Source organism: Streptomyces sp. NPDC002144, assembly GCF_053593695.1.
Genome location: NZ_JBSFDB010000056.1, coordinates 1 through 51,254 on the forward strand (window position 1 = coordinate 1; position 51,254 = coordinate 51,254).

The window sequence follows — 51,254 nt, forward strand, 5'->3', positions numbered from 1 at the left end:
GCCGCAGTTGCCACCCCGTCCACAGCATCCGTTGCCTGACCGAACCAGGCGACGGGATCGAACGGTACCTCCACACCGTCATCACCCACGATCACGGCCGACCAGTGGCGCAGGACCTACGTCTGAACCCGGCACCCGCCCTGCGGCAGGCAAGGGTGACGCCGCCGGTGGTAGGCCCCGGTCCGATGGTCGGCGTCGACGCCCACAGCGACTTCCACCGATTCGACCGGGCCGGATGGAGCCACCCACTGCTCGCGGGCACCGTCGACCTCGATGCCTGCCAAGTCCTCGGCCTTGGCTGGGATCCCGGGGATCACTCCATGCGCCACCGCGGAGAGCGGGCGTACGGTCATGTCTACCCCCGCTGCCCTCGAAGCCCGCGCAGGCGAAGCGGTACTGCGCTGGACGATCTCGCCGTACGAGCCTGACCGGTGAACCGCACTCCGACTGGAAGCGCGCCAGAGGAACACAGTTGAGCGGGATGGTTCGGCGCGGCACACTCGCCCGATGAGCCACAGCACGCAGCCGGGCCGCTGGAACGGGTCCTGGTACCGGGCCGACCTGGCCAAGCTCTTCTCTGTCAGCCGCGCCATCGCCTGCCGCGTCCTTGACCGCCACCAGAACGCAGCCACGCCGTCGACCTCCGGCGGGCGATAACGTGCTGCCCTACGTCTATCAGGTCACCAGGTACGACCCCGCCGACCGCGACCAGTATGGGCACTACGCCGGAACGGAGCCCGCAACCAGCGACTACGGACCGGTCGAAGCCGCCTACCTGCAGGCCGTCGCCGCCTTCGCCGAGGACTCCGGCGTCGACCAGTTGGCCATCCGCGAGCCGCAGCTCGGCGGCTTCGTCCACTGCGGTCTGCAACCACCGGTCGCCGGCTACGGTCTGACAGATCTCTTTCCGGCCGGCCTCGCCGGGTTCCACGACGGTGCGCTGGTGCCGACCGCGGTCGGCCTGGAACTCGTGCGGGCCATGCTCCGCGGCGACGGCGCCTGGTGCCGTCTGGAGGCGGAGGGAGCGTTCGCGGTGCACGTCGGCTGGGACCAGTACCTCTACGTCGGCAGCAGCCGGCCCTGCGAAGAGGCGCTGGCCCACACCCGCTCGCTCGGTCTGTTCCCCGAACGCCTTGACGCATCGCCGTACGACTTCGCCCCCGACGACCCACAGCAGGTGCGGCGCCCGGCCGACGCCGACTTCTGGGCCCGCCTGCACTGGACCGTCAGCGCCCACCGCGCGACATTCCTGGAGGAGACCTACGCCGCCAACGCCTCCCGATGGCACCGCCTCACCCGCGACAACATCGAGGCAGTGCGCTCCCAGCTGATCCCCCGCTCCCGGTTGGCGGTCTGGCCGGACCTGCTCACGGACGTCGACGCGGCCATGGCCGCTCTGCCCGGGGAGGGATTGGTAGAAATCATCTGGGCGGACGTGGACGGGCGGATCACCAGCACGGTCGTGGACGAGACCCAGTTCGAGGCGGTGACCTCCCACGTTCACCGCGCATCTGCCGCCGCCGTCGTGTCCCTGACCGCCGATGAGCGGCGCCCGCTGTTCACCGCTGTACTGCCGGACAGCGACGGCGTTCTGCGCGCACGCTGGCAGACTGATCCGACGCCAAGCGACCGGGACTGGGCCTTCCTGAAGACCCTGCGGCGCGGCCAGGTCGTCACGGGCACGGTGACGACCATCGCAAGCTTTGGCGTCACCTTCGTGGACATCGGCGGCTTCACCGCGATGATCAATATGCCGGAATTGTCCTGGCGTCCGTTCAACCACCCGTCCGACGTCGTCAGCGTCGGTCAGGAGATCACCGCCGAAGTCCTCGATGTCGACATGGTCGGGGAACGGGTGCCGCTGTCACTCCGAGCAGTGCAGGAAGACCCGTGGCCGCAGGTAGTGCAGAGGATCGGCCAGGTGGTCACCGGACCGGTCACCAAGATCATGCCGTTCGGCGTCTTCGTCCGCATCGAACAACGAGAGGACGGCTTCGAGGGGCTGGTGCACACCAGCGAGCTTGATGAATCGTCCCAAGACGCCATCGAGGTCGGCGACGCTCTCACCGTGAAGATCATCGATGTTGATCTTGCGCGCCGCCGTATTGCCCTGTGGCATGTCCAGGCTCCTGCCGCCCATCGGGAGCCGCATGCCTGACGGCGAGAGAAATCCGATGCAGGCCGAGTTGGACGAGGCGCTCGCGCGGCGTGACGCGATGCGGCGCGAGCTCGGCGAATGAACGCCGCCCTGACGTGACTCTGTCGGAGATCTTGGTGTCGGCGGAGTCAACTCCCGGGGGTTTGCCGGGACTGCAGGCGAGGGATCTCGCGCAGGTCGGGGTGGTTGCGGAAGGCAGTCGGCTGGCGTGGCGTGGCGTGGGGAACTTCCTGGGCCGGTGGCAGGCCGCTGAGGCGCGCATGGCGACGGCGATGGCTGTCAGGACGTGCTGGAGGTGAGCCTTTCTCTGTCCTCGGGAGCGGCGGCGCCGCATGCCGTGGCCGTGGGCGAACTCGTTCCTGGTGTTCGCGGTGCTGGTGGCCTCTCCCGCTCGGGGCCCTTGCTGGCAGTGGGACAGGCGGGCTCTGCGGCAAGTCCGGCTTGTGGTCGGACCGGTTGTCAGTGGCCTACGGCATCATGCGGGGCATGTGACGGCCCGTCCGACCGAGGGTTTTCGGGGCCGTCGGCTATGAGGGGAGGGGTGCTGTGCGCAGGCCGGTCGTAGGCGAGGTGCACGTTCACTACGGTCAGATCTATGTTGAGAGTGATCCAGACAATGCGGTCCCGGACCTTTCCGAGGCGTTCGCTGGCCAGAGCGCGGGGCTGTGCGGGGCGGCGGTTCCGGGTGTGCTCTGGTTGATCACGGGGCTGCACACGGGCAACGTTGGTTTCGTCGTGGAGGTCCACGACGAGGATCCTTTGCTGGATCCGGCCTGGGAGGACGTGGTGGAGGTGTCCTTTTGCCCGGTGTCGCAACGCACCAGTTTGGTGCAGTGGGCGGGTGAGGCCGTATGGGACCTGCATCTCGCCCGGACTGACTACCGGGTGCGGTACTGCGCTCAGCGGATGGACGAGGGACGCAAGCTGGACACCAGAGTGTCCGGGGAGCCGCGGGCGGACAGCTACCTCCTGCAGTTCTGGCCCGCGCCCCCTCGCGCAGACCGTGTGGTCCGTCAGACCTCACAGTACGCCGCCTACTGGCACCACTACGCGCGCGAACTTCCACCACCGCCCACACCCGAGCAGCGTGTCGAGAGCGAACGCCTGGCCCGTCAGGCGGAGGAGCGGGCCGCCGAGGAGCGGCGACTGCACCACGAGCGATGGGAGTGGGGCGGTCGGCTGCCGAGCGAGGGATTGCGTGGCGTCGGCGGCAATGTCCGCGGGCTGCTCCGCTTCGACAGTGATCTGGTGCACGCGCTTGATACCGCAGGTTCCGAGGTCCAGCGCGCGGTGGCATTGTTGGCTGCCCGGCGGGCCTGCGAGGTGGCGGGTCTGATCGGCGTTTCGTGGGTGACCCAGGCACTCACCGCGTTGACGGAGAGACGTCCGCTGCCGCCACCGTTCGACGACACGGCCCGGATGTGGCAGACGCTGCGCTCTGATCCACAGGTCCCGGATCGGTCGGTGCTCAAGGCGGTACCTCCCGAGCGGCCGCCATACCGTCCACAGACGCCCCCGGCAGTGGCCGGATGGACGCGGCTGCCGGCCGCGGAGTCGGGGGACAACGGGCGGAGGCGGCGGGACCTCGGTCGGGCGTTGGGTGCGTTCGTAGCGACGGTGGCCGCCGAGGGCAGGCCGACACCGACCGGGCGTGGAGGGCACAGCGCGACGGCGTCGGTGCACGCCTCCGGCACTTCGCGGGGCCCCGAGCGGATCTCACAGCCGCACTTCGCTCTCCCCGCCGTGCTCGCCGCCGCCGGGCCCGATCCGTTGAGGGCGGCGCTGGACGCGGTGTGGCACGCGGTGGGCACGTTCGGCGAGCACTACCCACAGCTGCTGGAGGAAATTCGGGCGTGCGCCGACCGGGTTCAGGAGTAGGCAGACCTGCTGTCCTGCCGTCGATGCTTGCCGGGAACGGCCTCAAGCTTCGGCAGCGCTGGCGTTGTTCACGAGTTCCGGCTGTGGTCCACTTCGTGTGGTTGTGTACGCAGGATGACTGTTGATCTTCATGCGATGGCAGGTGAGGTCGCCCGCAAATTCGCCCGGCTGGACGGTGGTGTGGTCGACAGTCCGATGTCCGACCGATTGCGGTCGGGCAGTGCCGGGGCCGCGGGGCGTCGTAGCAGTGCGGCTGAGCCGGGCATGTTGGTCATCGCAGCGTCTCCCGTCGCACGGTGAGGACGTCGTGCAGTTCGTCGGAGGGGAACTCGGTGTGCAGCAGTCGTAGATCGTGTCGGGCGGCGGGGGCCAGTAGCCTGTCGTGCGGGCTCGTCCCGTCCAGGAACGGGCGCAGGCCGACGTCTGCGCCGCGTGCCATGGTGTACGGCGGCACCGCGTGCCGGGTCAGCACCAGCGCCCCGGGCCCCTGCGCCGCCCCGGATGCGAACAGGCGTCGTACGTCGTGGAAGTGGCGCTCCTGCAGACCACCGATGTCGATCACTCTGGCGTCGGACGGGACGGCGGTGCCCCGCTCCAGCTCCAGCGGGACGGCGGCGCGGTCGTGGAGGAGGACGTGGGCGGCCGCGTACAGCAGGGTCTGCTCCTTGGCGGTCGCGCCGCCCTTGCCGCCGAGCCGCTCCAGGACGCGCGCCCGCTTCTGCGGGGTGAGGGTGCGCACCAGGTCCTCCAGCGCGGCCAGGACACCGGGCGGGGTCTGGGTGCCGTAGATGTCGTAGCGGTGCGGGATCAGTCAGGAGCCGGTCGAGGCACCGGGTGAGCAACCCGCTCTCCTCGGCCACCGCGGAGGCGGTGAGGCCGTTGATGGGGCCGTTGAGGGCGGCGGCGAGCACGACCTGGAGGTGGAGGGCCCGGTGCCCGGCCGCGGCCAGCCGGGCCGCCATCCGGACGGCCGGCAGCACATAGCTCAGCGCCCGCTGCGGAACCTGGGTACTGGTGCGGGAGACCCTTCGCGGCGCCCACCACTACCTGGGAGCGCAACTCTGAGGACGCACCGTCTTCCGGTGGCTCACCTGCTACAACACCCGCCGCAGGCACTCCGCCAACGGACACCTCAGCCCCGTCGACTACGAACACCGACACCAGCAAGAATCAGCTAGGCTCACGCTGGCCGCATAACGACCCGAACGCGTGTCCACCTTTGCGGGGCCTCCCCCAAGGCCGGGTAGTTAGCGTCATCGCAGGTGACGCAAGTGAGTTGAAGGATTTCCGACGCAGAGCAACGGAGCTCGTTGGTACAGGCAGTCGACCAAGACAGCTTGTCCCGAAGGAGCTCCGTTGCCCCGTCATTGTGTCCTGCCGTCTGCGCTGGCGGCCATCACCCGAACGGTCACTGTGGCCGGAGGCCGGTTCGCTCCTGGGCATCTGGGGGAGCTGACGGCAGTCGTGGCACCGACCCGGACCGCTGCTGTTTCAACATCACGCTCCACACCGCCCGCGACCAGGTGATCCAGGCCAACGGCATCGTCAGCGCGGACACCGGTCGGGACACTCTCCTGGGGATGATCGGCCGTCGGATCCTGACCGGTCTGCTCCCGCCCCGCAGGCACCGGGTCAGCACCCGCAAGGTCAAGTCACCGATGTCCCGCTACAGCGAGCGCCACGCCGACGGCCGGCGCGGCACAAGCCACACCGTCACCCGCCTCGACGTCACCGTCATCGAACCCGTGGATCAACCCGCGCTGCACGGCCTCCCGGGACGACCGACACGCCAGCCCTTCCGCGCGGCGCCGACACCGCATCCTGGCCCTGCTCCAGGAAGACCCCACGCGTCTGTGGCAACCCCGTGAGATCGCCGCCCACTTCGGCGATGTCACCCTGGAAACCATGTACAGACAACTGAATCGATGGGCCACCGGCGGCCTCCACAAACTCGGCCCCGGCCTCTACGCCGCAACAGCATGGTCCCCAGCCTCACTTGCGTGACCTGCGAAAACGCTAACTACCCGGCCTTGGGGGAAGGCCCTTCCCTTCGACGGCTCCAGAGCTCCAGGGCAGGGTCAAGCCGGCCGTCACCGCGTCGAGGTCCTGGCGGAGGAAGTCGGCGAACCCCTTCATGGGCTTCGGTGCGTCCTGCTCGGCCTGCCGGATCCACTCCAGCAGCAGGTATCCGCGCCGGTGACGCACCAGATCTGCGAAGGCCCGAGCGAGGTCAGAGGCCCGGGTGATGTCCGGGCAGGCGAGCCGGAATAGGTGATGCCGTACCCGATGCGGCTGCGGGGAGCTTGACCGGTTCCCCGATGGTGCTTGAGTCCGGGGCGGCTTGCGGTCGGCTGAACAGCCCCGGGCACGGAGCCACGTGTCGAGGGCGAGGGCGGCCACGTCACCGTGCCGCATGCCCTGATCAGGATGGCCGGCGCTGTAGTCGAAGATCTTCGTGTGCCGGGATCCGCCTGCCGACGAGCTGCATCCCGGGATCCGCCTGCTGCTCGGCATCGCAAACAGCCGCCCCGAGTTCATGCTGACCGGCAAGGCGCTGACCGACACGGGCCGAGTGGTGACCGTGATGCTGGAGAGCGGCTGGAGTCCCGAACTGCTGCGCCACGTCATCACCAGCAGGCCGCTCCCGCACCCGGTACTCGTTTGGCCCGTGCGCTGCGTCCGAGCGCGTCGGCTAACGGAGACCTTGCCAAACGGAAATCATCCTGTAATACCGAACGCGTCTACTCATATGCAACAGCGGTTCACTACAGGAAACATCTTCTACTGGGCAGGGAGGAACCCGTGCGGACCGATCCCGATCTCGCGGAGCTGGTTCATGCCGATAACACCGAGTTCGTTCTAGCCGTCTTCGTCGACCTGACCGGCAAGCCGTGCGCCAAGCTGGTGCCGGCCCAGGCTGTCGAGGAACTGCGTGACGAGGGCGTCGGGTTCGCCGGGTACGCGGCCGGTGCGCTCGGCCAGCAGCCCAGCGACCCGGACGTCATCGCCCGACCGGACGCCCGCTCGTACACCCCCGTCCCCTTCGTTAAGCCGGGCCTCGCCCTGGTCCACTGCGACCCGTACGTGGAGGGCGAGCCCTGGCCGTATGCCCCGCGCATCATCCTTCGGAGGTTGCTGGAGCGCGCGGCGGCCCACGGCCTGTCGATGTTCGTGGGTGCCGAGGTGGAGTATTTCCTTGTCAACCGGGACGAGCACGGCGTGCTCAGGGTCGCCGACGCCAAAGACACCGCTGCTCAGCCCTGTTACGACGCACGCGGGCTGACTCGGATGTACGACCATCTCGCCGCGGTCTCCAGTGCCATGAACTCCCTCGGCTGGGGCAACTACGCTAACGACCACGAGGACGGCAATGGCCAGTTCGAGCAGAACTTCCAGTACGCCGATGCCCTCACCACCGCCGACCGGGTCATCACCACGCGGTATCTGGTGTCGGTGCTCGCCGAACTGCGCGGTATGACGGCCACGTTCATGCCGAAGCCGTTCACCGACCGCACCGGTACGGGCATGCACCTGCATATGTCGCTCTGGCGTGGCGACGAGCCCGCTTTCCCCGACGCCACCGACGAGCGCGGTCTGGGGCTTTCGCCGCTTGCCTACTCCTTCGTCGCAGGAATCGTCGAGCACGCACGGGCACTTCAGGCGGTCATCGCACCCACGGTCAACTCCTACAAGCGCACCGGCGCGCTGTCGACCCGTTCGGGTGCCACCTGGTCGCCGCGTCTGGCCAGTTATGGGGGCAACGACCGTACCCACTTCGTCCGCGTCCCTGACGGCAACCGTATCGAGTTGCGCGGCGGTGACGGTGCCGCCAACCCCTACCTCGCTGCTGCCGCGGCCCTCGCCGCAGGCCTCGACGGCATCGAGCGCGGCCTCGACCCCGGCGAGCCCGGCGCCGCAGGCAAGGGACCCGAACTCCCGCCCACCCTGCTGCACGCCGTCGATGCGCTCCAGGCGGACGACGTGATCAGCGGCGCTTTGGACGCGGCCGGCGCGGGGGTGAGCCGGTACTTCGCCGACCTCAAGCGCGAGGAGTTCTTCGACTGGCACTCCACGGTCGGTCCCTGGGAGCTGGACCGCTACCTGACCGCCTTCTGACCGTCTGCGCCTTGCGACCTCCCCCTGAAAGGACTTCAGATGTGTGGAATCGTGGGGCTCCATCTGCGCGAGCGCTCCCTCCAACCACGGCTCGGTGAGCTGCTGAGCGCGATGCTCGTCCAGATGGTCGAACGCGGACCGGACTCGGCCGGTGTCGCGGTCTACGGCGATCCACGCCTTTCCCCTCCAGACCGTGAAGTCGTCTCGCTGCTCGGTGTCACGCCCGCCGAGGCAGAAGCTGTGCTCCCGGGCGCGGTGGCCGTCGCGGCCGGCGCAACGACGGTGGTGCACGCGGACCCGGGGCTGCTCGCCGCGGTCGCCGACACACTGCCGCACGCCACGGTCATCGGCTCCGGCACCGACATGGCCGTACTCAAGGGCACGGGGAGCCCGGGGGAGTTGGCGAACTCCTTCGAGCTCGCCTCGGTCACCGGCTGGCAGGGTGTGGGCCACACCCGCATGGCCACCGAGTCTGCCGTGACACCCGAGGGCGCCCACCCCTTCTCCGTCGGCCCCGGACAGTGTCTCGTGCACAACGGCTCCTTCGCCAATCACGCCACCATCCGACGTGAACTACGCGCCCAGGGAGTGAAATTCGACAGCGACAACGACTCCGAGGTCGGCGCCCGCTTCGTCGCCCATCAGCTGGCGCAGGGCACTGAACTGGAAAAGGCATTGCGGCTGTTGTGTGAGCGGTTCGACGGCTTCTACACCTTGCTTGTCGCCACGAGTGACAGCTTCGCGGTGGTCCGCGACGCCATCGCCTGCAAGCCGGCACTCGTCGCCGAGACCGGCGCATGGGTGGCGATGGCCTCCGAGTACCGGGCGCTGGACGTCCTGCCCGGCATCGAAAACGCCCGCATCTTCGAACCCGAGCCGGAAGAGGTGTACGTATGGCGACGCTGATCGACCTGGCCGCCACGTCCGTGCGGGAACTCAACCAGGCCCTGCACGCCCCTGAGGCCACATCCTGGCGCGTTCTCAACCCGCGCGGCGCGCACGCTGTGGGCTGCGGCATCCGGGAGGACCTGGTCGTCGACATCGAAGGGCACGTCGGTTACTACTGCGCCGGCATGAACCAGCGCGCCACAGTCACTATCCACGGCAACGCCGGTACCGGGGTCGCCGAGAACATGATGTCCGGCACGGTGCGCGTGCGCGGCAACGCCTCCCAGTCGGCCGGGGCCACTGCCCGCGGAGGGCTGCTTGTGATCGACGGGGATGCGTCCGCCCGCTGTGGGATCTCCATGAAAGGCGGGGACATCGTCGTCGGCGGAGACGTCGGCCACATGAGCGCCTTCATGGGGCAGGCCGGGCGGCTGGTGGTCTGCGGGGACGCGGGAGACGCGCTCGGGGACTCCCTGTACGAGGCACGCCTCTACATCCGCGGCACGGTCAAGTCTCTCGGTGCCGACTGCGTCGAGAAGGAGATGCGTCCCGAACACCTAGCGGAACTTGCCGAACTGCTGAAAGCGGCTGAGCGGGACGAGGACCCGGCGGACTTCCGCCGTTACGGTTCGGCCCGCGAGCTGTACCACTTCAAGGTCGACAACACGGCGTCGTACTAGTCGTTCTGAGGGAGTTCGAACAACCATGGACACCGCATCCCACGGTCTGCGTGAGTCGGCGACCTTCGACCGCGCCACCATCCACGCCATCCAGCGCGCCGCCGAGACCGGCATCTACGACATCCGTGGCTGGGGCGCGAAGCGGAAGCTTCCACACTTCGATGATCTGTTGCTGCTCGGCGCCTCCATGTCCCGCTATCCGCTGGAGGGTTACCGCGAGCGCTGTGACACAGACGTCGTGCTCGGCACCCGGCACGCCAAGAACCCCCTGCGGCTCGCCACCCCCGTCACCATCGCCGGCATGAGCTTCGGCGCCCTGTCCGCCCAGGCCAAGGAGGCCCTCGGGCGCGGGGCCAGCGAGGTGGGCACGTCCACGACCACCGGTGACGGCGGGATGACGCCCGAGGAGCGCGGCCACTCCAAGCACCTCGTCTATCAGTATCTGCCGTCGCGCTACGGTATGAACCCGGACGACCTGCGGGCGGCCGACGCCATCGAGGTCGTCCTCGGCCAGGGCGCCAAGCCCGGTGGCGGGGGCATGCTGCTCGGCCAGAAGATCACCGAACGGGTCGCGGGGATGCGGACGTTGCCTGTCGGTGTCGACCAGCGCAGCGCCTGCCGCCACCCCGACTGGACGGGCCCCGACGACCTCGCCATCAAAATCCTGGAGCTGCGTGAGATCACTGACTGGGAGAAGCCGATCTATGTGAAGGTCGGCGCGACCCGGACCTACTACGACGTCAAGCTGGCCGTGCACGCCGGCGCCGATGTCGTGGTCGTCGACGGTATGCAGGGCGGCACGGCCGCCACCCAGGACGTCTTCATCGAGCACGTCGGCATCCCCACCCTCGCCGCGCTGCCCCAAGCCGTGCGCGCCTTGCAGGAGTTGGGCGTGCACCGCGAGGTCCAGCTGATCGTCTCCGGCGGCATCCGGGGCGGCGCCGACATGGCCAAGGCCCTCGCGCTCGGCGCGGACGCGGTCGCCATCGGCACGGCGGCACTGATCGCGCTCGGCGACAACCACCCGAAGTACGACGCCGAGTACCGCGAACTCGGCTCCGCCGCAGGCTACTTCGACGACTACCAGGACGGCCGCGACCCGGCCGGCATCTCCACCCAGGACGAGGAACTCGCCGCCCGCCTCGACCCCGTCGACGCCGGTCGCCGGCTCGCCAACTTCCTGCGGGTGATGACCATGGAGGCGCAGACCCTCGCCCGCGCCTGCGGCAAGGGGCACCTGCTGAATCTTGAGCCCGAGGACCTGGTGGCGCTGACGATCGAGTCCGCCGCCATGGCCCGTGTCCCACTCGCGGGCACGAACTGGGTCCCCGGGGAGGGCCTGTGATCGCAGTCGTGGGTGCCGGTCTGATGGGTGCGGCCACCGCCTGGCAACTGGCCCGCCGCGGCCACGAGGTCACGCTGATCGAGGCGTACGACATCGGCCACAAGCGGGGGAGTTCGCACGGCAGCTCGCGGATCTTCCGACGGGCGTACGGCGAGGCTCTGTACGTGGACCTGACCGGGCAGGCGTACGAGGAGTGGCGTGAGCTGGAGCGCGACAGCTCGACTCCTTTGCTGCGCCTGACCGGTGGGCTCGACTTCGGGGCGGGACGTGACCCGAAGGGCCTGGGCCAGGTGTTGGGGAAGGCCGGTGTGCCGCACGAAGTGCTCTCCGCCGAAGAGGCGTCGGAGCGCTGGCCCTACGTCCGCTTCGACGGACCGGTCCTCCACCACCCGGGCGCCGGGGTGATCGACGCCGACGAGACGGTCGCGGCGTGTGTGCGCAGGGCCATCGAGCACGGTGCGGACGCGTGGATCGGGGTGCGGGTGACCGGCTTCGAGGTGGGGCATAAGGTGCTCCTGCGCACGGACGACGGCCGTGAACTGACCGCCGACACCGTGGTGATCGCCGCCGGAGCCTGGCTGCCCGAGCTCGGACTGCCGGTCCCGCTGCCGCTGTTGAAGGTGACCCAGCAGCAGGTCTTCCACTTCCGTCAGCGCGACCCCTCGGTCGTGTGGCCGACGCTGGTCTTCAAGGACGACACCATGCAGACGTACGGTCTGCCGTCCGGCGGCGACGGCGGCCCGCTGCCCGCCATGAAGATCGCCGAGCACGACCGGGGCACCCCCACCACCGCCAGTACCCGCAACGGTGTCGTCGACCCGTCGTCGCGCACCCGCGTGAGTGACTTCGTCCGCGACCGACTGCCCGGCCTCGGCCCCGACCCGGTCGCGGAGGCGACCTGTCTGTACACCACCGCCCCGAAGGACGACTTCGTCCTCGACCGGCACGGCCCGCTGGTCATCGTCTCCCCGTGCTCCGGCCAGGGCGCCAAGTTCACCCCGCTCATCGGCGCGATGGCCGCCGATCTCGCCACGGGCCGTGCCGAGCCCCACGACCGCTTCCGCCTGCAGCCCACCGCGTAGGATGCGGCGGTGACCGATCAACCGGAACCCACGGCGGACCTCGACGACAAGGCCCTGGAGCGCATCATCGCGGTCCGGGCCCGTGAGTACCGGCAGGCGGCGGGGCTGTCGGTCGGGGAGATGGCGCAGCGGGTCGGCATCTCCAAGGCCATGCTGTCGAAGATCGAGAACGCCCAGACCGCGTGCAGCCTCACCACCCTCTCCCGGCTCGCGCGCGGTCTCGATGTCCCGGTCACCGCCCTGTTCCGCGGCATGGACGACGAACGGGAGGCCGTCTTCGTCCCCGCCGGGCACGGCGCCCGGATCGTCCGGCGCGGCACCAAGGTCGGCCACGAGTACGCCCAGCTCGGCTCGCTGCGCGGCGCGCACAAGCGGATGGACGCCCTGCTGGTCACGCTGACCGAACAGAGCGAGGTCTTCCCGCTCTTCCAGCACGCCGGCACCGAGCTCCTCTACATGCTGGAGGGCGAGATGGTCTACGGGCACGGCAAATCCCGGTACACGCTGCGCCCCGGCGACGCCCTCCAGTTCGACGGCGAGGCCCCGCACGGCCCGGAGCGGCTGGTGGAGTTGCCGATCCGCTTCCTGACGGCGACGGCCTTCGGGGACAGCCCACAGCACTGAAACCCGGCTTTAATCGGCCAGGAGCGTGTCCTGTAACTCACCTTCGGTCTACTGCGGTGAAACGAAGTCTCCTGTAGCTGGACCTCTCCGCGGAGTGTGCGCATGGACACCGGAAGTACCGCTTGGATGCTCGCGAGCACGGCCCTGGTCTGTCTCATGGTGCCCGGCCTCGCGCTCTTCTACGGCGGCATGGTCGCCGCCAAGAGCGTCCTCAACATGATCATGATGACCTTCGGGGCCGTGGCCCTCGTCGGCTGCATCTGGGTCGTCTACGGCTACTCGGCCTCCTTCGGCGACTCGATCGGCGGCGCCGGGATCCTCGGGGACGTCACCGAGTACATCGGCCTCGGCGGCGTCATGAAGGACGACCCGAAGGCCGTCATCCCGCTCTCCGTCTTCGTCGCCTTCCAGGCCCTGTTCGCGGCTCTCACCGCCGCCCTGATCTGCGGCGCCATCTCGGACCGCATCAAGTTCGGCGCCTGGATGGCCTTCACTGGTGTCTGGGTCACCCTCGTCTATCTGCCGGTCGCCCACTGGGTGTTCGCCTTCGACGGCAAGAACGTGACCGGCGGCTGGATCGTCAACAAGCTCGGCGCCATCGACTTCGCCGGCGGCACGGCCGTCCACATCAACTCCGGCGCCGCCGCCCTCGCCGTGATCCTTGTCCTCGGCAAGCGCATCGGCTGGGGCAAGGAGGGCGCCCAGGAACGGCCCCACAACCTCCCTCTGGTGATGCTCGGCGCGGGCCTGCTCTGGTTCGGCTGGTTCGGCTTCAATGGCGGCTCCGCCCTGACGTCCTCGAACGCCGCCTCGGTCGTCGTGCTGAACACCTTCACCGCCACCTGCTCGGCGATGCTCGGCTGGCTCCTCGTCGAGAAGCTCCGCGACGGCCACCCCACCAGCCTCGGCGCCGCGTCCGGCGCGATCGCCGGACTCGTCGCCATCACCCCGTCCTGCGGCGCGGTCTCCCCGGTCGGCGCGCTCGTCCTCGGTGCCATCGGCGGCGGAGTGTGCGCCCTCGCCGTCGGCCTCAAGTACAAGTTCGGCTACGACGACTCCCTCGACGTCGTCGGCATCCACCTCGTCGGAGGCGTCACCGGCACCCTCCTGGTCGGCGTCCTCGCCACGTCGGACGCCCCCAACGGCGTCGACGGCCTCCTGTACGGCGGCGGTCTCTCCCTCCTCGGCAAGCAGGCCGTGGGCGCCTTCGCCGTACTCGCCTACTCCTTCGCCATCACCTGGCTCATCGCCAAGGCGCTCGACAAGACGATGGGCCTGCGGGTCCACCCCGAGGCGGAGCGCGAGGGCGTCGACGTCCACCTGCACGCGGAGAGCGCCTACGACCTCACGCACCCGCCGGCCACCGCCCCAGCCCCGCAGCCTGCCGCTGCCGGGTGAGTTAAGCGCGGCCTCCGTCGTAGGACTGGGCACCAGGCGACCGGACGGCCCGACCCGTGCCCGGGGTGCTGGTAGTTGCCTGCCGCACCCTGGGCAAGGGTGCTCCCGTCGAGCTCGTCCAGGACACGCACCTTCGACGGGCGGGGACGGAGGTTGCGCCACCCGTCGCTGAAGGTCCAAGCCGACGGCAGCCCGCCGCCCGTACGGCCCGCCATGCGTACGATCCCCGGCCGCACGGGCTCGTGGTCGGCATCCGCAGCGCTTTCGGGGAATACCAACTGGCCTTGCCGTGATGGCCTGGTGGGCGTGGCGAACTTCTACGGCGTCATGCTGTTCCAGAGGTGGGTGGACCGGCGCCGATCTTTTGCAGATAGGCGACCTGGCAGTCCATGGTGGGCGACGGCCAGCGGCAGGGCCCCGACCGCGGCCGACTGGTCGACGATGCCAAGCGCGTTGCCGTGCTTGGCCTGCAGTGTCGTGCCGCAAGTGTCAGGTGCTCCCGCATGCTCGGTGGTCGTTGATCGAGACGATCGTGGAGCGGCCAACGGGTTGGCCGCAGCGGGAGACCCGGCCCCGCGCCCGCCGTCGAAGGCCCTGGAAAACGGCACCAAGAGCCGCCCATCAGGCTTGTCCTCACCCACGACGCCAAGTTCGACTTCCCGCTGCTGGTGTCGACCCTGCCTCTGCCCCTCGCGTACGTCGGGGCCACGGCCCGAGAGCTTCGCGGCGGACGTCTGCGCCGTCCACGCTCCACGAGGGCCCGCATCGATGACGGGACTGCCGCAGTCCTGTGCGTCGGCGCCATCGATGAGGCAGACGCATGGGAGCTGGGTGTGCCGCTGCGCACCTGCCGCTTCCGGGCCGCGGAGCTGCTCGCCGACCTCGCTGGGCAGCCGCCGAGCCTCCTGTCATGACGGCATCACGTGCCATATGTCACTCCGAATTAAGGTGGCAGTCAACTGTCACATGGCACTCAGTGTCATAACCTGAGCTCATCCGATCGAACCGCGAGTTCAGGAGACCCCTCACCGTGAGCAAGCCGACCCTTGCCGAGGCTTCCGTCCAGAAGCCGGCCCCAGCCGCCCCGGGCATTCGCCGACTGCGCGGCCATCCGTGGCTGTCGCTGCTGGCCGTCGCGCTCGGCGTGATGCTCGTCGCGCTGGACGGGACGATCGTCGCCATCGCCAGCCCGGCCATCCAGAAGGACCTGGACGCCTCACTGTCCGACATCCAGTGGGTGACCAACGCCTACCTGCTGGCCCTCGCGGTCAGCCTGATCACCGTCGGCAAGATCGGCGACCGCTTCGGCCACACGAGGGTCTTCCTGATCGGCGCGGTCGGCTTTGTCGCCTCCTCCGTCGGCATCGGCCTGACCAGTGACATCAAGGTCATGATCGGCCTGCGCGTGCTGCAGGGCTTGTTCGGCGCGATGCTCCAGCCGACCGCGCTCGGCATCATCCGCTCCACGTTCCCGCCCGAGAAGCTGAACTCCGCGATCGGCATCTGGGGCGCGGTGGTCGCCGCGTCCACCGCGGCCGGCCCGATCGTCGGCGGTCTGCTCGTCGAGCACATCAACTGGGAGTCCTGCTTCTACGTCAACGTGCCCGTCGGCATCGTCGCCCTCGTCATGGGTCTGTTGTTCCTGAAGGACACCGAGCGCGACCAGGACTCCAAGTCCTTCGACGTCCCCGGGATCGTGCTGCTGTCCGGCACCCTGTTCCTGTTGGTGTGGGCCCTGATCAAGGCCCCCGACTACGGGTGGGGCGACACGAAGACCCTTGCCTTCTTTGGCGCCGCCCTGGTCGTGGGCCTGCTGTTCGTGCTGCGTGAGAGCCGCACGAAGGAGCCGCTTCTGCCGCTGCGCCTGTTCCGCTCACTGCCCCTGTCTGCGGGCACCGTACTGATACTGATGCTGGCCTTCTGCCTCTTCGGCGCCATGTTCTACATGACCTTCTACCTGCAGAACGTGCACGGCATGAGCGCCGTCGACGCCGGCGTGCGGATGCTCCCCCTTACGGGCCTGATGGTTGTCGGCTCACCGCTGGCCGGTGTGCTCATCAACCGGTTCGGCCCACGGCCGCCGATCGTCGTCGGCATGCTCGTGACGGCCGGAGCCCTGTTCGGTCTCGGCGGCCTCGACACCGGTTCGGGCGCCAACGACACCCTGGTGTGGTTCGGCATGCTGGGCCTCGGCCTGGCCCCGATCATGGTCGGCGCCACCGAGGTCATCGTCGGCCACGCCGAGGTCGAGCTGGCAGGTGTGGCCGGCGGTCTGCAGTCCACCGCCATGCAGGTCGGCGGAACCCTCGGCACCGCGGTCCTGGGCGCGGTGATGACCGCCAAGGTCGACGACGTCTTCACCGATCGCTGGTCGGACGCCCACCTGCCCCCGCTCCGCGGCGAGCAGCTCGACCAGGCCAAGGAGGCGGTCTCCGTCGGCGTCGCCCCGGTCGCCCCTAAGAGCCCGGCGCCCGTCGCCGAGGTCATCACGGACATCACGCACCACGCCTTCATGGACGGCATGAGTCTCGCGTTCGTCGTCGCCGGCATCGTCGCCATCGTGGGCGCCGCGATCGGTCTGCTGACCAAGCAGGGCCGCAAGGTCGAAGGCGCGGCAGTGCACATCTGACGTGCTGTCAGGCGGGTCCAGCGGCCCGCCCCTAGACACGGGGAGCGCACCGCCCGGCCTGAGCGACGCCGGGCGGGTCTTCTTCTGACGCTCCCCGTCTGGCCGGGGCCCTCGTGGGGACGGCGGGCCCCGGCCTCTCCTTGTGGCCTGTGGCAGACTTCCTGCGGAAAGAGCGGAGGCAGGACGATATGACGACTGCGGCGAAGCCCGGTCTGCGGGAGCGCAAGAAGTTGCGCACCCGGTATGCGATCATCTCGACCGCCGTGACCCTGTTCGTGGAACGTGGTTACGACGAGACCACCGTCGCCGAGATCGCCGAAGCCGCCGAGGTCGCTCCCCGCACCTTCTTCCGCTACTTCGCCACCAAGGACGAGGTCGCCCTGGCCCTGATCACCGAGGCCGACGAGGCCGGCGTTCCCGCCCTGGAGGCGCGCCCGGCCGAGGAGCCGCCGGTCACCGCGCTCGCGAACGCGACCCGTGCCGTCGTAGAGCAGCTGATGCAGGCCGACGACGGCACGGGGGAGCTGTGGACGCGCATCGTGTGGCTGCTGGAGAATTCCCCGCCGCTGCTGGCCGCCCACTATCAGCGTGCCCTGTCGATCGAGGACCGTCTCGCGCGCAAGCTCGCCGAGCGCGAGGGTGTCGACCCGGACACCGACCTGCGCCCCTTCCTCGTCGTCGGTGCCGTCGGCACGGCCCTGCGCGCGGCCCATCGCCACTGGGCGGCTCTTCCTCAGGGCACGGCGGAGGATCTGGCTCGGCTGCGCGAGCACGCCCTGCAGATGTTGAACGAGCCCCTCGACCGCCACTGGGCAGCGGTCTGAGTCCGGAGCCGAGGCGCCAGGCGATGCCGCCGGGGCGACGGGAGCCTGCTGTGGTGCGATGCGACGAGCTCCTTGACGTCGATGCGGAAAGCCGGTCGAAGACGTCCTGGGCGGCTTCCGCGTAACGGAGGCCGTAAGCAGGGTGGGACTCCTACCTTGGCGTCCATCTCGCCGAGTTCCGGGTACCGCACACGCAGTGCGTCCGCGAGATGGTGTCGGCGGCACCTCGGCCTCAGGTTGCCCACGGGCTCGATCAGCTCCATGAGACGGGCGTTCGTCTGCTCCCAGATGTGAGGATCACGGTTTCCTTTGACGGGAAGCCGCGCCCAAGATGCGCTGAAGGCGCAGGGGGCAACGACACACCTGCCATGAGGGGCGCGGCCCGCGTGCAGTACTCCCGTCACGTCACCACTGGGCTCTGTAGCCACGCTCTGGTTCGTTGCCGTCGCTTTGCTTTACAGCCCCGCAATGTTGGATTAACTTCTAATGTTGTAAGTAGTTCCAACTTTTCGCGACCCCAACAAGGTGAGCGGTTGTTACGGAGGTCCTATGACCGACCGATTGAATGTGACGTTTCCTTCGGGGTCGGACGAGTGTCACGCCTGGCTGTACCTGCCCGAGGGCGGGGGGCGGCGTCCCGTGGTGGTCATGGCACACGGTCTCGGCGGGGTCCGCGAGATGCGGCTGGATGCCTATGCCGAGCGTTTCGCCGCCGTCGGCTACGCGTGTCTGGTGTTCGACTACCGGCACTTCGGGGCCAGTGGCGGCCAGCCGCGACAGCTCCTGAGCATCAGGCGGCAGCTCCAGGACTGGCGGGCCGCCGTGGCGTACGCGCGCTCCCGGTCGGAGACCGACCCTCGGCGTGTGGTCCTGTGGGGCACCTCTTTCGGCGGTGGCCATGTCCTGGCGACAGCCGCCCAGGACCCGGCCGTCGCCGCCGTCATCGCCCAGGGCCTGTTCACCGACGGTGTCGCCTCTGCCCTGGCGATGCGCCCGGACACCTCGGTGAAAGTGATGGCCCGAGCGGTCCGTGACGTGGTCGGCGCCCGCCTTGGGCGCCCTCCCGTCATGGTCGCGACGGCGGGGCCGCCCGGATCAGCCGCGTTGATGACCGCTGCGGACGCCGAGCCCGGCTACCTGGCCCTCGTGCCCGACGACGCGCCCTTCTCCAACCAGGTTGCGGCGCGGTTCGCCCTGGACATCCTCCGCTACCGGCCGGGCCGCCGGACCGCGAAGATCGCATGCCCGGTGCTGTTCTGCGTATGCGAGCACGACAGCGTGGCCCCCGCGCGGCAGACCCTGCGCCATGCCCGCAGGGCCCCACGCGGTGAGATCCGCCGCTACTCCGACGGCCACTTCGACATCTACCTCGGCGAGCCCTTCGAACGCGTTGTCACGGACCAGCTCGCCTTCCTGGCCCGGCACGTGCCCATCGGCTCCGCACTCGGTGAAGCCCCGGGACCCACGACACCCTGAAAGAGGTACGAGATGCCCACCTACCCGATCTCGGGGAAGACCGTCTTCATCACCGGCGCAGCCGGAGGCATCGGTGCGGCCACCGCCCGCACGCTGCACTCGCGCGGAGCCAACGTGGTCCTCGCCGACCGTGGCATCGACGCCACATCGGCCCTCGCCCGCAGCCTCGGGGGCGACAGGACACTGGCGCTGTCGGTGGATGTCACCGACAGCGCCGCACTGGCCGACGCGGTGGACCGTACGGTCGACCGGTTCGGCGGCCTGGATGTCGTCTTCGCCAACGCGGGGATCGCGGCCGATCCGCCGGCGACGATCGCCACCATCGATCCGGCCGTGTTCGAGCGCGTCGTCGAAGTGGACCTGCTGGGCGTCTGGCGCACCGCTCGCGCCGCACTGCCGCACGTTGTCGCGGCGCGCGGGCACGTCCTGGTCACCGCTTCGGTGTACGCCTACTTCAACGGCATGACCAACGCCCCCTACGCCATGTCGAAGGCCGGCGTCGAGCAGTTCGGCCGCGCCCTGCGCGCCGAACTCGGCATCCACGGCGCCAGCGCCGGGGTGCTCTACCCCGGCTGGGTCCACACGCCCATCGCTAAGGCAGCCTTCGGAAGCAGCGACATCACCACCCGCATGCGCGAGATCGCCTTCCCGTCCCTGCTCGGCAAGGCCATCGACCCCACGCGCGTCGCGGACGCCGTCGTCCGCGGCATCGAGAACCGCTCGGCCCGTGTCATGGTCCCCCGCAGATGGGTACCGTTTTCGGCCCTGCGCGGCGTCCTCAACCCCGTCACCGATCTCATCGCCGAACGCCACCCCGAACTGCGCCGACTCCTGCGCCGACTCGAGGAATCCGCCGACCCCGCAGGCAAGTCCCCGCAGACCAACTCACCGAGGTAGACCGTCATGACCCGTTACGACCTGGCGGGGCGCACCGTAGCCCTCACCGGCTCCACCGGCGGCCTCGGCATCGCCCTGGCCAACGCCCTGCGCGAGCGGGGTGCCAACCTCGCACTGCTCGACCTCGACGCCGAGGCGGCGCAGGCCCAGGCGGAGAAACTGGGCGGCGACACAGTCGCCCGGGGCTGGGGCGTGGACGTCCGTGCTCTCGCCGGACTGCAGACGGCCATGGACGAGGCCGCCGCGCACTTCGGGCGCCTCGATGTCGCCGTCGCCGGCGCGGGCATCGACACCATGGCCCCCCTGGCGACGATTGACCCTGCCGCCTACGAGCGGGTGATCGACATCAACCTCAACGGCGTCTGGCGCACCTTCCGGGCGGCTCTGCCCCACGTCGAGGCCCAACGCGGCTATCTCCTCGCGATCTCCTCCATGGCCGCCTTCGTGCACTCGCCGCTCCAGGTCTCCTACACCGCGAGCAAGGCCGGCGTGTGGGCGATGTGCGACAGCCTTCGCCTGGAGGTTCGTCACCTGGGTGTCGGTGTCGGCAGCGCCCACCCCACGTTCTTCCGCACTCCGATGATGGACGACGTGACCGCGGACCCGGCCGGGCACGCCCTCTGGGGCGGCAACTCCAAGGGGATTTGGAAGATGGTGCCGCTGGAGAAGGTCATCGCCGGCATCGTCCGCGGCATCGAGCGCCGTGCGGACCGCGTCGTCGTCCCCAGGTCCCTCGCCCTGACCGCGAACGCGCCCGGTCTGTTCCGGCCGGTAGTCGAGCGTGTCGGCCTCCGCCCCCAGACGGTCCAGCGCGCCCTCGGCCTCGCCTCGGCGTCAGGCTGGCACGACCCGGCGGTGCATGAGCGCCACCAGGCCGGTTCCCGCTGAATTCCAGGCTGAAGAAGGCCGCCCAGGGGGTCCGGCCGCTCGAGCACCTCGTAAAGTAGCGAAGACCATGACAACCAAGGTCACACGCACGACACGTCGGGCCGCCGCAACCCGTGCGGCCATCGTCGACGCCGCCGAGGAGCTGCTGGCCGCCGGAGGCCCCGACGCGGTCACCTTGGAAGGCATCGCCGAACGCGCGGATGTCGCCGTGCAGACGGTGTACAACCGCGTGGGCGGCCGCGCGGCCGTTCTCATCGCGGTTGCCGAGCGGGCACTCGAGGACAACCGGACCTACATGGACGACGCCTACGCTGCCCCGGGCACCCCGGTGGAACGCATCAGGGCCGCCTCCGCCGCGTACGTCCGCTTCGCCGCCGAGCGCCCGCACCAGTTCCGCCTGCTGGCCGAGCCGCCGGACGAACCCGCGGCCCTGGAACGGGTCGCCGCGCTCGTCGACGAGCAGAACGCCAAACTCGCCGCCGCCCTGGCCGACGGGGTGGCCGACGGCTCCCTCGCCGCCGACCTCGACCCCGTCACCACCGCCACCGCGCTGTGGGCTGCCATGAACGGCGTTCTAGGCCTCTCCTGGCGCGCGGACCGACTCCGCACCGACGCCTCCCATGTGACGGAACTCGTCGCGGCTGTGGAAAGGGTGGTTCTCCACGGACTGCTCGCCCGCTGAAGTCCGCCCAGGGCCGCGTCCCCGTACGGCGGCCGGCCTGGCTCCGTCGCAGAGTCGAAGCGGACCTGCCCTGTCGACGGGCAAGTCGGAGGCCCTTGGTGGACGAAGCAGGGCTCCTCACGGAACACCTCCCCAGCTCGACCTGATGGAGGAGTGGCGTGACACGTCCGGCGCGTGGCTGTCGGTGTGGGGTGTCAAGTTCGGCCCTACGGGGCGGCTCGGAGGCTCATTCGCGGGGGTCGTCGGCGCGCAGCCCGTGCAGGAACATGTCGAGGAACTGCTCGCGGACACCGTACGCACTGACCCCGCGGAGCCGGGCAATGTGCGAGCTGTACCCCGCGATGGAACCGGTGAAGGTCTCGGCGGCGACGGAGCAGTCGATGCCGGCGCGCAGTTCACCGCGGAGTTGTGCGTCCCGGAGGACGTCCTCGACGACCGCGAGGGGCTTGTCGATGCAGTCGCGCTGGAATCTCGCGTACAGCTCGGGATGGTCGGGCAGCTCGAAGGAGCAGCGGGCGGCGATGAGCCAGCGTGGGCTGTCGAGGGCGTCGGCGATGTCGTCGTAGAGGGCGTTGAGGTCGCCTACGAGACTGCCGGTGCGGGGCGGGACGAGGTCGAGGGCGAGGGTGTTGAGCCCCGCGATGATGAGCTCGTCCCGCTCGGTCCAACGGCTGTAGAGGGTGCGCTTGGCGACCTTGGCGCGGGCGGCGACGTTGTTGATCCGGAAGCCGGCGACACCATGGTCGGAGAGTTCGTCGACGACGGCGCGGAGGATGCGGTCATCGGCGGTGGTGTCGCGGGGGCGGCCCGGTTTGGCGGGGCCGGGTTCGGCCGGGACCGGCGACGCGATGGCTGCCATGGCTGGCTCTCCCCTCATCCCGAGATGGCCCACGGCTCGGGACCCGTGCCGCTATTGTGCGACCGAAACGGTTTCGTATTCACCGTAGCCTAGGTTACCGTAAACACGTGCGAAACCGTTTCGCTCGAAGCTCGAACGAGGTGCCGCGGATGACAGCGACGGACCAGGCCACCACGCCACGCACGCGCCGCAGCCGTATGACCCCGGAACGCGAGGAGGAGCTCTACGCCACCGTCCTCGACGTCCTCCGCGAGGTCGGTTACGAGGCCCTGACCATGGACGCGGTGGCGATCCGCACCCATTGCAGCAAGGCCACGCTCTACCGCCAGTGGTCGGGCAAGCCGGAACTGGTCGCCGAGGCACTGCGCCGGAGTAAGGGCAAGGTCGTCGGCGACATCGACACAGGTTCCCTCCAAGGCGATCTGCGCGCGGTGATCGAACAGCTCGACGACGAGCAACTCCACAGAGAAGCCGCCCTGGTCCGCGGCCTGATCCACGCCGTCCACACCCACCCCGACCTCTTGCGGGCCCTGCAGAACCTGATCGTCGACCCCGACCCTGCCGGCATCGCGGCGATCCTCCGGCGAGCGGTGGCCCGGGGTGAGGTACGAGCGGACTGCCCGGCACTGCAGTACGTGCCCTACGTCTTGATCGGTGCCTTGGTGGCCCGGCCACTGGTGGCCAACCGGCCACCGGACCGGGCGTTCCTGCTTCACTATCTGGACTCGGTGGTCATGCCGTCCCTGACCACCTGACCCTGAGAGGCAAGCAGCAACCTGATACAGCACATCCGCGATCAAGCAGCATGATGCAGCAGTTGGGGATAGCTGCGCATCCATCGGAGGTGTGAGCGACCGCCTGGCCGTTCTCCGGGCGTTGGTTCACGGCAACGTGCGCCAGCTCGTCGCCGTGCATCGCTGGGTGCTGGCCGAGCTGGCGTATATCGATGTCGACTCATTGCAATGTTCGACTCCAAGGCCGCACACCGCACCGAAGGCAGAATGAGCGTGCGGCGGGCGAAGCGGCTCAAACGCAAGGCCGCCGCGCAGGGCCAGGGCGAGCTGTTCGCCACCTACCGGTATCACGCGCTGTTCATCGACAGCCCGTTCCCACTCCTCCGCGCCGGGTCCGACCACCGCGGCCACGCCGTCGTTGAGCAGGTCTTGCTCGCGGTCACCGCCCACACACTCACCCGAGTACTGGGTGCGCTGGCCTCGGCCCGCCACGCGAAGGCCCGCGGCGCCACCATCCGCACCGAACTGATCGCCGTCGCCGCCCATCCCGCCGGCAGCGGACGCGACCAGATCACCCCGTCATGGGCGCCGGTGGTCACGCCCTTGGCGGTCACCGCGATGCTTGGGGCTCTTGCTGCCGGCTTGTTCACAGCAATGGGGCGGACAGTGGGAGGCGCGCTCCGGCTCGAGAGAGGTCTCTTACCGGAGCGCGCCGCTCGTCCTCACCTACGCCGTGGCCCACTGCGAAGGGATCACGGCCGGTGCCGGCAGGAGCACATGGGGATGCCGGGACGGGTCGTGGGGCGTTGTCGTAGTCGGCGTGATGTCAGGTGTGGTCGCAGTCACGGCAGATGCGGAGAGTGCTGTTTCCGCCGGCGAGTTGGCTACGGTGGTACACGAGGAAGCAGGCCGTACAGACGAATTCGTCGGCCAGCGGCGGAAGTACCGGGATGGCCAGTTGCTCGCTGGAGAGGTCGGCGCCGGGCAGTTCGAGGCCCTCGGCGGCCTCGAACTCGTCGATGTCAATGGCGGGAGCGGATGTGGGTGTGCTCCGGGCGTTGAGCTCCTCGAGGTTGTCGATGACGCCGTCATTGCGTGGGGCGTCGTAGTCCTTTGCCATGCCACCTTCTCTGTCTTGATATTTGCGGTGCCTGCGCATGTCTGTGGCGCATGCGCGATAGGAAGCGGACGGTGATACGTCAGGCGGGCTGGGCGGTGATCGTGCAGAGCCTCTTGGTGGCCCGGGTCAGGGCTACGTACAGGTCCCTTTCCCCGCAGGGGCGGGCTGTGATGATCTCCGCGGGGCTCATGACGATGACCCCGTCGAACTCCAGACCGCGCGCTTGGGACGCCGGCACGACGCGTGCGAGCTGCGCGATGCCCGCGGCCGTCAGTTCGTCCACCCTCGTGTCCGCGCAGATCACCCCGACCAGCTCTCCCGGGTGGGCGGTGTGCTGGGCACGAATCTCCTGGGCGAGGGTGGCGACCAGCCCGTCCAAAGGTGCGGTCAGGGTGCGAGGAGCCTCACCACGTCGCAGCGACCGTGTCGGCGTCTGGTCCGGAGCGATCCGCGCGAGCAGGTCGCGCACACTGTCCAGGACTTCCTGGGTGGTGCGGTAACTGACGGTCAGGTTGTGGAGGTTGAACCGCGGGCCGACATGCGGACTCAATGCCTTCTTCCAGTCGCGTGCTGTCGCGACCGGGCCGGCCTGGGCGAAGTCGCCCACCAGCGTCATCGCCCGTGCTGGGCAGCGGCGGACGATCATCCGCCACTGCATGGCGGTGATTTCCTGTGCCTCGTCGACGACGACGTGCCCATACGTCCGCTCCGGCGGGCCGTCGATCAGGCTCGCCGCCTCGTCCAGCAGCGGCACATCGGCATCCGTCCACGGGTCGTCCGGACTGCGCAGCAGACCCGACCGCTCGTCCGCGGTCAGCTGGGGCAGATGCTCGGCGAGACAGGCGGGGTCGGTCAGGAGAGCCCTCACGAGGTCGGCGGGTACCAGCCGCGCCCACAGCGCCTCCACTGCCCGGTCGACGTGGGCGTCGTCGAGGAGATCGGCCCGGACGGCGTCCGCGTCGAACTCGTCGGCCGGTCCCGGGGCGGCCGCGTCGTCGTGGCCGTGGCGCAGGTCGGCCGCTGTGAACCGGTCGAGGTTCCTGCCCGTCAGCTGGGCGACCTCGGTGTCGATCTGCTCCAGGAGGTCGCCCATGTTGCGTGCCAGCGCATCGGTGACGGCGTCGACCAGGAGCTCCTTGAAGACCTGGCGCGCGGGGTTGTGCCCCAGCCCGGTCGTCACGGCGACGTCGCGTGCCACGGCGACTCTCTCGCCCGAGAGGTGAACCACATCCTCTCCGACCTGCACAGCGAAGTCGCCGTCCGGAGCCTGGTGGACGCGCAGCAGGGAGGCAAGAGCGTCGGCGAGGACGGAGCTGCCCTTGATGCGCGCCGCATCGAACGGCTCCACAGCGTCCGGGAACACTCCGGCCAGTTCCTGGCAGGTCGCCAGGACGACGTCGTTCTCGCCGAGCGAGGGCAGGACCTGGGAGATGTAGTCGAGAAACCGAGCGTTCGGCCCGACCACCAGGACACCTTGCTCCGCGGCGCGCGGGAACGCGTACAGGACATACGCTGCCCGGTGCAGAGCGACCACCGTCTTCCCCGTGCCGGGCCCGCCTTGCACCACCGTCACCCCGCGGTGCGCGGAGCGAACGATCTCGTCCTGCTCGGCCTGCAGCGTCGCGACGGCCGCTTGCATCCGGCCCGTACGCCGCGCCGAAAGAGCGTCGGTCAACGGGCCGTCGCCCACTACGTCTTCGGCAGTCGGGGCGGAGTCGTCCAGCAGTTCGTCGCTCACTGCGACCACCGTGCGATCCTCCAGGCGCAGATGCCGACGCCGCCGCAGGTTCATCGGGTGAACCGGCGTCGCCTCGTAGAAAGGCCGCGCCGCGGTCGCACGCCAGTCCACGAGCAGGGGCAGGTCGTCGGCCTCCGTCTGCAGTCCGATCCGGCCGATGCGCAGAGCGGTGCCGTCCGTCCAGTCAATGCGGCCGAAAACCAGCCCATTCTCGGCGCCCTCAAGCCGACCGATCTCCTTGGCCAGACGTTCAGCGGCGACCTCTCGCTCATATACCTCACCGGCGCTCTCGGCCGGAGCCGTGAGTACATCCGCCCGGTGCGCCCGCACCTCGGAGAGCCGCTCGGCGAGCAGTTCGTACAAGGCGGACACATGAGCTCGTTCCAATTCGACCTGACGCACAGCGGGGTGGTTGACCTGCGACAACAGAGGGCTCCTCTCGGTTCGAGCCACTACTATGCGGTCGAAATTATTCAAAAGTAAGTCTTGACTTACTTGGCTTGATCGTCACCTATGGGAGGGGAATATGGATGACCTGGGGGAATGCAAGTATGCGTTTGGCTCGGCTTACTCAATTTGCTTTTAAGCAGCATGTGTGTCCCCAGATCGGTGCTCGTGGACGGTTGAAGACGGCTGCTCACCCACCGCTGAATTCCGGCGGGACCTGCTGTGACAGGTGACAAAGCCACTGAGCCCATTCCAACTTCAAGCGACAGCTGATCGGCGATGTGTCACGGACGTCTGGTAGACCCTGGCTATGACGTTCTTGGCGGTGGTCGAAGGTGATGCGGGCGGATGGCGCATCGATCGGGATGCGCTGACGGACGCGATCCGTGCCCGGTGGTCTGAGGTCGCGATCGACTCGATGTACCGCGGCGAAGTGCGCAGCCTCACATGGGAGATTGAGACGGAGAACGGCCCGGGTGAGGCGTATCTGCACGAGGACGGTACCTGCCTGTACATGGACGTCTGGGAGGAAGACGCGATCTGGTTGGCGATCGTCTTCCGCAGGCTGGCACCCATGAGCCTTGACCTGGTGTTCTGCGATGAGGGTTACACCTTTGACGTTCGTGTGCGGGCTGGGATGACCGAGGCCGAGTTGACGGACCTGGTGAATGCTGCGGGTTGATCTCAGCCCGTGGCGACGAGCTGGAGGACCAGGACGGCTTGGACGAGGCTCGTGATCCGGGTCGTCGAACACCGGAGTTTGCGGAGGAGGCGCCAGGACTTGAGGGTGGCGATGGCCTGCTCGACCAGTGCGCGGATCTTTGCGTGGGACCGGTTGACGGCCTGCTGGCCGGTGGAGAGGCTGTCCCATCGGCCGCGGTAAGGGAGACGGACTGTGCCGCCTGCACCCTTGTAGCCCTTGTCCGCCCAGCAGGTGATGTCGGCCTCGGCGAGTGCCTCGATGATGCCGTGCTCGCGTGCGGCCCGGACGTCGTGGACGGCGCCGGCCAATGCTGGTGAAGCCCACATCAGACGCCCCTTCGGATCGGCTATGACCTGCACGTTCATGCCGTGCTTCTTGAGTAGAACGGGCGGTCGGCGGCGATCCGGTCGATGGGCAGGAGCGTCCCGTCCAGGATCACGTACGCCTTCGCCGACGCCGCTCGTGCGGCTTCGGTGAGAGTGGGGGCGAGGGCGGCCAGGAGGTTGACGGCCTCGGTGATGTATCGGTAAGCGGTGGTGGTGCCGTCCCCGAATCCGGCCGCGAGCTGGGCGTAGGGCTGGCCGTTACGCAGGTGGGCGAGGGTGAGCAGGGCCTGTCGGTCGGCGTTCAGGCGCCGCCACCGGGTTCCGAGAGAGCGGCGGTGCTCCCTCAGGCGAGCGGCGAGGAAGCGCAGGGCAGAGCTGGACACGTCGACGCCGGACGGGTAGACAAGCATACGAAGCCTCTGGTGGACACGGTTCTCTTGGTCGGAAACCCATCTACCAGGGGCTTCATCTGTCTGTCATCCCAACTTCCCAACTGACACGGGAGGTTGGAAAGAGCTCACTGCGTTGCGGAGGCAGGCATCGGCTCACCTTGGGGGTGGGCACGAAGGCCACGTCGCGGGTTGGTCATCAACGGTGCTCCCCTTCGCCACGGTCCAAACGAGACGGCCGCGGCGACCGCCGCCCGGTCGAAGAGGAAGTGTCGGCGCAGGTTTGAGGGGCTGATGGGATTGCCGCCGCGTCTGAGGAGTCCCTGGGCGGCGAGGTGGGTGGAGAGTTGTTCGGGGGTGGGCTCGGCGCCGTGTCGGGACTGGTAGTTCATCCACTCCAGGTAATAGCGGTCGGTCAGGGCCAGACGGCCGCTTGGCCGGGATCCGCCGGACGATGTTGAGCTGGCCGCCGATCTTGTCGTCGGCGTCGAACAACGTGACGTCGTGGCCGCGTTGGGCGGCCGTCACCGACACCGCCAGCCCGGCCGGACCTGCCGCGACCACGGCCAGGCTTGCGGCGGCGCGTAGGGGACAGCACCAGCTCTGTCTCGCGGCAAGCACGCGGGTTGACCAGAGAGGAGGTGATCTTTCCGCTGAAGTTGTGGTCCAGGCAGGCGTGGTTGCAGCCGATGCAGGTGTTGATCGTGGCTGGGCGTCTGGCGCGTGCCTTGGCGACGAAGTGGGGGTCGGCGAGGAACCGACGGGCCATCGAGACCATGTCCGCTCGGCCTTCCGCCGGCAACTCCTCCGCGATCTCCGGGTGTTGATGCGGTTGCTGGGCACCAGGGGGACAAAAACGGATCCCTTCAGGCGCTCGGTGATACACGAGTACGCGCCGCGGGGTACTGAGGTCGCGATGGTGGGGACGCGTGCCTCGTTCCAGCCGATCCCGGTATTGATGATCGTGGCGCCGGCCGCCTCGACCGCCTTGGCAGGGTGCTGCCGTCGGGGACGAGATCGAGCATGGACAGGCGATAGATGAGGATGAAGTCAGGGCTGACACGTTCGCGTACGCGGCGGACGATCTCGAGGGGGAAGCGAACCCGGTTCTCGTAGCTGCCGCCCCAACGGTCGGTGCGGTGGTTGGGCGCCGGGGCGATGAACTCGTTGATCAAGTAGCCCTCGGACCCCATGATCTCGACGCCGTCATAGCCGACTGCCCCGGCGAGCGCAGCCGCCAGGACGAACGCCTCGATTGTCTCCTCGATCTCATCATCGGTGAGCGCCTGCGGCACGTAATTGTTGATCGGCGCCTGGCGGGCGCTGGGGCGAACAGGTCGGGGTGATGGGCATATCGGCCGGTGTGCAGGATCTGCATCGCGATCCGGCCACCCTCGCGGTGCACCGTCTCGGTGACGAGCGCGTGCTGCTCCGCCTCAGCCTCTGTGGTCATTTTGGCACCATCCGGGAAGGGGCGACCCCGTTCATCAGGTGCGATCCCGCCCGTGACGATGAGTCCGGCGCCGCCGCGGGCGCGCTCGGCGTAGAAGGCGGCCATCCGTTCGAAGCCCCGCTCGGCCTCTTCCAGGCTCAGGTGCACTGAGCCCATCAGGACACGGTTCGGCAGGGTCGGCAGGTGAGGGCAGCGGGACATCGGCCGGGCTCCTGCTCCTGAGTCGTGCTGCGACATGCGAGCAGTTGTATGACCCCGGAGGACGTTATGCAATCAGTTGCAAAAGATCGCCGAAGTCTCGCGAATCCGGCTGCTCACCCCATTCACCAGCGGTTTCGCATCTGAACCGAGTCGCCGAAGCCGACCGACCCGGCAGAAGACAGGTAGGGGATCAGGTATGCCATCAGGTATCCCTACCCGTAGCCCTCGCAACGTGCCGAACCCAGAGTCGGTACATGACCGAAACACATGTCGACGCAGTCGTCGTGGGTGCCGGCTTCTCCGGCCTCTACGCCACCCACCGCCTCCACAACCAGCAGGGCCTGTCGGTTCAGTCCTTCGAGGCGGCCTCGGGACCGGGCGGCGTCTGGCACTGGAACCGGTACCCCGGCGCGCGCTGCGACTTCGAGAGCATCTTCTACTCCTTCTCCTTCGACGAGGACCTGCAGCGTGAGTGGCGCTGGAAAGAGCGGTACGCCGCGCAGCCGGAGATCCTGGCCTACCTGGAGCATGTGGCCGACCGGTTCGACCTGCGCCGCAGCTACCGGTTCAGCACGCGCGTCACGTCTGCGGTCTGGGACGAAGCCGCTCAGCGCTGGGTTGTCGGCACGGACGACGGCGGCGTCACCATCGCACGGTTCTTCATCAACGCGGCCGGCGCCTTCTCGGTGAACAAGCCGAACGACTTCCCGGGCCAGGAGACGTTCCGAGGCACGGTCGTCCACACCAGCCGGTGGCCGGCCGACGGCGTCGATCTGGCGGGCAAGCGTGTCGCCGTGATCGGCACCGGCTCGACCGGTATCCAGGTCATCCAGACGATCGCCCCGCAGGTCGCCGAACTGACCGTGTTCCAGCGGACCGCGAACTTCGCCTGTCCCCTCGGGAACCGTCCGCTCACCGATGAGGAGTTCGAGCAGGTCGTCGTCGACTACCCGAGGCTGCGGGAGGAGTCGCGCAACAGCCTGGCAGGCGCCGCGTTCCCGCGCGCCACGCGCTCCGCGCTGGCGGACAGCCCCGAGGAACGCCGCAAGACGTACGACACGTACTACAACGGCGGCGGCTTCCGGATGCTCGCGTCCACCTACTTCGACCTGACCTTCAATCCGGCCGCCAACGAGACGGCGGCGGACTACATCCGGGACCGGATCCGGGAGCGGGTCAAGGACCCGAAGACCGCGGAACTGCTGACTCCGAAGGGGCACCCGTACGGTGCCAAGCGCGCCACGTTCGAGACGAACTACTTCGAGACGTTCAACTTGCCGCACGTGCGTCTCGTCGACGCCCGGACGACCGCGATCGAGCGGATCACCGAGAAGGGCATCGCCACCACGGCCGAGGAGTACGAGTTCGACGTGATCGTGCTCGCCACGGGCTTCGACGTGGGCGCGGGCGCCCTGATGCGGATGGGCGTGGTGGGCCGCGACGGCCTGAAACTGACCGACCACTGGGCGGACGGGCAGCGCGCGTACATCGGAATGGCCAACCACGGCTTCCCGAACCTGTTCCACGTCAACGGTCCGCAGAGCGCGGCGGCCCTCTTCAACAACCCGACCGCCATCGAGGACAGTGTCGACTTCATCGCCGACCTCATCGCCTATACGGACGCGCACGGGCACCGGACGGCCGAGGTGACTGCTGCGGCAGAGGACCGGTACAACGAGCTGGTCCTGGAGGTCGCCGAGGCGACCCTGTTCCCCAAGGCGGTCACCTGGTACATGGGCGACAACATTCCGGGCAAGCCGCGGAGGCCGATCTCACTGTTCACCGGCGCGCCGATGTATCGCGCCATCTGCGCCGAGGTCCAGGCGACCGAGTACGCCGGCTTCTCGCTCGACGGGGATGAGCGTGCCCTGCCGAACACGATCAAAGTCGACGGTGCGGCGGTCTTCCTCCTCGCCGGCCTGATGAACATGGGCGCCAAGCCGCTTGAGGAGTCCTCCCTGGAGGAGATCCGAGGCGCCATCGAGGGCTTCAAGCACCTGCAGCTGCCGGTTCCCGAGGATGTCGGCATCACCGATACGCAGTACCCGACGGACGGTGGTGAGCGGACGGTGCGCCTGTACCGGCCTCCGGTCGAGGGCCCGCTGCCCGTGGTCGTCTTCCTGCATGGCGGCGGCTGGATCGCGGGCAGTCTCGATGCGTACGACGAGCCCTGCGCGTCCCTCGCCCGGCGCCTCGGTGCTCTCGTCGTGTCCCCGGACTACCGGCTCGCCCCCGAGCACCCCTTCCCGGCGGCGATCGACGACACGATGGCGGCGCTGCGCTGGGCGGCGGAGAACATCGCCGAGTACGGCGGCGACCCGGAGCGGATCGCCGTCGGTGGCGAGAGCGCCGGTGCGAACCTGGCCGCAGTGGCCGCGCTCCGCGCCCGGGACGAGGGCGGACCGCGCCTTGCCGCCCAGGTCCTCGTCACTCCGCCCGCCGATTTCACCGCCGACACCGAGTCCCGCAAGACCTTCGCGCGCGGCCCGATCATCTCCACTGAGCTGGGCGCCCGCATGGCGGCCTGGTATCTCGGCGACCCTGCCCACGCGACCTCCCCGTGGGCTGCTCCAGCACGGGCGCGGGACCTGTCGAACCTGCCGCCCGCACTGGTGATCACCATGGAGATCGATCCGCTGCGCGACGAGGGGGAGGACTACGCGCGAGCGCTGACGGAAGCCGGTGTACCGACCGTCTGCCGGCGTCTCGACGGTCTGATCCACACCACGTTCGTGCTCTCCGGTGCGATTCCGCGCGCCGTCGAGATCCAGGACGCCATCCGCGACTTCCTCGTGCCGCTGCTGTCGGCCGAGGCCGGGACGGCAAAGGCCGCGGCCACCCTCGGCTGAACAGGCCCGTCGCTCACGGCACACGAGCCGTGAGCGACGGGTCCCAATTGCTTGCCCGGCGTCTGGCCGGGCCTGTGCTCCGCGCGGCATCGATGGCTTGATGCCCACGGCGCACCGCTTCTGACGCTCGCTCAACGCACGCCAGGGATACCAACCACTATCCGGCGTGCGATGGCGGGGCATCACAACACGATCACCATTACGTAGATTGGAGAGGAAATCAGCATGACCGGAATTCTGGAGGGCAAGCGGGCGCTGCTGACGGGCGCGCACCGGGGCCTCGGCCTGGCGGTCGCCGAAGCGTTCGTCGCCGCTGGCGCCCGCGTCGTGATCGCCGACATTGAGGGGGCCGACAAGGCAGCTGCGGAGATCGGCCACGACACCGTCGGTGTCACCTGCGACGTCCGCTCCGGCGACAGTGTGGCCGCGGCGGTCGCCGAGGCCACGCGTGCCCTGGGCGGACTCGACGTGCTGGTCAACAACGCCGGTGTCGAGTCCTTCGGTCCCCTCCACGAACTGACCGAGGAAGAGTTCGACCGGATGTACTCGGTCAACCTGCGGGGTACATGGCTGGTCTACAAGCACGCGCTTCCCGCCCTGACGGACGGCGGCGGCGCGATCGTCAACATCGCCTCGCTGGCCGGCGTCGTCGGGCTCCCCCTGATCGGAGCCTACTCGGCGGTCAAGGCCGGTGTCGTGCGCATGACCGAGGTGATGGCGCTTGAGCTGCGCGACCTTGGAGTGCGCGCCAACGCGATCTGTCCCGGCGTCATCGAGACCCCCATGAGCGAGCGCCTTTTCACAGAGAGCGAGGCCGGAACGCAGCTGAAGGAGCTGTTCATCCAGGGGCAGGGACGGCTCGGCACACCCGGGGAAGTGGCCTCTGTGGCCACCTTCCTGGCCTCCGAGGGCGCCTCGTTCGTCAACGGCACCGCCACCGTGATCGACGGGGGATGGAACGTGAAGCGAATGTGAGAGGGCTGATCTGCTCACCGCCGGCGCACCCGCGCTCACCGGCGGTGTCAGGCGGCGAGACGGCGGCCCGGCGGGCCGCCGCCGGGGCGGGGCCGAAGGCCGCGATCGCCGGTGTTCGCGAGAATTGACCAGAGCCGCGAGGGTGTGGTGTTCGGGTTGGACTCGCCTAAGATCTCTGCATGACTAGCGCCCAAACCCCTCAACGAGGAGGGAACCGGGTCGGTCCGTCTCTGAATCGCTTGATCGCGCGAAGGAGCGATCTCGACGTCGCACAGCGGACACTGTCGGAATCCAGGCTGCTGACCTTCGTCGGGGCAGGCGGTGTGGGTAAGACGCGGCTGGCCCTGGAATTGGCCTATCGAGCTCGCAACGGCTTCCCCGACGGCGCGTGGCTGGTCCGACTGGCCGATCTGAGCATCGGTGCAGGGGGCGCGGAGGTGGAGGCCGCGGTGGTCAGCGCCTTGGGCATCAACGATCAGTCCGCCACGCAGCCGCGTGAGAAGCTGCTGTCCTTCTTGAGCAACCGCAAACTGCTGCTCGTTCTGGATAACTGCGAGCACGTGCTGGATTGGGTGCGGGCGGCGGTGCCGGTCATGCTGCGCGAGGCTCCACAGCTGCGCGTGGTGGCCACGAGCCGGGAACCCCTCGGTGTCGAGGGGGAGGTGCTGCGGCCGGTGCTGCCACTGAGCGTCCCCGAAACTGCCACCCCGGCTGCGCAGCTGATCGCGGACGGGTCGGTGAGCTTGCTGGTGGAGCGGGCGCGTGCCGTCGATCCCGAGTTCGATGTCACCGAAGACAACGCTGAGGCCGTGGTCGAGCTGTGCCGACTGCTGGAAGGCATACCGCTGGCTATCGAGCTGGCAGCAGCGAAGCTGCGAGCGCTGACCGTCGAGCAGGTGGTGGAACGGTTCGGCCGACGGCTGGCGTCGTTGACCGCGCCGGATGCCGAGTCCCGGTCGCGGCACGGATCACTGCGGGCGATGGTGGACTGGAGCTACCAGCTTTGCCCGCAGACCGCGCAGATCCTCTTGCGCCGTTTGTCGGTGTTTCCCGCAACCTTCGATCTTGAGCTCGCTGAAGAGATCTGTGCTTTTGGCGAACTGCACCCCGACGACGTCTTTGATTCCATCGAGCGTCTCGTAGGGCAGTCGATCCTGCTGGCCGAGCGCGATGTCGGCACCATGCGGTACCGCCTGCTTGCTCCCGTCCGTGAGATCGCGGCCGAAAAAGCCGAACAGGCTGGCGAAGCGGACGAGTTGCGGCGCAGACATCGCGACGTGATGCTGCGCCGGGCCCAGCGGGTCCTCGACCAGTGGTGCGGTCCCCAGCAGGAGGCCCTGCTGGAGCGGATGCGCCTTGAGCACGCGGACCATGTCGCAGCGGTGCAGTGGAGCCTCTCGACTCCGGGGGAGGAACGAGCCGCTCTGCGCCTGATGGCACGGCTGCGCTACCACTGGCTGTCCGGAGGGTTCCTCGCCGACGGCCGGACGCGGATGGAGGCGGCGCTCGCCGCGGTCACCGCGCCGTCGCCGGAGCGGGCCGAGAGCGTGTGGGTGATGATCTGGATCGCGTTGCTCCAGGGGGACCACCACAGTGCCGGACGGTGGCTCAGCACACTTGCAGACCTTGCCGAGGAACTGGACGACCCCGGCGTAAAGCTGCGTGTCACCCACTGGGGGGCGCTGTGGGCGCTCTTCACCGGAGACGCCGACACCGCGGTGCAGGGCTTGCGGACCGCTGTCGACGGACACCGCGACCACGGTGATCGTGAGTTGGAACTCGCCGCTCGCTATATGCTCGCCACCGCGCTCGCCTGCGCCGGCCGGGCAGCCGAGGCCGTGGAGATCAGCCGCAGCACGGTGGCTTTGTGCGAGACGTACCCAGACAGGTCCGCCCGCGCCTTCTCCCTCTGGGCTGCGGGCCTGGCCGAGTGGACGTTGGGCCACCTGGAGGAGGCGGAGCGATCGGCCCGTGCGGCACTGCGGGTTCAGCTCTCGTCCGAATGGATCGGCCTCGCTCTGTGCACCGACCTGCTGGCCTGGGTGGCCTACGACCGCGGTGAGGCGGACCGCGCGGCCGCCCTGTGTGAGGCGGCACGGCGAGTGTGGTGTTCCCTCGGCACGTCGATCGCCGCATTCGGGCCGCAGCTGTCGGAGTTCGCGGAACGCCACTGCGTCCACCGGCCCGATCCGCCGAATTACGGGGGTGGCGAGCCCTCCGTTCCTCTGTGGCGCCTGCGGGATGTGATCGATCTGGCCCTGGGCGCCGAGGGGAGTACGGCCGTGGCCCGGCGCGCCGATGCCACCGAGCCACTCACCAAGCGGGAACTGGAGGTCGCCGCCCTGATCGAATCCGGCTTGTCCAACCGGGAGATCGCCCATCGGCTGGTGATCGCGAAGCGCACCGCCGACGGTCACGTCGAGCGGATCCTCGCTAAGCTCGGGTTCACCTCGCGGGCCCAGATCGCCGCGTGGATGGCCCGGCGACGCGCACAGTTCGCCGGGCGTACAGGCGGGATCGTATAGCGCCGACCGCACCCGGCTCCGACCGCTGTTCGCCCGTCAGACGTGAGGGCCTCCGAGCCGCCACAACTGCTCGGAGACCCTCATCCGTTGTCCTCAGATGTTGGGTGCGGTGATCTCCCGCTTGAGGATCTTGCCGGTGGGCCCGGTCGGCAGCGAGTCGGCCAGCCACACGCGGCGCGGGTACTTGTACGCCGCCACCCGCTCCTTGACGAACTCCTGCAGCTCCTCCGGCGTGGCCTGCCCACCGGGGCGCAGTACGACCGCGGCGGCCACCTCCTCACCGAGCTTGTCGTCCGGCACGCCCACGACGGCGGTCAGGGCGACGGCGGGGTGCTCGTGCAGGACCTCTTCGATCTCGCGCGGATAGACGTTGTAGCCGCCCCGGATGATCAGGTCCTTCTTGCGGTCGACGATGTACAGGTCACCGTCCTCGTCCCGCCGGGCCATGTCACCGGTGCGAAACCAGCCGTCGGAGATGGCCGCCGCCGTTTCCTCGGGACGGTTCCAGTAGCCCTTCATCACGTTCGGGCCGCGCACGACCAGCTCGCCCACCTCGCCCGTGGCCACTTCCTGTCCGTCGGCGTCCAGCAGCCGTACCTCGACGTCACGGACGGGCGTCCCCACCGAACCGGGCTTGGGCGGGCGGTCGGGGCGGCAGGAGGAGACGGCGGGGCTGGTCTCGGACAGGCCGTAGGCCTCCAGCACCCTGCAGTCGAAGTGGCGCTCGAAGCCGTGCAGGATCTCCACCGGCAGCGCGGCCCCGCCCGAGATGCAGGTACGCAGGGCGGGTACATCCACGTTCGCGGCAGCCGGGTGCTGCAGCAGGGCCGCGTACATGGTGGGGACGCCCTCGAACACGGTGGCGCTCTCGCGAGCGAGGATGTCGAGCACGGTCTCCGCGTCGAACCGGGGGACGAGCACGAGCAGAGCGCCACTCTTCACCGCGGCGTTGAGGGTGGAGGTCTGGCCGAAGATGTGGAAGAGCGGCAGGCAGCCCACCACCACGTCGTCCGAGCTCATCCTGGCCAGGTCGGTGACGATGATCTCGGTGTTGTGGCGCAGGTTCGCATGGGTCAGCGAGGCGCCCTTGGGGCGGCCTGTGGTGCCGGAGGTGTAGAGCAGGACCGCGATGTCGTCCCCGTCGACCGCGGCGACCTGTCGATCGGGCTCGTGCCGCCCGAGACGCTCGGCGAAGTCGGCGGGCTCGACGACCAGGTGCCGCACGCCGGCGGCGGCAGCGCCCTTGTCGCCCTGACCTGGCGCCTCGTGCCACTCGAAGAGCAGCACGGCACCGCAGTCCCCCAGGTGGTAGGCGACCTCCCGCTCCTTGAGCAGCGGGTTCAGCGGCAGGACTATGCCGCCGGCGCGCAGGACGCCGTAGTAGAGGATGACGAACTCGGGTGAGCTGGGCAGCATCAGAGCGACCCGGTCGCCGGGCCTGACCCCCTCGGCGCGCAGCAGTGCGGCGGCTCGGGCGCTCGCCTCGTCCAGCTCCGCGTAGCTGATGGTCGCCGTTCCCAGCCGCAGCGCCGGGCGCTCGGGCTGTCGGGCGGCCGTCGCCACCAGGAACTCCGCGAGATTGGGCATGCCTGTCTCCTCTTGCGACTACGTGCACCGCGCGTCCCAGCGATGCTTGGCGGCATGTTGCCGCCCGTGATGAGGAGGGTCTATGGCAGCACATACAGCATCGCTGTGGACTACTTGTTCCCAGAAACAAGGACACCGCCATAAGCTGCGGAGATGGACCTCTCCGCTGTCGCTTCGGTGCTGCAGGAGCGCCTTCACGAAATCAGTGAGGTGTTGGCGGTGCGCATTCGTGCCGAGGTTGATTCCTACGCCGATGATTCGGTTGTTCCCGGGGAATCGCTTCGATTTTCCCTAGAAAGCAATGCGCGCGTCGTCCTGGCGTATTTGGCCGAGGGCGGCGAGCCCGACGTACACCCGGCACGCGAGACCGGGCGGATCCGTGCCGAGCAAGGCGTCCCGTTGGCGGAAACGCTGCACGCCTACCGGACCGCGTTCGACTCCCTCTGGGCGCAGATCGTCGATGAGGCCCGGCAGTACCCCGAGATCGATCAGGCGCAGCTCGCAGCCGGGTCCTCGGAGATCTGGGTGTTGTTCGGCCGATACGCGGAGGTGCTCGCCACCGCATACCGGGAGACCTCCGCCGAGTTGAGTCGGCAGCGGGAGGCGAGACGTTCAGCAGTGGTCGAGGCCCTGTGCAGGGGTGACATCGCGGACCGTGCTGGCCTCGACGACGCGGCTCGCCATCTCGGGCTGCCCCAGGAGGGACCGTATGCGGTGGTGGTGGCCACGGCTCCCGGAGGAGCAGGGGAGGAACCGTTGCCCGGGATCGAGGCGGCGTTGCGCGAGGCCCAAGTGTCCTCGGCCTGGCGGCTGCTGCCGGATCAGCAGATCGGCCTGCTGTCCCTCGCCGTGCCGGACGCCGAGACGCTCAGCGTGCGGACCCTGCGGCGGCGCCGCGCCCGGGTCGGGATCAGCCCTCTTTTCGACTCACTCAGCGACACCCCCCAGGCATTGCGGTTCGCACGGCTGGCGCTCACCGGGCTGCCCGGGGAGTCGGCGGGCGTGGCCCGCTTCGACGACCGTCCGCTGGCTATGGTCGTCGCGGCGGCGCCCGAGGAGGCGACCCGCCTGGTGCGCCTCGTCCTGAAACCCGTGCTCGCTCTGCCCTCGCGCGACCGGACGCGTCTCCTGGAGACTCTTGGCCACTGGTTCGCCGCGGGCGGTCGGGCGCCGGACGCTGCCGAGCGTATGTTCCTGCATCCGAACACCGTCCGTTACAGGCTGCGCCGGGTGGAGGAACTGATCGGTCGCCCCCTGTCCGATCCCCGCACCCTGGCCGATCTGGGGCTGGCGCTTGAGGCCTTGCGTGCCCTTCCTCGCTGATCAGCTTGTACGGGCCGGGAGCATCGGAGAGAAGGGGTCAAGCGCCCACCTATGCTCGCCAGCATGGAACTACGGCACATCCGGTACTTCGTCGCAGTTGCCGAGGAGTGCCACTTCGGGCGCGCCGCGGAGCGTCTGCGCATCGCGCAGCCTCCGCTGTCGCAGCAGATCAAACAGTTGGAGATCGAACTCGGGGTTCAACTGCTGACCCGGTCGACCCGCCGGGTCGAGCTCACACCCGCCGGTGACCGGTTCCTGGAGCGGGCGCGCGGCATCCTCGCCGCGGTGGACGCCGCTGCGGACGAGGCGGGACGCGTCGCCGCGGGCCTGGTCGGCAAGCTGGCCATCGGTTTCACCGGTTCGGCGACGTACGAGCTGCTGCCGACGGTGGCCCGCGCGCTGCGCGAGGAGTTCCCGGGGATCGAGCTGGAGCTCAAGGGGGAGATGCTCACGCCGCGACAGGTGGAAGCCCTGCACGACCGGTCCCTGGACATCGGCTTCCTGCGCCCCCCGGTGCGCGACCCCGGGCTGAACGTCCTGGTTTTTCGCCGGGAACCGCTCATCGCCGTGCTGCCGGAGGGGCACGAACTCGCCGACCGGAAGAGCGTGCCGCTGGTCGAACTGCAGACCGAGCCATTCATCTGTTATCCCTCCCACCACCGATCGGTGGTGTACGACGCCGTTTTCGATGCTTGCCAGCGGGCGGGCTTCCGGCCTTCGGCGCTGCAGGAGGTGACCGAGACCTCGACGCTCGTTGCCTTCGTGGCCGCCGGACTCGGCGTCGCGCTGGTGCCCGCCTCGGTGCAGCACCTGCACATCACCGGGGTCACGTACCGGCCCCTCGCGGGCACGACCGAGGAGGTCGAGTTGGCCGTCGCCACCCGAGCCGGCGAGGACTCCGCGCTGCTCGCCCAGGTGATGCCTCGCCTGCGATGGCTGCTGGGCGGTGGCCGACCTGCCACGCGCTGACGGCCGCGGCCCTGCCCACCGCGGAGCGGTCGAGTGTGACGCGCCAGGTATCAATCGATTAGTAATCGATATTTCACACGTCATTGCGGCTCTGTAACACTCGGAGCAACCGCAGGCCGCGGCAGTGGCGCACCGCCCGAGCGGCCCCGCGGACGTCAGCTCGGACCAAGGAGCGCCCGATGACGCCGTTCATGATTTCCGTGATGTCCCTGCTCGACGGGGCGCCACCGCCCGTGCCGGAGACCGAACCGAGCCAGGCCGGCCCGGTGGCGGTCGTCACCGACACGCAGGTCGTCGTCCGGTCCCTCGCCGAGCAGCTGGTCTGTGAGGCGAACGCGGTCCTCCGGGACCACGGCACCGCCTTCACCCTGGCGGACGAGACCGGTCCCGGGAGCCTGTCCTTCACCATCGGCTGCGGCGAAGCCGAAGCCCGGGTGGAGACCGCCGTCTCCGGCCGTACCGCCGTCGCCCGGCTCACCGCCTCCGGTCTCCCGGACGACGGACCGCGCCGGCTCACCAGCGAGGACGAGCTTCAGGCACTCCTGCTCGGCCTGATCGCCGCCTCCGTACGCCGCTGATACAACGCGGCAACCGTCCCTGATGCCGATGAAGCCCGTCAGGAGAAGCTCGTGCAATACGAACTGCGCTACCGGGTCCTCGAACCGAGGCGCCAGACCTACCAGAACGTGATCGACCGCCTCGGCGACCAGCCGGCGAGCCGCTATCTCGAAGCGACACTCGACGTCGAGCCGAGGGAGAACTTCCACTACCGGCCCACCTGGGCGCAGGACCGCGAGCTGTATGACGAGCGGTTCTCCGCCCTGCGGCTGACGGATCCGTACAGCTACACCGATCCGCGCCAGTACTACTACACGCCGTACGTGACTCAACGGGCCGCGCTGCACGACGAGTTCGGCAAGACCCTGGGCTACCTGGAGGCGCGCGACCTGCTCGCGAAGCTGCCCGAGGCGTGGCACACGGTCCTGACCTCGGTGGTCGTCCCGCTCAGGCACTACGAGTCCGGGGCCCAGCTGGTGAGCGTCTCCGGCGCCCGCTTCGCCTACGGCACATCCCTGGAGCAGTGCTGCACCTTCGCGGCGTTCGACCGGATCGGCAACGCACAGATGCTCTCCCGGGCCGGGATCGCCGCCGCCGGCGGCACCGCCGAGGCGCTCAAGGAGGCCAAGCGGCAATGGCTTGACGGCGAGCACCTCCAGCCACTGCGCCGCCTGATCGAGGAGATCATGGTCGTCGAGGACTGGGCGGAGGGCCTGCTGGCCGTCGACCTCGTCGACTCACTCATCTACCCGCTGCTGTACCAGCACCTCGACGAGACCGCGCTGCTCGGCGGGGCCGGCGCGTACAGCCTGGTCGCACAGCACCTGGCCACGTGGTACGCCGACCAGCGCAGGTGGCTGGACGCGCTGCTCACCTGCTGGGCGAACGACCCGGAACGCGGCGAGGACAACCGCGCAGCACTGACCCGGATCGCCGCCACCTGGTCCGACCGGGCACACGACGCGGTCGCGGCCCTCACCGAGGCGATCGACCAGACGCTCCCGCAGGCGGCAAGCACCACTGTGCTCGGCGACCTCGCCGGCGCCCACGCCACCGCATGGACCAAGACCACCGGAGGCGCCGCATGAGCACCGGAACACTGCGCCAGGTCGGCATCGACCTCCAGGAGTCCGAGGAGAATCGGGCCTTGATCGAGGCGATCAAGGACGACAACCCCGAACTGACCCTCCGTCACCTTCCCGGCCTCGTCAAGCTGCAGGCGGCGGGCCGGATCGTCATCAACCGCGAAAGCGTCGAGAACCGCCTCGGGCGGGAGTGGGAGACCGGCGAGTTCCAGCTGGCCATCGTCTCCTACACCGGCAACTTCTCCGAGTGGGACGACGACCAGATCGTCGTGAGTTGGGAGCACTGACATGAGCGTGCCCACGAAGAAGGCCGCCTCGAAGCCGGCCCGCAAGCTGCCGCTCAAGGAGCGCTATGCGCTGCTGACCCGCGACCTGGACTGGGAGCCGGGCTACGTCGACCGTGAGCGGCTCTTTCCGCACACCCGCTACGAGGGCATCAAGATCCACGACTGGGACGGCTGGCAGGATCCCTTCCGGCTGACGGTGGACGCCTACTACAAGTACCAGGCCGAGAAGGACAAGCGGCTGTACGCCGTGCTGGACGGCTTCGCGCAGAGCCAGGGGCACCTGTCGCTGTCGGACGCCAGCTACCTGAACGCCATCAAGCTGTTCATCCAGGGCGTCACACCCCTGGAGTATGCGGCACACCGGCACTTCGCCTACCTGGCCCGCCACCTGGAGGGCCCGGCCCCCCGGTTCGCGGCGCTGTGCCAGAGCGTGGACGAACTGCGCCACTGCCAGACGCAGATCCACACCATCAGCAACTACAACAAGTACTACGGCGGCTTCCACAGCTGGTCGAAGATGCACGACCGGGTCTGGTACCTGTCGGTGACCAAGTCCCTCTTCGACGACGCGATGGCCGCCGGGCCGTTCGAGTTCCTCATCTCCATCTCGTTCAGCTTCGAGTACCTGCTGACGAACCTCCTGTTCGTGCCGTTCATGAGCGGCGCCAGCTTCAACGGCGACATGCCCACCATGTCGTTCGGCTTCTCCGCCCAGTCCGACGAAAGCCGGCACATGACCCTGGGCCTGGAGGCCATCAAGTTCCTCCTGGAGCAGGACGAGGGCAACGTGCCGATCATCCAGGACTGGATCGACAAGTGGTTCTGGCGGGCGTACCGGATGTCCGCGCTGGTCGCGGCAATGATGGACTACATGCTTCCCAAGCCGGTGATGAGCTGGCGCGAGGCATTCGAGCTGTACTTCGAGGAGCAGATGCTCGGCGGGCTCTTCCCCGACCTGGAGTACTACGGCATCCAGCCGCCCCGGCACGTGAGCGCTGCGATCGCCGAGAAGGACCACCTCTCGCACCAGGTCTACAAGATCCTGCACAACTTCTCGTTCGCCGCCGCCTTCACCACCACGACGCCCGACGAGGCCCACATGGCGTGGCTGGCGGAGCAGTACCCGGACTCCTTCAACCAGGTCTACCGGCCGGTGTGGGAGAAGCACCGCAAGATCGAGGCCGACGGCGGCCGGGTGTTCTTCCAAGGACTGCCGCAGCTGTGCCAGGTCTGCCAGGTACCGATGGCCTTCACCGAGCCCGGAAATCCGGCCCAGATCTCCTTCCGGCGCAGCACCTTCCGCGACGAGACCTTCCACACCTGCAGCGACGGCTGCCAGTGGATCTTCGAACGGGAGCCGGAGAAGTACGTCCAGGCCTGGCTCCCCGTCCACCAGATCTACCAGGGCAACTGTGGCGGCCCCACCATTCCCGAAGTGCTCGCCTGGTACGGCATCCAGGAGGGTGACAACGGCGAGTACGCGGGTTCCCCCGACCAGCTCGCCTGGGCCGCATGGCACAGCGACGGCGACGGCAAGGCGGTGTGAGATGACGGTCAAGGCGCTGTACGACTACGAGTTCCCGTCGGCCGACCGAGCCGAGGTGTTCGGCGACGATCAGCTGGTCTACGTGCACTGGCGGGGCAACCCGCTGTTCTGCTCGGCCGCCTGCTTCCGGGTGCCGAAGACCATGACGTTCGCGGCGTTCGTCACCTCGACGGTGCACGGCTGGGCCGCGTCCGATCCCGACTTCGACCCGGACTCGGTCACCGAGTGGCGGCTGTTCGACGAACCGCTCTCCGGCGGGCAGGACAAGTCGCTCGCGGATCTCGGCATCGGACACAAGGCGCTGCTCAGCTTCGCGGCCTGAGCGGCCACCGCAATCACCCGCGGGTGCGGGCGCCGGCTGGCCCGTAGCCCCTCCCGCACCCGCGGGTCCGGCAAGGGAGAACCGCAGTGACCACTCACACCGTCCGCATCGAGCCGCTCGGCGCGGAGATCGAGTGCCGTGAGGACCAGACGGTGCTGGATGCCGCTCTGCGTGAGGGCATCTGGCTGCCGCACGCGTGCACCCACGGCACCTGCGGAACCTGCAAGGCACAGATCCTCGAGGGCGACGCCGACCTCGGTGACGCCTCTCCGTACGCGCTGCTGGAGAGCGAGCGGGAGGAGGGTTGCGCACTGCTGTGCGTGGCCTGCCCCCGAAGCGACCTCGTCGTCGAGGGCGAGGTGGACGTCGAGGAGGGCGTGGACATCCATCCGGTGCGGGACCGGGCGGGCCAGGTGGCCGTCGTCGAGGACATCGCCCCGGACGTGCGGCGGGTCGTCATCACGCTGGACGAGCCGCTGGCATTCAACCCGGGACAGTACGTCCTGCTGGACGTGCCCGGCGGCGAGCAGCGGCCGTACTCCATCGCCAGCAGCCCCGCCGACGGCGGTCGTATCGAACTGCACATCAAGCGTTCCGAGGACGGGTTGTGCACCGACGGCTGGATCTTCAAGAGCCTGACGGCGGGGGAGCGGGTGACACTGTCCGGCCCCTATGGCCAGTTCTCTTTCCGGCCGCTGCGCGAGGAACCCGTCTTGTTGCTGGCCGGCGGCACTGGTCTCGCCCCGATGGTGTCGATGCTCCGGCACCTGGTCGAGACCGGCATCGAGCGCGAGGTCGTGCTTTACCACGGCGTCGCCCGCCAGGACGACCTCTATGACGCGGAGTGGTTCGAGACGCTTCAGGCGGAGCACGACTGGTTCACCTACCGTCCCGCGCTCTCCCGTGACAGCTGGCGGGGGCGCAGTGGGCGTGTCCCCTCCCTGCTGGCCGAGGACTACCCCCGCGCCTCCGGCCACGTGGCTTACGTCTGCGGCAGTCCGGCAATGGTCGCCGACACGATGAAGGCCCTGATGAAGGCGCGTCTCTTCCCACGTGACATCTACCGGGAGGACTTCTTCGACGCGGCCGACCGCGCTGCCGGCACTCACGTCGTGCGCAGTCCGCTCATCCGCCGATAAGGACCAGACGTGAAGATCACCAGGATCGAGACGATCCCGTTCGCCATCCCCTACCGCAAGGCGCTGCGCTTCGCGAGCGGAGAGGTGGGCACGGCCGAGCACGTACTCGTGCGCGTCCACACCGAGGACGGGATCACCGGCACGGCGGAGGCGCCACCCCGCCCCTTCACCTACGGCGAGACCCAGGCGTCGATCATCGCCGTGATCGACACCGTCTTCGCCCCGCAAATCCTGGGCGAGTCCGCGCTGCGCCGCGAGGCGATCTGGGCCAGGCTGGCCAGGACGGTCGGCAACCCCACCGCCAAAGCCGCCCTCGACATGGCCCTGTGGGACGTCATAGGCCAGTCGCTGGGCGTGTCGGTGACCGAGCTCCTCGGCGGGTTCACCGACCGGATGCGGGTCGCCCACATGGTCGGTTTCGCCCCGGCGACCGAGATGGTGGCCGAGGCCGAGAAACTGCGCGCCGAGTACGGCATCACCGCCTTCAAGGTGAAGGTCGGGCGCCGCCCCTACAGGGACGACGTCGAGGCCACCCGCGCCCTGCGGGAAGCCCTCGGCGAGGACGTGGAGCTCTACATCGACGGCAACCGGGGCTGGACCGCGGCCGAATCGGCCCGCGCCCTGCGCGAGCTGGAGGACGTGGGCCTCACCTTCGCCGAGGAGCTGTGCCCGGCCGACGACGTCCTCGCCCGGCGCTGGCTCGCCGAGCACAGCAGCATCCCGCTGTACGCCGACGAGAGCGCCACCCGGCCCGCCGAGGTCACCCGCGAACTCCTCGCCGGGGCGGCGCACGGGGTGAGCGTGAAGACGGCACGCACGGGCTTCACCCAGTCCCAGCGCATCGTCCACCAGTGCGAGGGCTTGGGCGTCGACGTGGTGATGGGCAACCAGATCGACGGCCAGATCGGCTCCCTGTGCAGCGCCGCGTTCGGAGCCGCCTTCCAGACCACCGCGCGGCGCCCCGCGGAACTGTCCAACTTCCTCGACATGACCGACGACCTGCTGGCCGAGCCGCTGCGGATCGAGAACGGCACGCTCCGCATACGCCCGGCCGCCGGCCTCGGCATCGAGATCGACGACAACAAGCTGAAGCACTACCGCCAGGACACCTGACCCGACCACCAGATCGAAGGAGAGGCGGACATGACCGACGTCACCGCACAGAAGAGCAACGAAGTGAAGGCCACCGCCGCTGCCTCCGGAGCCTCGGCGACCGAGCGTTTCCAGGCCAAAGAGCGCAGCGAGGCCGCCAGCGGCAAGGAGCGGGTCAGCACGCTCGCCTCGGAGGTCCTGGCCGCGGTACACGACGTGATCCGCCGTCACAAGGTCACCTACGCCGAGTACGACGCCCTCAAGGCCTGGCTGATCCAGGTCGGCCTCGACGGCGAGTGGCCACTCTTCCTCGACGTGTGGGTGGAGCACGTGGTCGAGGAGGTCAACAACGAGGCTCGCCCCGGCAGTAAGGGCACCATCGAAGGGCCGTACTACGTGCCGGGCGCCCCGGCCCTGTCCGCGGACGCCACCCTGCCCATGCGTGAGGACGAGAGCGGTACCCCCCTCGTCTTCCAGGGCCAGGTGCGCAGCGCCGACGGCACCCCGCTGCCCGGCGCCCTCGTCGACATCTGGCAGGCCGACGCCGACGGCCTGTACGCGCAGTTCGCGCCGAACCTCCCGGAGTGGAACCTGCGCGGCAGGGTCACCGCCGACGAGAAGGGCACCTTCCGCATCCGCACCGTCGAGCCGGCCCCCTACCAGATTCCGACGGACGGCTCCTGCGGCAAGCTGATCGCCGCCGCCGGCTGGCACGCGTGGCGCCCCGCCCACCTCCACCTCAAGGTCAGCGCACCCGGCCACCAGACGCTCACCACCCAGCTGTACTTCCGCGGCGGCGAGCACGTCACCGACGACATCGCCTCCGCCGTCAAGCCCGAGCTGGTACTCGACCCCGCCCCGGCGGCGGACGGAAACGGGCACGAGGTCCACTACAACCTCGAGCTCGCGCCGGAACAGTGAAGAACCGGAGGAAACGCGATGCTGTTCGCGGTGCGCATGGGCGTGGAGATTCCGCGGGACCTCGACCCCGACGTCCGCTCGGACCTCGTGGCCCGGGAGAAGGCCTACTGCCAGGAACTGCAGAAGTCCGGTGAGTGGGTGCACATCTGGCGGTGCGTCGGCCAGTACGCCAACATCAGCATCTTCGACGTCGCCGACAACGAGGCGCTGCACCGGATCCTCTGGAACCTGCCGCTCTTCCCCTACATGAGCGTCGAGGTCACGCCTCTGGCCCGGCACCCGTCCGACCTCGCGGCCGGCGAGGAAGCGGCCTGATGGACAAGACGGTGGCCACCGCCCACGAGGCGGTGGCCGACATACCGGAGGGTGCCTCGCTGGCGGTGGGCGGGTTCGGGCTCAGCGGTGTGCCGAACGTGCTCATCCAGGCGTTGTACGAGCGCGGGGTGAGCGGGCTGAGCGTGGTGTCGAACAACTGCGGCGCCCTGGAATCCGGTCTCGCGGTCCTGCTGGCCGCGGGCCGGATCGCCCGTGTGACCGGCTCCTACATCGGCGCCAACAAGGAGTTCGCCCGCCAGTACCTGGCCGGGGAGCTGGAGGTGGAACTGATCCCCCAGGGCACGCCGGCAGAGCGGCTGCGTGCCGGGATCCCCGCCTTCTACACCCCGGCCGGGGTGGGCACGCAGGTCGCCGAGGGTGGGCTGCCCCGCACTACTTCGGACTTGCCCCAGTCGAGGCCGTCAACCGCGCCCTGACCAAGGCCGGCAAGACCCTCGCCGACCTCGACGTCCTGGAACTCAACGAAGCCTACGCCGCCCAGGTCCTCGGCTGCCTCGCCGAATGGCCCGAGTTCGACCTGGCGGTCCTCAACCCGCAGGGCGGCGCCATCGCCCTCGGCCGCCCCCTCGGCGCCTCTGGCGCCCGCCTCACCGGCACCGTCGCCCACCAGCTCGCCCGCCGGGGCAGGGGCACCGGCATCGCGACCCTCTGCATCGGCGTGGGCCAGGGCCTCGCCCTCCTCCTCGAACGCTGAGAACCTCTACAGGAGCCCCAGTGAAACGCCGCCCTCTGCTGCATCACCGGGTGCTCGGTCCCATCGACGCGCCGCTGCTCGTCCTGGGACCCTCGCTCGGCACGTCGACGACCGTATGGGACCCCCATGTGGCGGTGCTTGCCGAGAGCCACCGCGTGCTGTGCTACGACCTTCCAGGGCACGGCGGCTCGCCGAGCGATCTCGTCCAGGATCACAAGCCCGGCCGTACGACAGTCGGCGACCTTGCCCACATGGTCCTGGACCTCGTCGCCCACCACGGCCGGGACCGGTTCCACTACGCCGGCATCTCGCTCGGCGGCGGTGTGGGGGTGCACCTCGCACTGCATCAGCCGGACCACATCGCCTCGCTGGCGCTGGTCTGTTCCTGGCGTACTTCGGCCCGCCGCAGTTCTGGCAGGAGCGCGCCGCTCTCGTACGACGCGAGGGAACCGGCGCCCTGCTCGAGGCCATGCTCAGCCGCTGGTTCGCCGATCCCGGCACAGCCGCGACCTCCCTCGGTAAGACGTTCCTGCAGGACCTCGCGACCGCCGACCCGATCGGCTACGCCGCCTGCTGCGACGCCCTCGCCGCCTACGACGTTCGGCGCGACCTGAGAAGGATCACCGCCTACGGGTCATCTCGCCGTGGAAGAGTCACAGGCCGTCGGGGCGGCGTTGCTGGCCCATCTCCGAATGGCGGGCGGTGCGGAGGACGCCGACCGGAGCTCGTAGAGTGGCTGTGTGTCACAAGGAAACGCCGTGGTCGCGCGCAATGTGCGCCTTCTCAGGGACCAGCGCGGCCTGTCCCTGGCCGAGTTGGCCCGCCGGGCGGGGCTGGCCAAGCAGACACTGTCGAATCTGGAGCAGGGCACGGGCAACCCCACGGTCGAGACCCTGTTCTCCATCGCCACGGCCCTCGGCGTGCCGGTGACCCGGCTGGTCGCCGAGCAGGAACAGGTCATCACCGTGCAGCGGGGCGACGAGGTTGTCTGGGAGCAGCACGGAAGGTACGAGTCACGGTCGCTCGACCACATCTACGGCTCAGGTGTCATCGAGAACTACGTGGTGCGCATCGGCCGGCACAGCGACGGTGCTGACATGCCGTCCGAACCGCACCCGGTGGGCACGCTGGAGCACCTCTACGTCATCAGCGGCAAGGTACGCGTGGGGCCTGTCGACAGCCCGCTGGAGCTTGACGAGGGGGATTTCGCGCGCTATCCGGGCGACCGGCCCCACGTGTACGAGTCACTGGCGGACGAGAGCCTGGTGCACATCGTGGTGAGCGTGCCGCGCGTCCAGCCTGGCACCGGAGGTACGAACCTGGCGCGGACCCACGGGAACGAAAGACGCTGAGCTTCGCCGCACCTGGTGTGCCGCATCTCGGCACAACCGATTGGCCCACCCCCGGGACAGGGCGGAATCTGGCGTTGGCCGCTCGTCAGGGCGGTACGGGGCCGCCAGGCGCGAGCGTCCGGGCATATACCGTGGTGCTCTTGCGCGCACGCCTGGCCGGTCACCGTTCTCCGCGTCCAGTCCAAGGATGGTCATGTCGCAGACCGGGATCCATCCACAAACGGGTGGGGCCGGACAGTCCGCGACGGCATGGCAGGCGGATCGGCCGGGTCGGCGTGTCCGATCCGCCTGCCCGGTGACCTCGGTGCCGCGCATGCCGGGGCACCGGCGGTCCGCTCAGGCCGTCGGCGGCCTGCTCACGTCGTACGGCGCTGCCGCTTGGCGTCCCTTCGCCGCGGTGAGGGCGCATGCCGCCTCGAAGGCCACGCGGCGCAGGGCCGGGGCGTATCGGGACGGCTCGCAGCGGTGGTGGGCGCCGGCGACCGAGAGCGCCGCCACCGGACGTCCACAGGCACCCATGATCGGCACTGCGACGCAGGTCAGACCGGGGGCGGCTTCCTGCCGGTCGTAAGCGATGCCGTCCTGGCGGATGCGCCGCAGCTCCTCCCGGAACCGTCGCGGGTCGGCGAGGGTGTACTCGGTGCGGGCCGGGAGGCCAGCCGACACGGCAGCCTCGGCCGCGTCGTGGTCGAAGGCCAGCAGGGCCTTGCCGACGCCGGTGCAGTACGCGGGCAGCCGGACGCCGATCTTGGAGGGGGAGCGGGCGGCCCGGTGGCCGTGGATCTTGTTGACGTACACGATGTCGGTGCCACGCAGGACCGCAAGGTGCACGGTCTCGTGCGTCAGCTCGTACAGGTCCACGAGATGCGGCATCAGCTGCTCGCGGAGCAGCACCGGCGTCGCACCGTACACTCGCTCGCCCATGGTGAAGAGGTTGCTGCCCAGTCGGTAGTTGCTGCCGACCCGCTGGACGAGATCGTTGCGCTGGAGGATGCCCAGCAGACGGAAGGCGGTCGACTTAGCCTCGATCCACCGACGAGGCTCGAGAGTGATCTTCTGAGGGGCTTGTGAGCCGGGTGTGGAGCGGTTGCCGTGGCTGGGCAGGCGTTGCCCGCTGGTCTGCCCAGCTCTTCCACGATTCGGCTCCGGTCGGGCCCTGGCGGGCGAGGTGGTCAGGAACGTCAGGCTGCTTTGGGCGGATGGTGGACGGTGTCGAACAGATGTGTCCAGGCATGTCGCCAGGGCCAGTTGTGTGGCAGGTGCAGGGTGATGCGCCGTGCGGAGCGGGCGATCCTGGCCGGGACCTGGATCAGGTGGGCGCGGAGGGTGGCGGTGGTGGCCTTGGCGTGGAAGGCGGAGGTCAGTGCTCCGGTGGCCCGCAGCAGGTTGTAGGCCATCGCCCACAGGGTCAACCAAGCCGCGTTGGCGTGGAAGTGTGCCGAGGGCAGGTGGGCCAGGGCGCAGGCTTTGCTGTCGGCGATGACCTGTTCGACGACGGCGTGGTGGCGGTGTTCCCGCTCGGCCTGGAGGGTGGGGGCGGGGCTGTCGGTGAAGAACGGGTGGTAGCGCCAGACCGGGAACAACTCGCCCTGCTTCCCGACGGTCGCGGGTCTGGCCAGGTCACGGACCCGGCGCACGATGAGGCGGGCGGTGACCTGCTCGCTCTTCTTGCGGCCGGCGAAGGCGGTGTAGGCGGATATCTCGGCGACCTCCGCATCAAAGATGAGCTCCCCGGTGTCGGGATCGGGCACGGCGGTGGGGTAGGTGATCTGCTGCCATGCGGTGTCGTCGATGGCGAGGACGGCTCGTTTGACGGAGGGGTTCATGCCACAGGTGATCGAGAAGCGGGCGCCGGCCCGGCGGCAGGCGGCGATCACCCCGGCGTTGTAGAACTGCGAGTCCGCTCGCAGGAGGCGCAGGCCGGTGCAGCCGGCCTCGGCCGCGGTGGCCAGCGCCTCACTGACGAATTTCGGGGCGCCGCGGGAGTCGGCCGCTTTGCCGCGCCGCATCCGCACGGTGGCGATCACCGGCCGCGAGGTGGGGGTGCAGATGGTGGCGAGGAGAGGGTGCAGGGTGCGGATGCCCTTGAACCGGCCGTACTCGGCGCCCTGCTTGGTCCGGCCGTAGACCCGTTTGTGGGTGGAGTCGACATCGATGAA

43 protein-coding genes and 5 pseudogenes are annotated in these 51,254 nt (G+C 69.0%); 39 read left to right on the top strand and 9 right to left on the bottom strand.

Annotation, left to right across the window (positions count from 1 at the left end):
- The 4 genes and pseudogenes from ACWCQ1_RS43930 to ACWCQ1_RS43945 all read left to right on the top strand — a co-directional run.
- A pseudogene (locus tag ACWCQ1_RS43930) lies at nt 1–428 on the top strand (hypothetical protein); the annotation flags it as partial.
- A gap of 79 nt (nt 429–507) precedes the next feature.
- Nucleotides 508–657 carry a hypothetical protein gene (locus tag ACWCQ1_RS43935; protein WP_451029102.1) on the top strand — a complete coding sequence of 50 codons (150 nt, stop codon included), beginning with the start codon at nt 508–510 and terminating at the stop codon, nt 655–657.
- Between the two features lies 1 nt (nt 658).
- A complete protein-coding gene (locus ACWCQ1_RS43940) occupies nt 659–2,158 on the top strand; it encodes a S1 RNA-binding domain-containing protein (protein WP_451029103.1) in 1,500 nt (499 codons plus the stop codon).
- Between the two features lie 546 nt (nt 2,159–2,704).
- Nucleotides 2,705–4,036 carry a hypothetical protein gene (locus ACWCQ1_RS43945; protein WP_451029104.1) on the top strand — a complete coding sequence of 444 codons (1,332 nt, stop codon included), beginning with the start codon at nt 2,705–2,707 and terminating at the stop codon, nt 4,034–4,036.
- A 271-nt stretch (nt 4,037–4,307) separates the two neighbouring features.
- Here ACWCQ1_RS43945 and ACWCQ1_RS43950 read toward each other — a convergent pair whose 3' ends face one another.
- Complete coding sequence (locus ACWCQ1_RS43950; protein ID WP_451029105.1) at nt 4,308–4,775, bottom strand: hypothetical protein; 468 nt, start codon at nt 4,773–4,775, stop codon at nt 4,308–4,310.
- Nucleotides 4,776–5,785: 1,010 nt separating this feature from the next.
- Here ACWCQ1_RS43950 and ACWCQ1_RS43955 point away from each other — a divergent pair.
- From ACWCQ1_RS43955 to ACWCQ1_RS44020, 14 genes are all read left to right on the top strand, one after another.
- Entirely contained in the window at nt 5,786–6,040 is a 255-nt protein-coding gene (locus tag ACWCQ1_RS43955) for a helix-turn-helix domain-containing protein (RefSeq protein ID WP_451029141.1), read from the top strand.
- Nucleotides 6,041–6,838: 798 nt separating this feature from the next.
- The gene (gene glnT / locus ACWCQ1_RS43960) at nt 6,839–8,152 is read left to right on the top strand and encodes a type III glutamate--ammonia ligase (RefSeq protein ID WP_451029106.1); all 1,314 of its coding nucleotides are present in this window, start codon (nt 6,839–6,841) and stop codon (nt 8,150–8,152) included.
- Nucleotides 8,153–8,191: 39 nt separating this feature from the next.
- Entirely contained in the window at nt 8,192–9,058 is an 867-nt protein-coding gene (locus ACWCQ1_RS43965; protein WP_451029107.1) for a class II glutamine amidotransferase, read from the top strand.
- The gene (locus ACWCQ1_RS43970) at nt 9,046–9,720 is read left to right on the top strand and encodes a GltB/FmdC/FwdC-like GXGXG domain-containing protein (protein ID WP_451029108.1); all 675 of its coding nucleotides are present in this window, start codon (nt 9,046–9,048) and stop codon (nt 9,718–9,720) included. The genes ACWCQ1_RS43965 and ACWCQ1_RS43970 overlap by 13 nt, the downstream gene beginning before the upstream one ends.
- 25 nt (nt 9,721–9,745) lie before the next feature.
- On the top strand, nt 9,746–11,065 hold the full coding sequence (locus ACWCQ1_RS43975) for an FMN-binding glutamate synthase family protein (protein WP_451029109.1): 1,320 nt from the start codon (nt 9,746–9,748) through the stop codon (nt 11,063–11,065).
- Nucleotides 11,062–12,147 (top strand): FAD-dependent oxidoreductase, encoded by a 1,086-nt coding sequence (locus tag ACWCQ1_RS43980; RefSeq protein WP_451029110.1) that lies wholly within the window; start codon nt 11,062–11,064, stop codon nt 12,145–12,147. Before ACWCQ1_RS43975 ends, ACWCQ1_RS43980 begins: the two co-directional genes overlap by 4 nt.
- A 9-nt stretch (nt 12,148–12,156) precedes the next feature.
- A complete protein-coding gene (locus tag ACWCQ1_RS43985) occupies nt 12,157–12,771 on the top strand; it encodes a helix-turn-helix domain-containing protein (RefSeq protein ID WP_451029111.1) in 615 nt (204 codons plus the stop codon).
- 102 nt (nt 12,772–12,873) lie between these two features.
- Nucleotides 12,874–14,169 carry an ammonium transporter gene (locus ACWCQ1_RS43990; protein ID WP_451029112.1) on the top strand — a complete coding sequence of 432 codons (1,296 nt, stop codon included), beginning with the start codon at nt 12,874–12,876 and terminating at the stop codon, nt 14,167–14,169.
- Nucleotides 14,170–15,199: 1,030 nt separating this feature from the next.
- Entirely contained in the window at nt 15,200–16,798 is a 1,599-nt protein-coding gene (locus ACWCQ1_RS43995; protein WP_451029113.1) for an MFS transporter, read from the top strand.
- A 188-nt stretch (nt 16,799–16,986) separates the two neighbouring features.
- On the top strand, nt 16,987–17,622 hold the full coding sequence (locus ACWCQ1_RS44000) for a TetR/AcrR family transcriptional regulator (protein WP_451029114.1): 636 nt from the start codon (nt 16,987–16,989) through the stop codon (nt 17,620–17,622).
- Nucleotides 17,623–18,171: 549 nt separating this feature from the next.
- Entirely contained in the window at nt 18,172–19,098 is a 927-nt protein-coding gene (locus ACWCQ1_RS44005) for an alpha/beta hydrolase (protein WP_451029115.1), read from the top strand.
- Between the two features lie 12 nt (nt 19,099–19,110).
- Nucleotides 19,111–19,995: a short-chain dehydrogenase/reductase gene (locus ACWCQ1_RS44010; RefSeq protein WP_451029116.1), complete on the top strand. Its 885-nt coding sequence runs from the start codon at nt 19,111–19,113 to the stop codon at nt 19,993–19,995.
- Between the two features lie 6 nt (nt 19,996–20,001).
- The gene (locus ACWCQ1_RS44015; protein WP_451029117.1) at nt 20,002–20,883 is read left to right on the top strand and encodes an SDR family NAD(P)-dependent oxidoreductase; all 882 of its coding nucleotides are present in this window, start codon (nt 20,002–20,004) and stop codon (nt 20,881–20,883) included.
- A gap of 67 nt (nt 20,884–20,950) precedes the next feature.
- Nucleotides 20,951–21,565: a TetR/AcrR family transcriptional regulator gene (locus tag ACWCQ1_RS44020; RefSeq protein ID WP_451029118.1), complete on the top strand. Its 615-nt coding sequence runs from the start codon at nt 20,951–20,953 to the stop codon at nt 21,563–21,565.
- Between the two features lie 226 nt (nt 21,566–21,791).
- Here ACWCQ1_RS44020 and ACWCQ1_RS44025 read toward each other — a convergent pair whose 3' ends face one another.
- Complete coding sequence (locus ACWCQ1_RS44025; protein ID WP_451029119.1) at nt 21,792–22,424, bottom strand: TetR-like C-terminal domain-containing protein; 633 nt, start codon at nt 22,422–22,424, stop codon at nt 21,792–21,794.
- A 149-nt stretch (nt 22,425–22,573) separates the two neighbouring features.
- On the opposite strand from ACWCQ1_RS44025, the gene ACWCQ1_RS44030 reads away from it, so the two are divergent.
- Both ACWCQ1_RS44030 and ACWCQ1_RS44035 read left to right on the top strand, forming a co-directional pair.
- Nucleotides 22,574–23,179 carry a TetR/AcrR family transcriptional regulator gene (locus ACWCQ1_RS44030; protein WP_451029120.1) on the top strand — a complete coding sequence of 202 codons (606 nt, stop codon included), beginning with the start codon at nt 22,574–22,576 and terminating at the stop codon, nt 23,177–23,179.
- Nucleotides 23,180–23,270: 91 nt separating this feature from the next.
- Nucleotides 23,271–23,429, top strand: coding sequence for a hypothetical protein (locus ACWCQ1_RS44035; protein ID WP_451029121.1), 159 nt, complete (start codon nt 23,271–23,273; stop codon nt 23,427–23,429).
- A gap of 555 nt (nt 23,430–23,984) precedes the next feature.
- On the opposite strand, the gene ACWCQ1_RS44040 is transcribed toward ACWCQ1_RS44035, so the two are convergent.
- Both ACWCQ1_RS44040 and ACWCQ1_RS44045 read right to left on the bottom strand, forming a co-directional pair.
- Nucleotides 23,985–24,278 carry a DUF4193 domain-containing protein gene (locus tag ACWCQ1_RS44040; RefSeq protein WP_451029122.1) on the bottom strand — a complete coding sequence of 98 codons (294 nt, stop codon included), beginning with the start codon at nt 24,276–24,278 and terminating at the stop codon, nt 23,985–23,987.
- A 79-nt stretch (nt 24,279–24,357) separates the two neighbouring features.
- Nucleotides 24,358–26,388, bottom strand: a complete 2,031-nt coding sequence (locus ACWCQ1_RS44045) for a HelD family protein (protein ID WP_451029123.1) — start codon at nt 26,386–26,388, stop codon at nt 24,358–24,360.
- Nucleotides 26,389–26,773: 385 nt separating this feature from the next.
- Between ACWCQ1_RS44045 and ACWCQ1_RS44050 the strand changes: the two genes are divergently transcribed.
- A complete protein-coding gene (locus tag ACWCQ1_RS44050) occupies nt 26,774–27,145 on the top strand; it encodes a hypothetical protein (RefSeq protein WP_451029124.1) in 372 nt (123 codons plus the stop codon).
- A gap of 2 nt (nt 27,146–27,147) precedes the next feature.
- Here the strand turns inward: ACWCQ1_RS44050 and ACWCQ1_RS44055 are convergent.
- Nucleotides 27,148–27,902 (bottom strand): annotated as a pseudogene (locus ACWCQ1_RS44055) (transposase family protein).
- A 411-nt stretch (nt 27,903–28,313) separates the two neighbouring features.
- Nucleotides 28,314–29,535 (bottom strand): annotated as a pseudogene (locus tag ACWCQ1_RS44060) (oxidoreductase); the annotation flags it as partial.
- 254 nt (nt 29,536–29,789) lie between these two features.
- Between ACWCQ1_RS44060 and ACWCQ1_RS44065 the strand changes: the two are divergent.
- The 3 genes from ACWCQ1_RS44065 (at nt 29,790) to ACWCQ1_RS44075 (ending at nt 35,884) form a co-directional block, all read left to right on the top strand.
- Complete coding sequence (locus ACWCQ1_RS44065; RefSeq protein ID WP_451029125.1) at nt 29,790–32,384, top strand: flavin-containing monooxygenase; 2,595 nt, start codon at nt 29,790–29,792, stop codon at nt 32,382–32,384.
- A gap of 225 nt (nt 32,385–32,609) precedes the next feature.
- On the top strand, nt 32,610–33,359 hold the full coding sequence (locus ACWCQ1_RS44070; protein WP_451029126.1) for an SDR family NAD(P)-dependent oxidoreductase: 750 nt from the start codon (nt 32,610–32,612) through the stop codon (nt 33,357–33,359).
- A 239-nt stretch (nt 33,360–33,598) separates the two neighbouring features.
- Nucleotides 33,599–35,884, top strand: a complete 2,286-nt coding sequence (locus tag ACWCQ1_RS44075) for an ATP-binding protein (protein ID WP_451029127.1) — start codon at nt 33,599–33,601, stop codon at nt 35,882–35,884.
- A 93-nt stretch (nt 35,885–35,977) separates the two neighbouring features.
- Here ACWCQ1_RS44075 and ACWCQ1_RS44080 read toward each other — a convergent pair whose 3' ends face one another.
- Entirely contained in the window at nt 35,978–37,471 is a 1,494-nt protein-coding gene (locus ACWCQ1_RS44080; protein ID WP_451029128.1) for a long-chain-fatty-acid--CoA ligase, read from the bottom strand.
- Between the two features lie 153 nt (nt 37,472–37,624).
- On the opposite strand from ACWCQ1_RS44080, the gene ACWCQ1_RS44085 reads away from it, so the two are divergent.
- From ACWCQ1_RS44085 to ACWCQ1_RS44155, 15 genes and pseudogenes are all read left to right on the top strand, one after another.
- Nucleotides 37,625–38,794 (top strand): PucR family transcriptional regulator, encoded by a 1,170-nt coding sequence (locus tag ACWCQ1_RS44085; protein ID WP_451029129.1) that lies wholly within the window; start codon nt 37,625–37,627, stop codon nt 38,792–38,794.
- A gap of 63 nt (nt 38,795–38,857) precedes the next feature.
- Nucleotides 38,858–39,763, top strand: a complete 906-nt coding sequence (locus ACWCQ1_RS44090; RefSeq protein ID WP_451029130.1) for a LysR family transcriptional regulator — start codon at nt 38,858–38,860, stop codon at nt 39,761–39,763.
- Between the two features lie 179 nt (nt 39,764–39,942).
- Nucleotides 39,943–40,341: a hypothetical protein gene (locus tag ACWCQ1_RS44095; RefSeq protein ID WP_351955313.1), complete on the top strand. Its 399-nt coding sequence runs from the start codon at nt 39,943–39,945 to the stop codon at nt 40,339–40,341.
- Nucleotides 40,342–40,392: 51 nt separating this feature from the next.
- The gene (locus ACWCQ1_RS44100) at nt 40,393–41,409 is read left to right on the top strand and encodes a hypothetical protein (RefSeq protein ID WP_451029131.1); all 1,017 of its coding nucleotides are present in this window, start codon (nt 40,393–40,395) and stop codon (nt 41,407–41,409) included.
- Nucleotides 41,406–41,693 (top strand): MmoB/DmpM family protein, encoded by a 288-nt coding sequence (locus tag ACWCQ1_RS44105; RefSeq protein ID WP_352358412.1) that lies wholly within the window; start codon nt 41,406–41,408, stop codon nt 41,691–41,693. The genes ACWCQ1_RS44100 and ACWCQ1_RS44105 overlap by 4 nt, the downstream gene beginning before the upstream one ends.
- Before the next feature lies 1 nt (nt 41,694).
- Nucleotides 41,695–43,239, top strand: coding sequence for a hypothetical protein (locus ACWCQ1_RS44110; RefSeq protein ID WP_451029132.1), 1,545 nt, complete (start codon nt 41,695–41,697; stop codon nt 43,237–43,239).
- A 1-nt stretch (nt 43,240) separates the two neighbouring features.
- Nucleotides 43,241–43,561, top strand: a complete 321-nt coding sequence (locus tag ACWCQ1_RS44115; protein ID WP_389085330.1) for a phenol hydroxylase subunit P4 — start codon at nt 43,241–43,243, stop codon at nt 43,559–43,561.
- An 86-nt stretch (nt 43,562–43,647) separates the two neighbouring features.
- Entirely contained in the window at nt 43,648–44,700 is a 1,053-nt protein-coding gene (locus ACWCQ1_RS44120; protein ID WP_451029133.1) for a 2Fe-2S iron-sulfur cluster-binding protein, read from the top strand.
- Between the two features lie 9 nt (nt 44,701–44,709).
- The gene (locus ACWCQ1_RS44125) at nt 44,710–45,813 is read left to right on the top strand and encodes a mandelate racemase/muconate lactonizing enzyme family protein (protein WP_451029134.1); all 1,104 of its coding nucleotides are present in this window, start codon (nt 44,710–44,712) and stop codon (nt 45,811–45,813) included.
- A gap of 30 nt (nt 45,814–45,843) precedes the next feature.
- Nucleotides 45,844–46,713: a catechol 1,2-dioxygenase gene (catA, locus tag ACWCQ1_RS44130; protein WP_451029135.1), complete on the top strand. Its 870-nt coding sequence runs from the start codon at nt 45,844–45,846 to the stop codon at nt 46,711–46,713.
- Nucleotides 46,714–46,731: 18 nt separating this feature from the next.
- Nucleotides 46,732–47,028 (top strand): muconolactone Delta-isomerase, encoded by a 297-nt coding sequence (gene catC / locus ACWCQ1_RS44135; protein ID WP_451029136.1) that lies wholly within the window; start codon nt 46,732–46,734, stop codon nt 47,026–47,028.
- Nucleotides 47,028–47,417 (top strand): annotated as a pseudogene (locus tag ACWCQ1_RS44140) (CoA transferase subunit A); the annotation flags it as partial. The gene catC and the pseudogene ACWCQ1_RS44140, both read left to right, overlap by 1 nt.
- Nucleotides 47,417–47,743: pseudogene (locus tag ACWCQ1_RS44145) on the top strand (3-oxoadipyl-CoA thiolase); the annotation flags it as partial. The pseudogenes ACWCQ1_RS44140 and ACWCQ1_RS44145, both read left to right, overlap by 1 nt.
- 20 nt (nt 47,744–47,763) lie before the next feature.
- On the top strand, nt 47,764–48,357 hold the full coding sequence (locus tag ACWCQ1_RS44150; protein WP_451029137.1) for an alpha/beta fold hydrolase: 594 nt from the start codon (nt 47,764–47,766) through the stop codon (nt 48,355–48,357).
- A 144-nt stretch (nt 48,358–48,501) separates the two neighbouring features.
- The gene (locus tag ACWCQ1_RS44155) at nt 48,502–49,095 is read left to right on the top strand and encodes a helix-turn-helix domain-containing protein (RefSeq protein WP_451029138.1); all 594 of its coding nucleotides are present in this window, start codon (nt 48,502–48,504) and stop codon (nt 49,093–49,095) included.
- Between the two features lie 336 nt (nt 49,096–49,431).
- Here the strand turns inward: ACWCQ1_RS44155 and ACWCQ1_RS44160 are convergent, their stop codons facing one another.
- Together ACWCQ1_RS44160 and ACWCQ1_RS44165 are read right to left on the bottom strand one after the other, a co-directional pair.
- Nucleotides 49,432–50,019: an IclR family transcriptional regulator gene (locus ACWCQ1_RS44160; protein WP_451029139.1), complete on the bottom strand. Its 588-nt coding sequence runs from the start codon at nt 50,017–50,019 to the stop codon at nt 49,432–49,434.
- Nucleotides 50,020–50,276: 257 nt separating this feature from the next.
- Nucleotides 50,277–51,254 (bottom strand): IS1380 family transposase (locus tag ACWCQ1_RS44165; protein WP_451029140.1); only part of this gene is annotated, 978 nt, incomplete at its 5' end.

Bases quoted from the DNA above. Each gene is read 5' to 3' on its own strand.
- catA (WP_451029135.1), top strand. From the start codon at position 45,844: ATGACCGACGTCACCGCACAGAAGAGCAACGAAGTGAAGGCCACCGCC.
- ACWCQ1_RS44115 (WP_389085330.1), top strand. From the start codon at position 43,241: ATGACGGTCAAGGCGCTGTACGACTACGAGTTCCCGTCGGCCGACCGA.
- ACWCQ1_RS44020 (WP_451029118.1), top strand. From the start codon at position 20,951: ATGACAACCAAGGTCACACGCACGACACGTCGGGCCGCCGCAACCCGT.
- ACWCQ1_RS44065 (WP_451029125.1), top strand. From the start codon at position 29,790: ATGACCGAAACACATGTCGACGCAGTCGTCGTGGGTGCCGGCTTCTCC.
- ACWCQ1_RS44030 (WP_451029120.1), top strand. From the start codon at position 22,574: ATGACAGCGACGGACCAGGCCACCACGCCACGCACGCGCCGCAGCCGT.
- ACWCQ1_RS44000 (WP_451029114.1), top strand. From the start codon at position 16,987: ATGACGACTGCGGCGAAGCCCGGTCTGCGGGAGCGCAAGAAGTTGCGC.
- ACWCQ1_RS44070 (WP_451029126.1), top strand. From the start codon at position 32,610: ATGACCGGAATTCTGGAGGGCAAGCGGGCGCTGCTGACGGGCGCGCAC.
- ACWCQ1_RS44095 (WP_351955313.1), top strand. From the start codon at position 39,943: ATGACGCCGTTCATGATTTCCGTGATGTCCCTGCTCGACGGGGCGCCA.
- ACWCQ1_RS44105 (WP_352358412.1), top strand. From the start codon at position 41,406: ATGAGCACCGGAACACTGCGCCAGGTCGGCATCGACCTCCAGGAGTCC.
- ACWCQ1_RS43975 (WP_451029109.1), top strand. From the start codon at position 9,746: ATGGACACCGCATCCCACGGTCTGCGTGAGTCGGCGACCTTCGACCGC.
- ACWCQ1_RS44090 (WP_451029130.1), top strand. From the start codon at position 38,858: ATGGAACTACGGCACATCCGGTACTTCGTCGCAGTTGCCGAGGAGTGC.
- ACWCQ1_RS44025 (WP_451029119.1), bottom strand. From the start codon at position 22,424: ATGGCAGCCATCGCGTCGCCGGTCCCGGCCGAACCCGGCCCCGCCAAA.
- ACWCQ1_RS44010 (WP_451029116.1), top strand. From the start codon at position 19,111: ATGCCCACCTACCCGATCTCGGGGAAGACCGTCTTCATCACCGGCGCA.
- ACWCQ1_RS44080 (WP_451029128.1), bottom strand. From the start codon at position 37,471: ATGCCCAATCTCGCGGAGTTCCTGGTGGCGACGGCCGCCCGACAGCCC.
- ACWCQ1_RS43990 (WP_451029112.1), top strand. From the start codon at position 12,874: ATGGACACCGGAAGTACCGCTTGGATGCTCGCGAGCACGGCCCTGGTC.
- ACWCQ1_RS44005 (WP_451029115.1), top strand. From the start codon at position 18,172: ATGACCGACCGATTGAATGTGACGTTTCCTTCGGGGTCGGACGAGTGT.
- ACWCQ1_RS44085 (WP_451029129.1), top strand. From the start codon at position 37,625: ATGGACCTCTCCGCTGTCGCTTCGGTGCTGCAGGAGCGCCTTCACGAA.
- ACWCQ1_RS43970 (WP_451029108.1), top strand. From the start codon at position 9,046: ATGGCGACGCTGATCGACCTGGCCGCCACGTCCGTGCGGGAACTCAAC.
- ACWCQ1_RS44160 (WP_451029139.1), bottom strand. From the start codon at position 50,019: ATGGGCGAGCGAGTGTACGGTGCGACGCCGGTGCTGCTCCGCGAGCAG.
- ACWCQ1_RS44040 (WP_451029122.1), bottom strand. From the start codon at position 24,278: ATGGCAAAGGACTACGACGCCCCACGCAATGACGGCGTCATCGACAAC.
- catC (WP_451029136.1), top strand. From the start codon at position 46,732: ATGCTGTTCGCGGTGCGCATGGGCGTGGAGATTCCGCGGGACCTCGAC.
- ACWCQ1_RS44110 (WP_451029132.1), top strand. From the start codon at position 41,695: ATGAGCGTGCCCACGAAGAAGGCCGCCTCGAAGCCGGCCCGCAAGCTG.
- ACWCQ1_RS43965 (WP_451029107.1), top strand. From the start codon at position 8,192: ATGTGTGGAATCGTGGGGCTCCATCTGCGCGAGCGCTCCCTCCAACCA.
- ACWCQ1_RS43935 (WP_451029102.1), top strand. From the start codon at position 508: ATGAGCCACAGCACGCAGCCGGGCCGCTGGAACGGGTCCTGGTACCGG.
- ACWCQ1_RS44050 (WP_451029124.1), top strand. From the start codon at position 26,774: ATGACGTTCTTGGCGGTGGTCGAAGGTGATGCGGGCGGATGGCGCATC.
- ACWCQ1_RS44015 (WP_451029117.1), top strand. From the start codon at position 20,002: ATGACCCGTTACGACCTGGCGGGGCGCACCGTAGCCCTCACCGGCTCC.